Genomic DNA, 41,818 nt, shown 5'->3' with positions numbered 1-41,818 from the left:
ACGTGTCGATCACCGTCAAGCTGATCAACCCGATTGCCATGGAAGAAGGCCTGCGCTTCGCTATTCGCGAAGGCGGAAAAACCGTTGGTGCTGGCGTTGTCGCCAAAATCATCGCCTGATTATTGTTGAAGTGATTAGTGATTTGATGCAGGGGTATAGCTCAATTGGCAGAGCGTCGGTCTCCAAAACCGAAGGTTGATGGTTCGATTCCTTCTGCCCCTGCCACCCGGGTTTTGATAGTTATCGATGCCGCAGGTGGTTTAAAGAGATGAAAGCAGGCCTACCGGGAGTCAAAAGCTCCGGGTGGGTTTAGGCGTCTTAAGAGACGAATGAAGATTGAACAGGAAATCCGGTAATCATGGCCTCTTCTCAAGTTGAAACCGTTAGTACCAATGCCGATAAAGCTAAGCTCGGTTTAGCAGTCGTGCTGGTTCTGGCTTCCCTTGCAGGTTTTTACCTGATGAGCAGGCAGGGCCAGATTGCCCAGTGGAGCACCCTGGTTGGCGGATTGGTGGCGGCTGTGGTCGTTTTTCTGTCCTCGGAAGTGGGTAAGCAGTTTTTGTCTTTCGGGCGAGACTCCTGGCGCGAGGTCAAAAAAGTTGTCTGGCCTTCCCGTAAAGAGACGATGCAAATGACGGCCTACGTGTTTGCTTTTGTGGTGGTGATGGCGTTGTTTTTGTGGCTCACCGATAAGACCCTCGAGTGGGTGTTTTACGATCTGATCCTGGGATGGAAGAAATAATGACCGATCTAAATGACGCTGTAGTCAGTGAAGTTGCGGCAGGTACATCCCTCACGCCGACTCCCGGCATGCAGTGGTATGTCGTGCATGCTTATTCCGGCATGGAAAAAGCGGCCGAGCGCAATATTGTCGAGCGCATCAACCGTGCCGGCATGCAGTCCAAGTTCGGCCGTTTTCTGGTGCCCACTGAAGAGGTGGTCGAGATCAAGAACGGTCAGAAGAAGACAACGGAGCGCCGTTTCTTTCCGGGTTATGTGCTGGTTGAGATGGTCATGGATGACGAAACCTGGCATTTGGTCAAGCACACCAACAAGGTCACAGGATTTGTCGGTGGCGCCAAGAATCGCCCTGCTCCGATTTCCGACGAAGACGTCCAGAAAATCGTGAGCCAGATGCAGGTAGGCACCGAAAAGCCACGCCACAAGGTTGAATTTGAAACGGGTGAGTATGTCCGGGTCAAGGATGGCCCATTCACCGACTTCAACGGTACCGTGGAAGAAGTCAACTACGACAAAAACAGAGTGCGCGTGTCGGTCACGATTTTCGGACGTGCTACGCCGGTAGAACTCGAGTTCAGTCAGATCGAAAAAACTTAAGTCGTCCTGCTTTTGTAGGGTGATTGTCGGCAGGCTAGACACCTGACCTTTGGAAAAATTTCGCGCTTTTCAACTCGGCGCGGATGATTCGCTTGAATCATTATTGAGTTGTTTAACCCCGGGGAGCCTGAGACTGTTTTCAAACAGTGCCAGGCGTTACAACCCGCAAGGAGAAAAGTATGGCGAAAAAAATCGTCGGTTTCGTCAAGCTGCAAGTGCCAGCTGGCAAAGCTAATCCATCGCCCCCAATCGGTCCGGCACTGGGTCAGCGCGGCTTGAACATCATGGAGTTCTGCAAGGCATTCAATGCCCAGACCCAGGGTGTTGAGCCCGGTCTGCCGCTGCCTGTGGTGATCACCGCCTACGCCGACAAAAGCTTTACCTTCATCATCAAGACGCCTCCGGCTGTCACGCTGATCAAGAAAGCCATCAAGCTCGACAAGGGCTCCGCCACGCCGCAATCCGTCAAGGTTGGCAAGATTACCCGCGCTCAGCTGGAAGAAATAGCTAAAACAAAAATGAAAGATATGACTGCTGCCGATCTCGACGCTGCAGTTCGTACTATTGCCGGTTCTGCCCGTTCCATGGGTGTGACTGTAGAAGGGGTTGTATGAGCAAGCTGACCAAACGCCAAAAAGCTGTCGGCGATAAAATCGACAGCAACAAGTTGTACGCGTTGCCTGATGCGTTGGGGCTTGTAAAAGAGTTCGCCGTCGCCAAATTCGATGAGTCCATCGATGTGGCCGTGCAACTCGGTATTGACGCCAAGAAATCTGACCAGGTCGTACGTGGCGCTGTCGTGTTGCCCAACGGTACCGGCAAAGTGAAGCGCGTTGCGGTGTTTGCACAGGGTGCCAAAGCCGAGGAAGCTAAAGCCGCCGGCGCCGATATCGTCGGTATGGATGATCTGGCTGCCGACATCAAAGCAGGCAAGATGGATTTCGACGTCGTTATAGCGTCTCCTGATGCCATGCGGATTGTGGGTACCTTGGGTCAGATTCTGGGCCCACGTGGTCTGATGCCCAACCCCAAGGTCGGCACCGTGACACCCGATGTGGCGACCGCTGTTAAAAACGCCAAGGCTGGCCAGGTCCAGTTCCGCGTCGACAAGGCCGGTATCGTGCACAGCACCATTGGTCGTCGTTCGTTTGAAACTGCCAAGCTGCAAGGTAATCTGGCCGCATTGATTGATGCGCTGATCAAAGCCAAGCCCGCTACGACCAAAGGGGTGTATTTGAAGAAAGTAGCAGTTTCGTCAACGATGGGTGTGGGCGTGCGCGTCGACACGCAAACCATCGCGGCGTGATTGTAAAAATTTGGATGGCTTGCAAGAGCTATCCAATGTGGTGGGCTGTCGGGGTTTAACTCCGGCAGGTCATCCAAGACCGTTGGCGTGCCAGCTCGAATGAAACAGGTTTGAGCTAAGCACTTAATCGAAAGACAGCCAACGCAGATGGCGGTCCCGCTGCAGATGGTTTTTAAAAGAATCTGAAACAGTTGGTCGCTGAATATGAGCGTGTAGAACGGTAGCAGCGAAAGCTGAAACTTGACGACACATTTTTAAGGAGTAGACCTTGAGTCTCAATCGCAGTGAGAAACAAGCAGTCATTGATGAAGTGACCGGACTCGCCGCAAAAGCTCAAACGCTCGTGATGGCGGAATACCGTGGCATCACGGTCGCTGACATGACCAAGCTGCGCAGCCAAGCCCGCGACAAAGGCGTGACCCTGAGTGTTCTAAAGAACACCCTGGCTCGCCGTGCCGTGGTTGGTAGCGCATTCGAAGTCGTATCCGACCAGATGACCGGTCCGTTGATCTACGGTTTTTCCACAGATGCTGTAGCGGCTGCGAAAGTAGTTGCTGACTTCGCGAAAACCAATGACAAGTTGGTGATTCGCGGTGGTGCATTCGGTGGCAAACCCCTGGACGTGAACGGCGTGAAGCAACTGGCAAGCATTCCTTCCAAGGACGTGTTGTTGGCTATGTTGTGTGGCTTGCTGATGTCGCCGATGTCGCGTACTGCCGTGGTGTTAGCCGCGCTGGCAGCGAAAAAAGGTGGCGGCGACGGTTCGGCAGAGGCCTTAGAGCCGATTGTCGAAGCCGCAGCGGCGTAACTTGTACCCAACTTTTTAGGAAATCAAAATGGCATTCGATAAAGACGCATTTTTGACCGCGCTGGATAGCATGACGGTCCTCGAACTCAACGATCTGGTGAAAGCCATCGAAGAGAAATTTGGTGTGAGCGCAGCCGCCATGGCCGCTCCCGCTGCTGGTGGCGGCGCTGGTGCTGCGGCGGTTGAAGAGAAGACCGACTTCAATGTCGTGCTGCTCGAAGTTGGCCCGAACAAAGTGTCGGTCATCAAGGCAGTTCGCGAACTCACCGGTCTGGGCCTCAAAGAAGCCAAAGACTTGGTGGATGGCGCGCCGAAGAACGTTAAGGAAGGCGCTCCAAAAGCTGACGCAGAAGCGGCCAAGAAGAAGCTTGAGGAAGCTGGTGCGAAAGTCGAACTCAAGTAATCCTTGTGTTTGCGAAGGCTGGAAGACCTTATCGGGCTTCCAGCCTTTCGTGTTTCAAGGAGCGCACCGCAAAGTCTGCAGATAAGCTCTTGTTACGGGCACTTAGCAGCACTAAAGAGAAAGCAGCTTCCTTTTTTTGATATTTGATATTGTTTGGAAATACTGGAAAAAAGATTGTCACAGTCTTTTTTCCAGTATTTTCTGACCCCGACTGCAGAAAATGCCTTGGTTCGGGTGACGTGCAATGCGTCACCGTCCGCCATGGTTGGTAGTGGCCAACCACCAAGCCTGCCTGAATACGTGGTGTATTCGGGCACGAGAGTCACCAGAGCCCATAAACGCGGAGAACTCATGGCCTATTCTTATACTGAACGTAAACGCATCCGCAAAAGCTTCGGCAACCGCGAAAGCGTGTTGCCTGTTCCCTACTTGCTGCAAATGCAGAAAGATGCCTACACGGCGTTCCTGCAAGCTGATCGTGCGCCGAAGAAGCGCACCGTCGAGGGTTTACAGGCGGCGTTTGAAAACGCTTTTCCTATCGTCTCGCACAACGGTTTTGTGGAGATGAAATTCATCGAGTACAACTTGGCCAAGCCGGCATTCGACGTGCGTGAATGCCAGACCCGTGGTCTGACGTTCGCTTCGGCGGTACGTGCCAAAGTTCAGCTAATCATTTATGACCGCGAGTCCTCCACGTCGCAGTCCAAGGTTGTCAAGGAAGTTAAAGAGCAGGAGGTCTACATGGGCGAAGTGCCGCTCATGACCGACAAAGGTTCTTTCGTGATCAACGGGACCGAGCGCGTGATCGTGTCCCAGCTGCACCGCTCGCCCGGCGTGTTTTTTGAGCACGACAAGGGCAAAACCCATAGCTCTGGCAAACTGCTGTTTTCAGCTCGCATCATTCCTTACCGTGGTTCCTGGCTCGATTTCGAGTTCGACCCAAAGGACGTGCTGTACTTCCGTGTTGACCGTCGCCGCAAGATGCCGGTTACGATTCTGCTGAAGGCGATCGGACTGAACCCGGAATCCATCCTGGCCAATTTCTTTGTGTTCGACAACTTCCGCTTGATGGACAGTGGGGCTCAGTTGGAATTTGTTGCCGAGCGTATGCGGGGTGAGGTCGCCCGCTTCGATATTACCGACAAAGCCGGTAAAGTCGTGGTGGCGAAAGACAAGCGCATCACGGTTCGCCACACCCGCGAACTTGAGCAAAGCGGCACCACCAGCATCAGCGTGCCAGAGGATTTTCTGGTGGGCCGTGTTGTCGCCAAGAATATTGTGGACGCCGAGACTGGCGAGATCATTGCCAAGGCCAACGATGAGTTGACTGAAGCGCTGCTGAAAAAGTTGCGCGTGTCCGGCGTGCAGGATCTGCAGGTTCTGTACACCAACGAACTTGATCAGGGCGCTTACATCTCACAAACCCTGCGTGCCGATGAAACGGCGGACGACTTTGCAGCGCGTGTGGCCATCTACCGCATGATGCGCCCTGGCGAGCCGCCAACGGAAGACGCCGTTCAAGCGCTGTTTCAGCGCCTGTTTTACAACCCGGACACCTACGATCTGTCCCGGGTCGGTCGCATGAAATTTAATGCCCGCGTGGGTCGGGAGACCTCCACCGGGCCCATGGTCATGACCAACGAGGACATCCTCGCGGTGGTCAAGATCCTGGTCGACTTGCGTAACGGCAACGGTCAGGTCGATGACATCGACCACCTCGGCAATCGCCGCGTGCGTTGTGTCGGCGAACTCGCTGAAAACCAGTACCGCACCGGGCTGGCGCGTATCGAGAAGGCTGTGAAAGAGCGCCTGGGGCAGGCCGAGCAAGAGCCTCTGATGCCGCATGACCTGATCAACAGCAAACCAATTTCGGCGGCTCTTAAAGAGTTCTTTGGCGCTTCGCAACTGTCGCAGTTCATGGACCAGACCAACCCGCTGGCGGAAATCACCCACAAGCGTCGTGTTTCTGCCCTTGGCCCCGGTGGTTTGACCCGCGAACGTGCAGGCTTTGAAGTGCGTGACGTGCACGTGACCCATTACGGTCGTGTCTGTCCGATCGAAACGCCTGAAGGTCCGAATATCGGTTTGATCAACTCGCTGGCCTTGTACGCTCGCCTCAACGAATACGGGTTCATTGAAACGCCGTACCGTCGTGTGATGGACAGCAAGGTTACCCACCAGATCGACTACTTGTCAGCCATTGAAGAAGGCAAGTACGTGATTGCGCAGGCCAACGCGGCGTTAGACAAGGACGGCACGCTAACGGGCGATTTGGTGTCTGCCCGTGAAAACGGAGAGTCCGTGCTGGTCGGTGCCGAGCGTATCCAGTACATGGATGTATCACCGGCGCAAATTGTTTCGGTAGCGGCTTCTCTCGTGCCTTTTCTTGAGCACGACGATGCCAACCGGGCGCTGATGGGCGCGAATATGTCCCGCCAAGCAGTGCCTGTACTGCGACCAGAAAAGCCGCTGGTGGGTACCGGCATCGAGCGCGTCGCTGCTGTGGATTCCGGGACGGTGGTGACTGCCACCCGTGGCGGGGTCGTGGACTACGTTGATGCAACGCGTATCGTGGTGCGCGTGAATGACGCAGAGGCACTGGCGGGCGAGGTCGGGGTGGATATTTACAACCTGATCAAATACCAGCGGTCCAATCAGAACACCAATATCCATCAACGTCCCATCGTCAAGATGGGCGACAAGCTGGCAAAGGGTGACGTGATTGCTGACGGCGCATCGACCGACCTCGGCGAAATCGCGATTGGCCAAAATATGCTGATCGGGTTCATGCCTTGGAACGGCTACAACTTCGAAGATTCGATTCTGATTTCCGAGCGCGTAGTGTCCGAAGACCGCTACACCTCGATTCATATCGAAGAACTCGTTGTCATGGCGCGCGACACCAAGCTGGGCTCCGAAGAGATCACCAGGGATATTCCAAACCTGTCCGAACAACAACTCAACCGTCTGGACGAATCTGGCATCATTTATGTCGGTGCCGAAGTTCAGCCGGGCGACACGCTGGTAGGCAAGGTCACGCCAAAAGGCGAGACCACGTTGACGCCAGAAGAAAAGCTGTTGCGTGCCATCTTCGGCGAAAAAGCCAGCGATGTGAAAGACACCTCGCTGCGTGTGAGCCAGGGTTCCCAAGGTACCGTGATCGACGTGCAGGTTTTCACCCGTGAAGGCATCGTGCGTGACAAGCGCGCGCAGCAGATCATCGACGACGAACTGAAACGTTTCCGGCTCGACCTGAACGACCAGCTTCGGATTGTGGAAGCCGACGCGTTTGATCGTATCGAAAAGCTTCTCACTGGCAAGGTGGCCAACGGTGGACCGAAAAAGCTCTCCAAAGGCAGCAAGATCGACAAAGCCTATCTGGCCGACGTTGAGAAGTTCCACTGGTTTGACATTCGCCCTGCGGATGATGACGTGGCGGCACAGCTTGAGAGCATCAAGAACTCGATGGAGCAAACGCGTCACAGCTTTGACCTGGCTTTCGAAGAAAAGCGCAAGAAACTCACGCAAGGCGACGAGTTGCCATCCGGTGTTCTCAAGATGGTCAAGGTGTACCTGGCTGTCAAACGCCGTCTGCAACCCGGCGACAAAATGGCGGGCCGTCACGGTAACAAGGGCGTGGTCTCCAAGATCGTTCCGATTGAAGATATGCCTCATATGGCCGACGGCACGCCATGCGACATCGTGCTGAATCCGCTCGGCGTGCCTTCCCGCATGAACGTGGGGCAGGTGCTCGAGGTCCATTTGGGCTGGGCTGCAAAGGGCCTTGGACGGCGCATTGGGGACATGCTGCAAGCCGAGTCCAAAGTCGCCGAACTGCGCAAGTTCATGGACACGATCTATAACAAATCGGGTCGTTCCGAAGACTTGGCCAATCTGTCGGATACCGACATCCTTGAGATGGCTCGCAACCTGACAACCGGCGTGCCTTTCGCAACGCCTGTGTTCGATGGCGCGACGGAAGAGGACATCATGACGATGCTGCAACTGGCTTACCCTGCCGATATCGCCGAGGCCAAGGGATTGACCGCGACCCGGACCCAGGCACAGCTGTATGACGGGCGCACAGGAGACGCGTTCGAGCGGACGACCACCGTGGGGTACATGCACTTCCTGAAACTGCACCACTTGGTAGACGACAAAATGCACGCGCGCTCAACCGGGCCTTACTCGCTGGTTACCCAGCAGCCTCTTGGCGGTAAAGCGCAATTTGGTGGCCAGCGTTTCGGCGAGATGGAAGTCTGGGCACTGGAAGCTTACGGTGCCGCCTACACGCTGCAGGAAATGCTCACTGTCAAGTCAGACGACGTGCAGGGCCGGACCAAGGTTTACGAAAGCATTGTCAAGGGCGAGCATGCGATTACCGCAGGGATGCCCGAGTCGTTTAACGTGCTGGTGAAGGAAATTCGCTCGCTCGGTATCGACATGGAACTCGAACGCAGCTAAACAGCGGACAAGAAAAGGATTTAACACAATGAAATCATTACTCGACCTGTTCAAGCAATTCACGCCGGATGAGCATTTCGATGCCATCAAGATCGGCATGGCCTCACCAGAGAAGATCCGTTCGTGGTCTTTCGGTGAAGTCAAGAAGCCTGAAACCATTAACTACCGGACTTTCAAGCCCGAGCGCGATGGTCTCTTTTGCGCCAAGATTTTTGGCCCTATCAAGGACTACGAATGCCTGTGCGGTAAGTACAAACGCCTCAAGCACCGCGGTGTCATCTGCGAGAAGTGCGGCGTTGAAGTTACGCAAACCAAGGTCCGCCGTGAGCGCATGGGTCACATTGACCTGGCCGCCCCCTGCGCGCACATCTGGTTTCTGAAGTCGCTGCCGTCGCGTTTAGGCTTGGTACTCGACATGACGCTGCGCGACATCGAACGCGTGTTGTATTTCGAAGCTTACGTTGTGACCGATCCTGGCATGACCCCGCTGAAGAAGTTCAGCATCATGTCGGAAGACGATTACGACGCCAAGCGCAAGGAATACGGCGACGAGTACACCGCCAAGATGGGTGCCGAGGGCATCAAGGACTTGCTCGAAGGCTTGGATATCGATGTTGAAATCGACAAGCTGCGCAACGACCTGACCGGTTCTGAAATCAAGATCAAGAAAAACGCCAAGCGCTTGAAATTGATGGAAGGATTCAAGAAGTCCGGTATCAAGCCCGGCTGGATGGTGCTGGACGTGCTGCCCGTGCTGCCGCCGGATCTGCGTCCGCTGGTGCCGCTGGACGGCGGCCGCTTTGCGACCTCCGACCTGAACGATCTGTATCGCCGCGTCATCAACCGCAACAGCCGTCTGCGCCGTTTGCTGGAATTGAAAGCGCCCGAAATCATTGCCCGCAACGAAAAGCGCATGCTGCAAGAGGCGGTGGACTCGTTGCTCGACAACGGCCGCCGCGGCAAAGCCATGACCGGCGCCAACAAGCGCGCGCTCAAATCGCTGGCCGACATGATCAAAGGCAAGTCAGGCCGTTTCCGCCAGAACTTGCTGGGCAAACGCGTCGACTATTCCGGTCGTTCCGTGATTACCGTGGGTCCGACGCTCAAACTGCACCAATGCGGTTTGCCGAAGCTGATGGCGCTGGAGTTGTTCAAACCCTTCATCTTTGCCCAGTTGGAAGTGCGCGGGATTGCCACCACCATCAAGGCGGCGAAGAAGGAAGTCGAATCCGGTACGGCGGTCGTCTGGGACATTCTGGAAGAGGTCATCAAAGAGCATCCTGTGATGCTGAACCGTGCGCCCACGCTGCACCGGCTCGGTATCCAGGCTTTTGAGCCGATTCTGATCGAAGGCAAGGCAATTCAGCTGCACCCGCTGGTTTGTTCTGCCTTTAACGCCGACTTCGACGGTGACCAGATGGCTGTGCACGTGCCGCTGTCAGTGGAGGCGCAGATGGAATGCCGCACCCTGATGCTGGCATCGAACAACATTTTGTTCCCTGCTAACGGCGAGCCCTCCATCGTTCCGTCGCAAGACGTGGTGCTCGGCTTGTATTACACGACCCGGGACCGCACCAATGGCAAGGGCGAAGGGCTGATCTTTTCCGACACCGGCGAAGTGCGCCGCGCCTTCGACGCGGGCGAGCTTGACTTGAATGCCCGTATCAGCGTGCGCCTGACCGAGTGGATCAAGGACAAGGAAACCGCCGAGTTTGTGCCCTCGACCAAACTGTGGGAAACCACGGGCGGCCGTGCACTGCTGTCCGAAATCCTGCCCAAGGGACTGCCTTTTTCCAACATCAACAAGGCGTTGAAGAAGAAGGAAATTTCCAAGCTCATCAATGTGTCTTTCCGCAAGTGCGGCCTGAAAGAGACCGTTGTGTTTGCGGACAAGCTGCTGCAGTCGGGCTTCCGACTGGCGACTAAAGCCGGCATTTCGATCTGCATCGAAGACATGCTGGTGCCCAAAGAGAAGCACAACATCATTGCCCACGCTCAGAAAGAAGTCAAAGAGATCGAGCAGCAATATGTCTCCGGTCTGGTGACTGCGGGCGAGCGCTATAACAAGGTGGTGGACATCTGGGGCAAGTCGGGTGACGAAGTTTCCAAGGTGATGATGGCCCAGCTCTCGAAAGAGTTTGTGACCGATCGCCATGGCAAGCAGGTCGAGCAGGAGTCTTTCAACTCCATCTACATGATGGCCGACTCCGGCGCCCGGGGTTCTGCAGCGCAGATTCGGCAGGTCGCTGGCATGCGCGGTTTGATGGCCAAGCCGGATGGCTCCATCATCGAAACGCCTATTACCGCCAACTTCCGCGAAGGTCTGAATGTGCTGGAGTATTTCATCTCCACCCACGGCGCCCGTAAAGGTCTGGCCGACACGGCGTTGAAAACGGCGAACTCTGGCTACCTCACACGACGCCTGTGCGACGTGGTGCAGGATCTGGTGGTGACGGAAGACGACTGCGGCACGCAAGAAGGCTCCCTGATGCGCGCCATCGTCGAGGGTGGTGAAGTCATCGAATCGCTGCGTGACCGTATTCTCGGACGCACCGCGGTAGAAGACATCTTGCATCCTGAAAATCGGGCGGTCCTGGCCAAAGCCGGCGTCATGCTTGACGAGGACCTGATCGAGGAACTCGAAGCTGCCGGCGTGGACGAAGTCAAGGTGCGTACTGCGCTGACCTGCGAAACCCGCTTCGGCCTGTGCGCCAAGTGCTATGGTCGCGACCTGGGTCGTGGTGGCTTGATCAATATCGGTGAAGCGGTCGGTATCATCGCCGCGCAGTCGATTGGTGAGCCCGGAACGCAGCTGACGATGCGGACCTTCCACATCGGTGGTGCCGCATCGCGTGCCGCGATTGCCTCCAGTGTCGAAGCCAAGTCGAATGGTGTGATCGGGTTTAACGCACCGATGCGCTATGTGACCAACGGCAAAGGCGATCTGGTCGTGATTGCCCGTTCTGGCGAGATCGTTATTCAGGACGAGCATGGTCGTGAGCGTGAGCGTCACAAGGTGCCTTACGGCGCGACACTCACGGTGAAGGTTGACCAGACCATCAAGGCTGGCGCCATTCTGGCCAATTGGGATCCGCTGACACGCCCGATCATTACCGAATTTGCCGGTAAGGTTCTTTTCGAGAACGTGGAAGACGGCGTCACGGTAGCGAAGCAGGTCGACGATGTGACCGGTTTGTCCACCTTGGTGGTGATCGATCCCAAGCGTCGCGGCGCGACCAAGGTGATCCGGCCTCAGGTCAAACTTCTTGACGGCGCCGGCAATGAAGTCAAGATTCCAGGCACCGATCACTCGGTGACGATTGGCTTCCAGATCGGCGCGCTGGTCCAAGTGCGCGACGGTCAGGACGTGGGCCCAGGCGAAGTGCTGGCCCGTATCCCGATTGAGGGCCAGAAGACCCGGGACATTACCGGCGGTTTGCCGCGAGTGGCCGAACTGTTCGAAGCCCGCACACCGAAAGACAAGGGCACGCTGGCCGAGATGACGGGGACCGTGTCGTTTGGTAAAGAAACCAAGGGCAAGGTGCGCCTGCAAATTACCGATCCCGAAGGCAAGGTCTGGGAAGACCTCGTTCCGAAGGAAAAGAACATCCTGGTGCACGAAGGCCAAGTGGTGAACAAAGGCGAATCCATTGTGGACGGCCCCGCCGATCCGCAAGACATCCTGCGCTTGCTGGGTGTGGCAGAGCTGGCCCGCTATATCGTCGACGAAGTGCAGGACGTGTACCGTCTGCAAGGTGTGAAGATCAACGACAAGCACATCGAAGTGATTGTTCGCCAGATGCTGCGCCGTGTGGTGGTCGAAAACGTTGGCGATTCCAGCTACATCGCCGGGGAACAGGTCGAGCGTTCCGCCATGTTGGACGCCAACGACGCCCTGCGTGCCAACGACAAGATCCCGGCCACCTTTAGCAACTTGCTGCTTGGTATTACCAAGGCGTCGCTGTCGACCGACTCGTTTATTTCCGCGGCTTCCTTCCAGGAAACCACCCGCGTGCTCACCGAAGCTGCCATCATGGGCAAGCGCGACGAGCTCCGTGGTCTGAAAGAAAACGTGATCGTCGGCCGTCTGATTCCTGCCGGTACCGGCATGGCTTATCACAAAGCACGCAACGCCAAGGACTTGATGGATGACGCGGAGCGCCGCGCCATTGCCGAGACCGAAGCGGCGGAGCTTGAGGCGATGCATGCGGAAACCACCGGTGAGAGTGCTGCGACGGAGTAAGCCAGCAGCCCACTCTTCACCGCCTTAAAAGCGTCAAGCCCCCCACCTCGCAAAGGTGTGGGGCTTTTCTTCAGGCGCCGCCAAATGAACCTCGTCTCGCCCGAAAACTTTGAAAAAATGCAGCGTTGGGGCAATCGGTAGTGTCGTAACCAGCGGTCAAAACAATAATGAGCGGCAGGTTGGATGCAATTCGACTTGCCGAAACGCTTCAAAAAAGCGGTTAATCTCGCAGCAACCCTGGGCAAAGCTACCGTAAATCAGTACTGCCAGGTTGGCAGCCCCAGCTTCAAGGAATTTTTCTATGTCGATGAACACGCTTGTTTATATTACCTTGGCTTCATTGCTGGTTTTCTGGGCGGTCGGGGCCTATAACCGACTGGTGCGGCTTAAAAACATCATCGGTAATGCCTTCGGCCAGATCGATGTTCAACTCAAGCGCCGCTATGATCTGATCCCCAATCTGGTGGATGCCGCAAGGAAATATCTACAACATGAGCAGAGCACCCTTGAAGCAGTCATAGTAGCCCGCAATCAGGCCCGGACTGCCAGCGATGCGGTGCGAAGCCGCCCGGCCAATGCGAACGCCGTGACCGCCCTGGCTGTCGCCGAGCAGGCGCTCGATGGAAGCCTGGGGAGATTGTTTGCGGTAGCCGAGGCCTATCCCGAACTGAAGGCCGATCAGACCATTCGTGAGCTGAGCGAAGAATTGACCAGCACCGAAAACAAGGTCAGTTTTGCCCGACAAGCCTACAACGACGCCGTGCTGGATTTCAACAACGCGCAGGGGCAATTCCCGGCGTTGCTGATTGCCCGGCTGTTTGGCTTTGCGCCGTCGGCCATGCTGCGCGCCACTGAGAACGCGGCGGAGCGCCAAGCCGTCCGCATCCAGCTCTAATCACAACAATGCGTTTTTTTGACCGACAAGAAGAAGCTCGCACGCAAACCTTGCGCTTGCTATTGCTGTTTGGGTTAACGGTGTTGACGCTGCTGTTGGCCGTCAACGCCGCACTGGCGCTGGCTTGGCGCGTGGTGTCTCTTAACCATAGCGGCTATCCGGCCTATTTTTTTACCGTCAATACAGCGGTGATGCTGTTGTTTGTCGGGGGTGGCTGGTGGATGGAAACCTCCTCGCTGCAAGGCGACGGTGAAAAACTGGCGCGCCGGGTGGGTGCCCGCGAGGCTTGGCCTTCGCTGCGCGAGTCGGAGCAAAAGTTCTGCAACATCGTCAGTGAGTTGGCGATTGCAGCCAGCATGAAACCGCCCCGTCCCATGGTGCTCTCCGGGGAAGAGAGTATCAATGCCTTTGCCGCTGGCTGGGACGAAGACAATGCCGTAGTGGCCGTTACACAAGGGGCACTTGACGCCCTGACGCGAGAAGAGCTGCAAGGGCTGGTTGCCCACGAGTTCAGTCATTTGCGCGAAGGCGATACCCGGCTGAACATGCGCCTGGCGGGTATGGTGTCCGGATTGGAAATGATCTTCAATCTGGGCCGCACCATGTGCGAAGCCGATGACGACGGCCATCGCTCCTATCTCGCCTTGCCAGGGGTAGCGATCATCGGCGCCGGCTCTTTGGGCTGGCTGGCGGGGCGCGCCTTGAAGGCTGCCGTATCGCGCCAGCGCGAGTACTTGGCGGATGCGCGCGCCGTGCAGTTCACACGCAGCAAAGACGGACTGGGCGGGGTGCTGCGCAAGGTGGCGGGCCAGCAGTCGGGGTTCAACACGCGCAAGAGACTCCTGCAATGCGGGCTGCACCCCCTCGTTCAGCACATGCTGCTGGTGGATGGCAGCACGAAAACTCAGTGGTTTGCCAGTCATCCGCCCTTGGCCGAACGTATCCGCCGAATCTATGGCCGGCCGATGACCCCGCTGTTTGTGCGTCGCGATGACGAGGCGGTGACCCGGCCCGATGCCCTGTTTTGAATCGGATCAGCAGTAAGCCACGACTTGTCGGCCACATCAGTTTGAACCGGTTGGCGACTTCGCCGCACAGAATCCATAATGCACCCAGTGTCGTCCAAGCCTGGATGACTTCACGTCAATCTTCAATGGTTGGCTCTACGGAACCCATGCAAGACAACCCCTCCCAAGTTTCCCTTTGGCGCCAGCTTCAGGGCGCCGCTTCTATTTTGATGGCCGTTCGCGACGGTCAGTCCATGACGGCCGCATTGGAAGATGTTGACGCCACGCTGCGTCCCGGCGTGCAATCGCTGAGTTTTCATGTGCTGCGTTGGCTCGGCCGCGCGGAAGCCCTGCGGCAGCTACTGGTCAAACGGGCACCGCCGCCCGAGGCTGACGCGCTGCTGTGTGTGGCGCTGGCGCTGGCTTGGTCAGATTGTGAGGCGCCCTACACAACGCACACCCTGGTCGACCAGGCCGTCGAAGCCGCTAAACGCAGCGAAGCGACCCAGCACCAGGCCAGCTTTATCAACGGTTGCCTGCGGCGTTTTTTGCGTGAGCGGGACGAGTTGGTCGCGCTGACTGAAAAAAGTCCGCAAGCCGTGTGGAACCACCCGCAGTGGTGGATAGACAGAGTGCGCAAAGACCATCCGGCGCACTGGCAAGCTATTTTGCAGGCCAATAACAAACGGGCACCCCTGGTGCTGCGGATCAATCAACGAAAAACGACTCAGGCTGAGTATTTACGGGAACTGGAAGCTCTTAATATCGAAGCGTCTCCGGTCGGAAAGCAAGGCGTGATCCTGGATCTGGCACGTCCTGTGACCGCGCTGCCGGGCTTCGCCGAAGGACATTTTTCAGTCCAGGATGCGGCGGCCCAATTGGCGGCACCTTTGCTGCTGGAGGGTCTGGACAAGCCGACCCGCCCGCTCGTTACTTCACCTGCATCGCTGACATCCGAAGGGGCTGAACCTGCCGGGCGTGCCACTGCGCCTATCGAGCCTACGCGGCTTCGGATTCTCGACGCCTGCGCAGCCCCTGGCGGCAAGACAGCCCATTTACTGGAGCTGGCAGAGTGTGCGGTAACGGCGCTGGATATCGATGCCCGCCGCTGTGAGCGCATTGAGCAGAACCTCCAGCGTCTCGGCTTGCAGGCGACTATTGTGGTGGGCGACGCCCGTCGGCCTGACACCTGGTGGGATGGTCGGCTTTATGACGGCATCCTGTTGGATGCTCCCTGCACCGCGTCGGGAATCGTGCGGCGTCATCCGGATGTGCGCTGGCTGCGTCGGCCGACCGACATCGCCCAGCTGGCAGACATTCAGGCGCGCCTGCTCGACACCTTGTGGCCCCTGCTCAAACCCGGCGGGCGTATGCTTTATTGCACCTGTTCGGTTTTTAAGGCCGAAGGCGACAACCAGATACAAATGTTTGTTACGCACCACACCGACGCCCTATTAATGCCCTCTCCGGGGCATTTACTTCCCCAGAGTGGCCTTGAAACGTCGGTCTTCTCGGACAATCCGATGCGTGAACAGGATGGATTTTATTACGCGCTTCTTGAAAAAACCGGTCGTTAAGACTCTTGCACGGTTACTGCTGGGCTGTTGGTGGTCCGTCCTTCTGGCGCTAGGCCAAAGCGCCGCTTTTGCGACCGAGATTACCCAGTTGCGGGTGGAGCGTGCCGATGACGGAGTTTATCTGTCGGCCTTGGTCCGGTTTGACCTCACGCCCGTAGTGGAAGACGCCCTGCTCAAGGGAATTCCGATGTTTTTCGTGGTCGAGGTCGATATTTACCGGGACCGCTGGTACTGGACCGATCTCCGTGTGGCGAGTGCCGCCAGAACTTTGCGTCTAGCCTACCAACCCCTGACACGTCGCTGGCGCGTCAACATCGCCTCCGGGCTGATTAGCAGTTCTTCGGGCCTGCGCGCGACGCTGAATCAGAACTATGACACCTTGGCCGAAGCCTTGTCTGCCATTCAGCGCGTGGCGCGCTGGAAGATCGCCGAGGCGTCCGACTTGGACCCGGATGCGGTGCACAAACTCAACTTTAGTTTTCGACTCGATCTTTCTCAGTTGCCGCGGCCTTTCCAGATTGGCGTATCCGGACAGCGGGAATGGAATATTTCCGCGCAAGTTAAAGAGCGGCTGAAGCTGGAACACGCTGCGCCCCCCGGCGCCAGCACCGAGGGCACGCAGTGAGCCTTCCAGCCACCGGGACGTCGATAAAAAGCAGCCAAGCCTTTCGCTGGACCATAGGCGTGGGGGTCGGAGCCATGGTTGCCATGGGCCTGGTGCTGCTGTTTTTGCTAACGCAGGCGACAGATCAACGGCAACTCTACGAGCGCAATTACGAGCTATTGTTTGCGCTGAATATAGCGGTGGCGGGTCTTTTGTTCCTGGTGATTGGCTGGATCGTGTTGCGCTTGGGGCTGCGCCTTCACCGTGGCCGCTTTGGCAGCCGGCTGCTGGTCAAGCTGGCGGCGATCTTTGCGCTGGTCGGTCTGCTGCCAGGCCTGATGATTTATGTGGTGTCGTATCAGTTCGTTTCGCGCTCTATCGAGAGCTGGTTTGACGTGGAGGTGGAAGGCGCACTGGCGTCCGGCCTGAACCTGGGCCGTGCCACGCTGGACACCTTGGCTGCCGACCTGGCCAACAAAACGCGGCAGGCGGCCACACAACTTTCAGAAACCCCGGACGCCTTGACTGGCGTGACCGTCGAGCGGCTCCGCGACCAGTTGACAGCCAGCGACGTGATTCTTTGGAGCGCGTCGGGGCAAGTGATCGCCAGCGCGGGCGGCTCTCGGTTTTTACTGCAGCCCGAGCGCCCCTCGATTCAGCAACTCCGGAGTGCGCGCAATCAACGGGTTATCACGCAGATAGAAGGTCTCGACGAGGTAGTCCCCAGCGGTAACGGCGAGTTGACGGCCGGTCTCGGCGCTGCGGGCGCTGCAGCCAGCGCACCTAACATAGCGCCGCGCGTCAAAGCCATTGCCGTGGTGAATAATCCGAATGTGACTTTATTGGGAGATTCCCGCTTTTTGCAGGTGACTGCGGTGTTGCCTGCTGGGCTGGTGGCCAACGCCATCGCCGTTCAAGTGGCCAACCGCCAATACCAGGAGCGTGCGCTGGCGCGCGGCGGCCTGCGCAAAATGTATATCGGCACGCTCACGCTCAGTCTTTTTCTGGCTGTATTTGGCGCGGTGTTGCTGGCCGTGGTGCTGGGCAACCAACTTGCCAAGCCGTTGCTGCTGCTGGCCGAAGGTGTGAGGCAGGTGGCATTGGGCGACTTGACACCCAAAGCCGCCTTGCAAGGCAAGGACGAATTGGGGGGGCTGACGCGTTCGTTTGCCGACATGACGCAGCAATTGGCCGATGCCCGCTCGGCGGTGCAGCACAGCATGAGCCAGGTCGACGCTGCACGCTCCAACTTGCAGACCATCCTTGACAACCTCACCGCCGGGGTGATCGTGCTTGACGTCGCGGGCCGCATCCAGTCCAGCAATCCGGGCGCCACCCGCATTCTCCGCGCACCGCTGGCTACCTACCACGGCCAGCCGCTTGGCGAAGTCCCCGGTCTGGAGGTATTTGCCAAGGATGTGCTGGCCCAGTTTGCCGACTACCTCAACGACAACGCGCCACGCGAGCTAGCGCACTGGCAGCAATCGTTCGAACTCAATGCCGCCGGGCACAGTGCCCCCGACCAGGCCCTCACGTTGATTGCGCGCGGCGCAAAAATGCCCGGCACCGAGGAGTTCTTGCTGGTGTTCGACGATATTTCCGAAATGGTTTCGGCCCAGCGCGCGCAAGCCTGGGCTGAAGTGGCGCGCAGACTGGCCCACGAGATCAAAAACCCGCTCACTCCAATTCAGTTATCCGCGGAGCGCCTAGAGATGAAACTCACGGGTAAGGTGGGGGCGCCGGAGCAGGCGCTGCTCACCAAGTCCGTCAAGACCATCGTGGACCAGGTCGACGCCCTGAAGCGCCTCGTAAACGAATTTCGCGACTACGCCCGTCTGCCGGCGGCCGAACTCTTGCCCGTTGATCTCAACGCGCTCATCAACGAAGTGCTGCAGCTATACGCCAGCGAAAATGCGGTGGTTCCCGTCTACACCGAGCTCGACCCCACGGCCCCCTTAATTAGGGGCGACGCGCAACAGTTACGTCAAGTCATTCATAACCTGCTGCAAAACGCGCAGGATGCCCAGGAAGGCAGAGAAGGCGGCTACGTCACCGTCAAAACCGAGCACCTTGACAGCTCCAGGCGTGTGCGCCTGAGTGTGCGTGACAACGGGCCCGGTTTTCCCGAGTACATTCTCAAGCGCGCCTTTGAACCCTATGTCACCACCAAGCTTAAAGGCACCGGTCTGGGGCTGGCGGTGGTCAAGAAAATAGCCGACGAGCACAATGCACGCATCGACATTTCGAACCGCGTGGTGGACGGTAGCGTGCAAGGCGCGCAAGTATCGTTATCATTCGCAGCTGAGGCTTAGCAACGCCTCCCTATCCGCAACAACTCGCAGGGCAGCAATTCAATCATGGCAAATATTCTGGTGGTCGACGACGAGCTGGGCATACGCGACCTTCTTTCAGAAATTCTCAATGACGAAGGGCATCAAATTGAGTTGGCTGAAAATGCGGCGCAAGCCCGCGCCGCACGGCTGCGCGCAAGGCCAGACTTGGTGCTGCTGGATATTTGGATGCCCGACACCGACGGCGTGACGCTCCTGAAAGAGTGGTCATCCAGCGGCCAGCTCACGATGCCTGTCATCATGATGAGCGGCCATGCCACGATAGATACCGCGGTGGAGGCTACAAAAATTGGCGCTTTGGCGTTTCTAGAGAAACCCATCACGCTGCAAAAGCTCCTCAAGGCAGTCGAGCAAGGCCTTACCAAAACAGTCGTTCGCAAACCCGTCGTCTTTAACGCTGCGGTACTTTCCTCTGACCTCACTGTAGAAGCCATCATGACCGGTGGCGCGCTGCCCGCACCAGTTGATCTAGGCCCGCAAGCCACACAGAGCTTTTCGCTCGAAAAGCCGCTGCGCGATGCACGCGACGAATTTGAAAAAGCTTACTTTGAATTTCACCTCGCCAAGGAAGGCGGCTCGATGACCCGCGTGGCCGAAAAGACCGGTCTGGAACGTACCCATCTGTACCGCAAATTAAAACAACTGGGCGTGGACCTCTCGCGCGGCAAACGCGGCACTTGAATATTGCCGCCAACCGTCGGTCGAAAGCTTTACGGCTGATATATAATTCGCCGCTCAGGCCCGGTAGCTCAGTCGGTAGAGCAGAGGATTGAAAATCCTTGTGTCGGTGGTTCGATTCCGCCCCAGGCCACCAAGGTTTACCTTGCAAAGAAGCCAACCCATGCGGTTGGCTTCTTTGTTTCCGGGGACAAACAGTCCTCGCGTCCGGTCCCTTTCCGGGCTGCGGCTTGCTTTGGAAAGCTTCCCACACTTCTCCCCCTGTCAACGGCTTCATCCGAAGCGCCCGTGTACGCCAACCGATATTTCGCACTGACACTACCGGCACACCGAGACTAAACAAGCTTATTCGCCGCGCCAGTGTGCCAGCTGTGCCGGAAGAAACTCTCGAAACGTCGACGCACTATCACGCTGAATGCTTAGGAATTGCTCGCTCTTTGAACGACTACATTGCAGCGCAAAGAGACATTCGAGCTTCGGCAGGGGGCGGCGAGTCACGGCCATCACCGGTCGGTGGCCACGGGCGGCTTTCTGGCCTCTCCCTTGGGCGTATTTGTCGCGATGAGGCGCGTGTACCGGCTGCAAGCCCGAGAACACAGGCTCAAGGAATTTTTTTGGTGGACTGCATTCCGGTGTGCACGCGTAGTGGCGCACCTCGCCTTGGAAGTCCGCGCTTATCGCCAATACCGGTCGGTCTTGCAACCGCCTTGCATTGGGACTTCGCTATCCCGCCGCCAAGATCACATGCGCTTGAATTTTGCCGGATACAGGACCTTCGCCGTGGCGGTTGGCGATCGCCTCCGTTGCGCGGTCCGTAGCGAACTGAAGCAAGCTAGCGTCGCGCGCCTCGATTTCGTTGCGCAGCGGCGTTCCCTGGCAATAAGCGGTTGCGGCGGCGCGTGCCGAGGGCGCGCGACTCACTTTCTCGCGCGTTTCGATCTCAATGTCGGCGAACCCTGCGCGGCTTAGTTCCTCGCGGATCAGTGCGATATCGTGATAGCCGTGTGGCGTGCGGGCGAGGAATCGCGGCGGGTCGTGCGGAAACACCACGGCGACGGCGTTGGTGACATCGTCGGCAAATGCGTTCTCTTCGATGCGGTCCCAGACACTGAAGACAAAGCGCCCGTCTGGTCTCAGTACCCGACGCGCCTCGGCGTAGCCGGCGACCCGATTTGGAAAGAACATCGCTCCGAACTGGCAACACACGACGTCAAACGAGGCATCTTCGAACGGCACGTCGAGCGCGTCCGCCTGCCGCCATTCAATGCGGCTATCGGCCCCTTGGCGGGTGGCTGCATAGTCGAGCATGGGCTGGTTGAGGTCGGTCACCACGTAGCATGCGTCGGCGCTGAGTTTCGGCGCAAGCAACCGCGCAACCACGCCGCTGCCGGCTGCCGTTTCAAGAACCGAGCCGGGCGAGGAGACGGCGACAAGCTGCGCCATGTCGGCGGCATAGGCCTCGAAGATCAGGGGGACCAGCAGTGTGTCATAGAACTTCGGGATCGAGCCCGTGAACATCTTGTCGTTCTTAGTCATGAGACCCCCTAAAATCTTTGAACGGCGCCCTTAACCGCCCATTCCAGAGCGGGCCAAGCCGCTAACGAGTCCGCTGCCTGGTTGGGCAATGGCGTCGACGCGCTATTTTGGCCGCGCAATCCAGCTTCGTCAACGTCGTCCTGTGGTCTGATCCACCGTGCTTGCCGACTACTTTTTTGCCGAACATTCCTCCCTGCGTAAGGCGGTTCAGGCACGTTAAGTGCACGGGTTCAGAGCGACTGGCTGCTGACTGGCGTCGAACGAATGCTTACGCGGCGGCGCTGTCCCGGTAGTGCGTTGACCATGGGCGAGCCAACCCTTCCGTACTTGTGCCAGCGACCTGCGCCAAAAGCTTTCCGCCGCACCCCAGATTTGATCCAGAGTGAGGGGTCATTCACGACTTGGCTGGCCGTAATCTAAGCTGAAATTTTTCGATAAAATCGGGCACTATTTGCCAGGGAATTCCAGGCCCCGATTCACCAGTCGGCAGTCTGCCAAGGGAGGACCGAAGCCGCAGAAAAGGGCTGATGAATTGGCGTGACTGTCGCTTACCTGTCTGACGGACTGTTCGATGACCGAAAGCTGCCAGACTCCACTCGATGGCTGTTCCCACAAGCACGGACAAGCGAAAGTGTTTTGTCAATCATTTCCGGCATTCATTGCCTGATCTAGGCTCGGCCGCGCCGCTAGCGCTGCGCAGAAGACTTGTGATTACGTCAGCAAGTTGGCAGTTGAGGCGCAGCCGGTGCGGGAAGTGGTTGACGGTTCAAACGCTGATGATCTGATCCCGGTCGCTGATCGGTCCATGCACGGCGAGGTGGTGCACCAGCGGACTCCATTTCAAGGACCAAAACAGAAACCGAAGCGGCGTCTAATAAAAATATCCTGACGACATCTTGGTCCCGGCGCCGTGGGTACACCTGGCACCCCCTTTCCAGATTAAAAGTCAGAGTAGAAGTGGGAAAGTTGCTGGTACGACCCCCTCATGATGTTTTCCGAGTTGGCGTTAAGCCGGCGCGCCACCTGACACCCACATTTCATTTGACTTTGTATAAAAACAAATTAATATAGCTTATCTTTGTCAGAAAATCATTGACAACAAATGTCAACTCGTCGCTACACGCCCAAAGTCCGCCAGGCCCAAGTCTCAGAGCGCCGGCAGCAGGTTGTGGCTGCGACGGCCGAGTTGCACGCTGAAAAGGGCGTCAATGCGACGAGCTATGCCAACATCGCCGGAAGGTCAGGTGTTTCTCTGCCCACCGTCCACAGCTATTTTCCGACGCAGGCAGATCTGTTAAGTGCCTGCACGGGTCACGTCGTTGCGCGTGCACCGCAGATCCCTATGCAAGCAATCTTGGCAGCACCCGATCTGAGCGATGCCGCTAACAGGCTGATCGTTGCGGTCGACGGGCTACATGCTTACTTCGAGCCCTGGTTATGCTGGCGTCAGGAAACAGCCGCCCCCTTTCTCACGGAGTTCGCCGCCACTCACCGTGCCCAGTTGACTAGCATGCTGGATCGGCTCTTGTCGCAGCACCGGCCCGGCCAGCAAACTGCTTGCGCGGCGGTGTGGGAGTCGATCCTGTCTTTCGACTTCTGGAATCGGCTAGTCCGCCAGCACGGAATGTCGCGCGCGCGCGTGCGAAAAATTCTTAAAAACTTGCTGATGGCTGCGATTGGACCCGGGCTATCGACAAGCACCCAACCCGGTCCGCGGAGAAAATTATGAATACACCCGTCGGCTCCATCACGGAGATCGCACCTCGCTTGCACCGGATCAGTGTGGCAATGCCGCCAGAACTTATCCCCGGGGGCTTCTCATTCAACCAGTATCTGTTAATGGATGAAAAGCCGTTGCTGTTCCATACGGGACCGCGCAAGCTTTTCCCGCTCGTGAGTGAGCAGATCGAAAAAGTAATGCCACTCGAGCAACTGCGATACATCGCGTTTTCGCACGTCGAGGCCGATGAATGCGGTGCACTGCCGGCGTTTCTTGCCGCTGCGCCGCATGCCCGCCCCGTTTGCAGCGCCGTTGCGGCAATGGTTTCGATGAACGATCTGTCGGACGTCGAACCGATCGGGATGGCTGACGGACAAGTTTTGGAGACCGGACGGCACCGGCTCATCTGGCAAACCACACCCCATCTTCCGCATGGCTGGGAGTGCGGCTATCTGTTTGACGAAACGTCGCGCACGCTTTTTTGCGGCGATCTGTTTACGCAGCCGGGCACAGGCGAGAAGGCGCTGGTGCATGACGACATCGTGGAATCGAGTGAGGCCTTTCGCCGACACGTGGATTATTTTTCGCACAGTATCAATGCGCCTGCACTGATCGACAAACTTGCCAACCTGCGGCCTGAGTTGCTTGCGTGCATGCATGGAAGCGCCTGGTCTGGCGATGGCGCCTCGCTACTGCGCAAGCTCGAACGGTCTTTGTCCTCGTGATTCCCAGGGAAATAAAGCGGCGAGATTGCGCACTTCAAGAGCTCGGTTCGAGGGCTTAACCAGGAACCAGACCGACGCCTAAATGCGGCATTCAGAGAGCACTTTCGCGCCAACTGTGTTGGTGCACTTGACGCCTTTATATTTGGGCCTGCGCGTTAGCGGAGAAATGTCTAAACTTATCGTCCCGGATCAGGTAAACGCAGATCGCCCGCCGTGGACGCTCGTTGATCCTTACGATGACGGCCGCCAGCTCGCTGCGCTGTTGGGCTTGCTGATGCTCCATGCGCATCGCAGCGGTCTGCAGTGGCTGACCATTCTCTGCATCATGCTGGCCGCTGCAGGCAGTTAAGTGACGGCGCGCCGAGACCGGCCGAAGAGCGCGCCTGCAGAAGTCTTGATGTGAGACCTTGCGCAAGTGCCTCTTTGCTGCACGAGAATCGATACGTTACAACTGACGCTTTTGAACGCTCCGACTGGATTTCGGTTTATCGGTGCCTGCCATGTGCTCAGCCCTGCCGGAGATGAAGCGCCTTGTTCCCTAGGGAAGGACAAACCGGCCTCCCTGGCACGACCGCCCCGCGCTGTGGCCTGAAGGTCAGCCGGCCCGGCACCACCGGCCGGAATTCGGGCACACACTAAACTTTTCGCCGTTCAGCCAGACTTGCTCATCAGCCAGCAGCAAGGCGGTCGAAGGGTCGATGTCGAAGGCTATCCGAAGCTCGTGCTCGAGATGAGCGTCTTCGACGGGAAGCTCCCAGGTCAGGAATACCTGGGTGCAATCCCGGTCGGGTGGGAAGTCGGCGACCTCAAAGCCGGCGCTACTGCGCGCAATGACGCCGTGAGGCTGGGCAGGATCGAACACCACTGCAGTCCCCCTGGTCAGGGGGATTCGGTGGCCAGTCGAAGGGAAATGCAGGTCCAGACCCCTGTCCTCGCTCAGGAAAAGATTGCAAAAAGCCGCGCCGCCATAGTGCTCTCCGTCATGGTGGTACTTCGCGCCGCGGCAGGCCATCAGGGCGACGTCACAGGAGGTAAGCAGCTCAGCAGGCAGACCGAGCGTGCGCATCCAGTCGGACACCGTTTGCACGCAGTGCGGGTAGTCCGGCCAGCGCGCTCGCGCTCGCGCCAAAGGCAATGCCTCGACGTCTCCGGGCTCCAGGCCCAGTCGCAACGAAGTCTCTCTTTGCCAGTCTGCCACCAGTCTTGCTGAGGGCGCAGGCACGTCTAGCGTGTCTGAGAGCACGACATCACTCACGCTTCGACTGCGGATGGCGTCGCCGCTCCAGAAATAGGACGCGAGGAGATTTCGCGCACGCGGCAGTTGAGGGGAGAAGCTCATGCGGGCAAGTGTAGTGAGCCTGCCCGCAGTGTCACGGCCTCGGTCGGGTCTTTGATGTCAATGAAAAAACCATGGTGCCCGGCGATCCCCTGACCATTCGCGAGCGTGCGGTGGCAGCATGGTCGTCGGCCTGGCAGGGCCAGAATCTACGCAACATTCTGGTTTCACTCGGCTTTGACGTCGACACGCCCTGGCGAGATCTTTCAAGCAAGGATCGGGAATGGATACTGTTCACGGACGAGCAGCCCACCGTACCGGTCTATGCAGGGTTGACCCCCGTGCAGACGCGCTCCGCGCTGCGCCGCAAGGCCGAACCCGGCTACCAGGGAACATTTATCGGCGCTCGAAAACACGTTCTGCACACCTTCGCCACCACACACAGCGCCTTGATGAAAAAGCGGGTCTCAGGCTTCATGGTCGGCAGTGCCTGTCCCATGTGTCACGGTAAGCGCCTCAAGCGCGAATCTCTTTCGGTCACTTTCGCAGGCTTTGACATTGGCGAACTCGCCCAACTTTCGTTGGACCGCTTGGCACCAATTCTTGTCTCGGCGGCCAACGGCACATATTTGACATCCCCGAACCACAGTTGCAATCAACGTTGAGCCGGGAGAATGCGCGAAAAGAAATGGCCCGTCGGGTGGGCACCGGTGGCTCGTCGCATGCTGCGGCGAGTGACGTGCGGCGCACGGCGAACCTGTCACCGGAAAAACGTATGGCGGCCCAACGCATTGCGACCGACCTGGTGGCGCGCATTACATCGCTCCAACGCCTCGGTCTGGGATACCTGTCAATCGACCGGGCGACCCCGACGCTCTCGCCCGGAGAACTGCAGCGCCTTCGCCTCGCGACCCAAATCCGCTCCAATCTTTTCGGGGTGATTTACGCGCTGGATGAGCCATCCGCAGGTCTGCACCCTGCGGACAACGAAGCGATGATGGAGGCGCTCGACCAGTTGAAGCGTTCGGGCAATTCAATCTTTCTTGTAGAGCATGACCTGGACATGATGCGCTGTGCAGACTGGTTGATCGACGTCGGTCCGGCAGCGGGAGAAGCGGACGGTGAAGTGCTGTACAGCGGGCCCCCGGCCGGGCTTGAGCATGTGCAGACCTCCCAGACCGCAAGGTACCTGTTCGGCCCAGATAATGAGCGGCTACGCACGCCACGGACGCCAACGGCTTGGCTGGAGTTGAGCGCTGTTTCGATGAACAACCTCGCTGGCATCGACGCACGGTTTCCATTGAAATCGATGTCTGCTGTAACGGGGGTGTCTGGGTCGGGAAAGTCCAGCCTCGTGACCCAGGCGCTGGTTCAGCTGGTACTGGAGAGCCTGGGAAGCGAAACCCCGCATGCCGAGGAAGAACTCGACCCGCTGCAAGACTATGCACTGCCTCGGGCCAGCGGACGCATCGTGGCGGGAATGGAGAGCATCGCACGACTCGTGCATGTTGACCAAAAGCCTATTGGCCGCACGCCTCGCTCCAACCTTGCCACCTACACGGGACTGTTCAATCATGTCAGAAAGCTCTTCGCGGATACCCCTGCCGCACGGTCGTATGGCTTCGACGCGGGGCGCTTTTCGTTCAACGTGGCCAAAGGGCGCTGCGAAACCTGCGAAGGCGAAGGGTTTGTATTTGTCGAACTTCTCTTCATGCCCAGCGTGTACGCGCCATGCCCTGTGTTCCATGGCGCGCGGTTCAATGAAGCAACACTGAAGGTAACCCTGCGGGACAAGAATATCGCCGATGTCCTGCACATGACGGTAGAAGGCGCAGAAGCGTTTTTCCGTAATGAAGCAGTCATTGCGAAGCCTCTTAAGCTGCTGAGCGACATAGGCTTGGGCTACCTGCGTCTGGGCCAGCCGGCGACCGAGCTCTCTGGTGGAGAAGCACAGCGTGTGAAGCTCGCCATTGAACTGCAGCGAGCACAACGGGGCGACGCGCTGTATGTACTTGACGAACCCACCACGGGCCTGCATGCCGCCGACGTCGATAAGTTGCTTTCTCAGCTGCAGGGGCTGGTTGACGCCGGCAACACAGTCATTGTCGTGGAGCACGATATGAGAGTGATAACTGCGTGTGACTGGCTTATCGACTTGGGGCCAGGAGGGGGCGCGGCAGGAGGAAAAATCGTTGCAAGCGGTACACCCTTGGACGTTGCGCGCAATGGCGACAGCCTCACGGCAACTTACCTCAGAAAAAGCATGGTACGGTTAACGTCAACCGACAGCCGGTATTTGCCAGGTCGAGCTTTATAAGGTCAGATCCCTTCATCCAGGATGACTGCTTCCAGTTTTTCAATGACTCGCAGCCGAAAGGCCGCTCATTTCCGCTCCTACAACCGAACTTGTTGTATTTCAACCAGGATTGATCCGATAAGGCCAGACATTCTCAATGAAATTTGAACGCTTTTGGTAAGTCCTTGCATGCCCGGTTATGCGCAGGAGGCAGGAGTGATCAAGGTCGGAACCTTTGCCAAGATAAGGCGTTTGTACATTCGGGACAAATAGTCGATAAAAGAGATGTGCAGTCAAACGGGTAGTGCCCGCACCTTATGGTAAAGCGACCCTTACCGAACGCCGTCGACGGTCAAGTCGTAAATGCCTCGCCTGGCAACGCCACCCGGGCCAGCGAAGGCGCGCGGGTAGGAATCGGACAGTATTTCGTTCCGTAACTGGGCAGGCCCCCGCTATCAAGCCTTCTTCGCTCCAGTCAAACTGGAACGCTTCACCCAGGTCGAACTTCAATGGCTTGAATGCTGACATCGTATTTTGGCGGACATTTCCATGGTGATTACCTTGTTTGTTCCCGCCTAAACAGTAGGCAGAGCCAGCGAAAATACTTGCCTCAGTTTTCGGACGATGCCAAAAGGTTAAAGCAAGAAAATGAATATTTCGGGCTTGGGGTCGGGTTAATTCTGGAAGTACTTCAGCCGCCTGTAAGTATCGGGACCTAGTGATTGGCCCAACAACCCGGCATCGCTTGTAAATCATCCGAAATCCTCAACGAATCGACAAAAGTTATTAAAACAACGAAAATTTCTCTAAAGATCCAAATACTATAATAAAGAACTGCAGTTTAAAATCGAAATAAAACTGTTCGTTATTTCATGAATTTAAGGGGAAATCTCTGTGAAAGAATTATGGGTTAGTCGGTTTATCGTTGTAGCTTGCTTGGCTGCGCTTACGGGCTGTGCGGGTGGACCAAGGGGGCTCGGCGTAGAGAATCCTCCCAGTGTCGAAATCGGTGTTCTGATGGATAACGCCGCAATTTCCGAAAAAGCGGGCCAAAAAGACGTGGCGCTTCGTCAATATGATGAGGCCTCAAAACTATATCCAACCTCAATTTTGCCTTGGCTGAGAGTTGCCCAAATCAAGTTTGAATCCGCCAATTATGGTGAGGCTATTACCTCCGCGCAACAGGTTATTTCTCGTGACGAACGCAACACCATTGCTCACAGCATTCTTGCCGTTAGCGGACTCCGGGTGTCAACAAAGGCATTAGCAGATCTAAGGCGTCAAAACGAATTGACTGGCTCGGTTCGCAATGAGGCTCAAGATCTGGCAAAAGTTTTGCGTGAAAGCTTGGGAGAACGAATTCTGGTACCCGCAGTGCCTGCCACAGCTACCCGTCCAGTACCGAAATCGCAGCGTTCACGACGCGCACCGAAGGCTTCCGGCGCCGAAGCGAAAACCCAGCCGAGTGATGCCAAAGGAAGTGGCAGTCCTTTTGGCGCTCTAAAGTAAATACTAACTTTGATATGCGGATGGAAGCGCTGATGCATCCTACCTATTGCCTACATAAACAGTGAATGGGAGTCTGAGAATGTCCAAAAAGGAAAGTGTTCAAAAGCGATTGCAGAAAGTGCGTCCACCGCGTGTTCAGATGACATACGATGTTGAGGTCGGTGATGCAATAGAGCGAAAAGAACTGCCATTTGTCGTTGGTGTGGTGGGAGATTTCAGTGGTCATTCTGAAGTTGAACAAAAGAAACTTCGCGACCGCAGTTTTGTCAATGTGGACAACGATAATTTTGATGAAGTCATGAAGGCGGTAGAACCGCGCGCTGTCTACAGGGTCAGTAATAAACTTAGCGTTCAAGGTGGCGAGTTAGCCATCGATCTCAAGTTTAGGTCGATTGACGACTTCCGGCCTGAATCAGTGGTGCAGCAAGTTGAACCACTTAAAAAGTTGCTCGAGGCAAGAACCAAACTTGCAGATTTACGCAATAAACTCGCAGGCAACGAAAAGCTCGAAGATATCTTGAGTGACGTTCTGTCCAGCACAGAGAAATTCGGCGCTTTGAGTTTGCAAGTCAAATAATAGGGATGGGTGATATGTCTGCACAAAATGCCACTTCAGCGAGTCAGGGTGGCGCAACTACCTCGATGAGCAGCTTGCTTGATGAAATCGTGGAGAAGAGCAAGGTAGCTAAGTCGAACACCGAGCACGAGCGTGCCAAGGACATTATTTCCGAGCTGGTTAAGGAGGTGATGAACGGTACTGTAGTTGTCTCCAGTAATCTAGCTGCAACGCTTGACGCTCGCGTTGCAGAACTTGACAAACTCATTTCTGATCAACTTAGCGCAGTGATGCATACCCCCGAGTTTCAAAAAATGGAGAGTAGCTGGACAGGTTTGCGCTATCTGGTTTTCAACACATCCACCAGTAGCACTCTAAAGATCAAATTCCTGAATGCAAGTAAAAAAGAATTGGTTAAAGATTTCCAATCTGCGATCGATTTTGATCAAAGTACGATGTTCAAAAAAGTATATGAAGAAGAATTCGGTACTTTTGGTGGTGCGCCGTTTGGTACGCTAATTGGCGATTTTGAGACTACCCGCCAGCCAGAGGATATGTACTTTATCGAGCAAATGTCGCATGTTGCCGGTGCGGCGCATGCCCCCTATATCAGTGCCGCAGCACCAGAGTTATTTGGTCTTGAAAGCTACAGTGAGATGAGCAAGCCGCGCGATCTTGCCAAAGTCTTCGACACTGTGGAGTATGCCAAATGGAAATCCTTTCGGGAATCAGAAGATGCGCGCTATGTGGGATTGACGCTACCTCGCTTTCTGGGCCGTCTGCCCTACAACCCCAAAGACGGTACGACAGTGGAAGGGTTCAATTTTGTTGAGGATGTTGATGGCACCGATCATTCCAAATACCTTTGGTGCAATGCGGCATACGCTTTTGGCGTACGTCTGACCAAAGCGTTTGAAGATTTTGGCTGGTGTGCAGCCATCCGTGGTGTTGAAGGTGGCGGTTTGGTTGAAGATTTGCCTGCACACACCTTCAAAACAGATGAAGGCGAAGTCGCGCTGAAGTGCCCCACTGAGATTGCCATCACTGACCGCCGCGAAAAAGAGCTAAGTGATCTAGGTTTCATCTCATTAGTACACTGTAAAAATACTGACTATGCCGCATTTTTCGGCGCCCAGTCAGCACAAAAAGCGAAGAAATACAACACGGATGCCGCCAATGCAAACGCTGTGCTCTCGTCACAGTTACAGTATATTTATTCGGTGTCACGTATTGCCCACTACATGAAGGCAATGATGCGCGACAAGATCGGCAGCTTCGCTGCGGCATCGAACGTACAAGACTTTTTGAATCGCTGGATCACGCAATATGTATTGCTTGATGACAACGCTTCTCAAGAGTCAAAAGCGCAGTTTCCACTGCGTGAAGCAAACGTACAGGTGAGCGAAGTACCTGGGCGTCCTGGCGTTTATCGGGCTGTTGCGTTTCTGAGACCGCATTTCCAGCTTGACGAACTTTCGGTGTCTCTTCGTCTGGTAGCCGAGCTTCCCTCGTCTGCCAAGTCGTAAGTAAGTATGTTGAGTTTTATTAATAATGAAAAGGAAGAAAAATGGCCATTGACGTATACCTGACAATTGACGGCATCAAGGGTGAGTCCACTGATATAGATCACAAAGATTACATCGAATGTTTGTCTGTTGGCTTTGGCGTATTGCAACCTCGCTCTGCGACTGCGTCGTCTGCCGGTGGTCACACGGCCGAGCGTTGTGAACACCAGGACATTGTTGTAACCAAGTTGACCGATATTGCAACACCTTTGCTACTTGAGCAATGCTCTATGGGTAAAACTATTCCAAAAGCAAAATTCGACTTCATGCGCGCAGACTCTGATGGAAAGCGCGTGAAGTATTTCAGTATCGAACTGGAGAACGTCCTGATTAGTAGTGTTACTCCGCACGTGGCACAAGGCAATATCATGACTGAAAGTCTCTCAATCAAGTATTCGAAAGTCAAGTGGCTGTACGTTCGTCAGAATATTAAGGGTGGTACAAGCGGCAACACAGCGGGCGGTTGGGATCTCTCTACCAATCAAAAAGCCTAAGCTCGAAAACTGTCGATTTGTAGACCGCAGCTGCAAGCAGCTGCAGTTTCTTTATTAGTGGGATTGGATGCACAAATATGAAAGGATTTTCCCAAACACTCTTCGATAAGCTTTTGGGCGATTCTGAGCACGCATTCAACGCTGGTTCAATAACCCGTTTATCTATAGAGCAAGTAAAAGATGCTGTGGCAGCTGATTTGGAGGCACTGTTGAACACTCGGTCAGTAATTTTTGAAGAAGACTTGCAGGCTTATCCAGAATGCCATCGGTCCATCATTTCCTACGGATTGTGTGACTTTGCAGGCTTGAGTTTGGCGAGCATAGACGACCGAACTGTCATCTGTCGGGGCTTGGAACGAGCAATATCCAGGCACGAACCCAGACTGCGTAACGTCCAGGCAACTTTGGAACTTGATAAAAATTCAATTAATAAATTAAATTTTGCTATCACCGCATTTTTGGTGGTGCACCAGTCCAAAGAACCAGTCAGTTTCGACGCTTTGTTACAGCCCTCGACTTTGCAATACTCGATCAGCAGTGCCCGGCGTACAGCTGTGCGGATGGAAACCTGAAGTGGCAATATGAATAATTTGTTGCCATTTTATGAACGTGAACTCGGATTTTTACGCCGTTATTCACGTGAGTTTTCCGAGAAATACCCCAAAATAGCGGGGGATCTCCTGATGGCTGGTGAGGTCTGTGAAGATCCACACATTGAGCGCATGATTCAGTCGTTTGCACTGATGAGTGCACGCATTTCAAAACGGCTTGAAGATGATTTCCCGGAATTTACCGAGGCTTTGCTGGAGGTTTTATACCCTCATTACCTGAAACCTTTCCCCGCCTGCTCTATTGCACGCTTTGATTATTCTGCCAGCGCCGGGCAGCTCACTGGCGAGCAAATGATTCCCCGGGGGACAGAGTTGGTAAGCCGGTCTGTGAAAGGGATTGCCTGTAAATTCCGGACAACTTATGACGTGACGATCACACCGATAAAGATTGATGAAGTGAAGTTCGAAGCGATTTTTGAGGCTCCAGAATCTGTCATCCTGCCGACAGGCAGCTCATCGAAGGTAAGTATCCGTCTTAGTGCGACTTCCGAACAGGCATTAATCGGAGAAAAAACGGGTAATTTGCGGATTTTTGTAGATGGAGAGCCGTCGTTTTGTGCTGCACTGCTCGACTCGGTGTTTTTGCGCACAGTCGCAGTTTACGTGCAAGCCGAGAACGCTCATCAATGGTTGCGGTTGCCCAAGGTCCCCGTAAAACCTGTCGGATTTTCTGAGCAAGACAGCTTGATCGATTTTCCACAGCGGTCCCATCCAGCCTACCGATTGTTAACAGAATATTTTTCCTTTCCAGAAAAATTTAGTTTTTTTGATCTTGATCTTGGCGCCGTCTTCCAGCAACTTAAGCTGGAATCTAAAGCGGTGGTGCTTCACTTCGTCTTTGCGGGAGTACGCGCCGACTCCAATGCAGCGCGCATGCTGGGAAGCTTGAGTAAAAACAACTTACTGCTTGGCTGTACGCCGGTTGTCAATTTATTCAAACAACGTGGTGAACCTATTCGCGTAACGCACGCTGCAGCCCAGTACCCAGTGGTCGCCAACGCCCGCAATGCTTATGCCTATGAAGTGTATTCAGTCGACGCTGTCAAATTGGTAAAACAGACGGCGCAAGGTGAGTTCATCACTGAGGTAAGACCTCTGTATTCGCTCAAACATGGCTCGTCATCGGAAAAGGATGGCCGCTATTGGTCTTTGCGCAGAGATGAATTAATTGGCCTGAAAAGCCCCGGGTATGAGACCGAGATCACTATTGTTGACGTCGACTTTAACCCTGCGAAGCCTGAGACAGACACTTTAAGCATCGACTTGACCTGTACCAATCGCGACATGCCGTCTTTGCTGAGCTACGGCCTCAGTGGCGGTGATCTATTCTTGGAAGGTGGCTCGCTGGTCAAACAGATTAATTTCCTGCGAAAACCCACTGTGTCGCACCGGTTCGAGCGAGGTCGAGGCGCACATTGGCGGCTGATTTCTCATCTTTCGTTGAATCATTTGTCACTTTCCCAAAAAGGAATCGAAGCATTTCAGGAGACTTTGCGCCTATACGATTTGCCGCGTTCTGTCATCAACGAAAAGATCCTGGCCGGCGTTGTAGCCATTGACCATCAACCGACTTCAAGATGGTTGTCAGGCAAGCCTTTTTCTTGCCTGGCACGGGGTATCGAGATCACGCTGACCATTGATGAAGATAATTTTGTCGGCAGTGGACTGCATGTTTTTGCGAATATTTTGGATCGCTTCTTTGCGCTCTACGTCCACGTTAATAGCTTCACGCAAATTAGCCTGAAATCGAAAAAATCAGGGGAGATCTTGCTGAAATGTCAGCCACGCAGCGGCGATTCCAATCTAGTGTAGTTGAGCGACTGCTCGCTGAACCGTACCGCTTTGAGTTCTTTCAGGCGGTGAGGGTGCTTGACATATGGCTCAAGACGCAAGGTATCGAAGGTGATCAGGCCGTCGCTGACTATGTTCGATTTGAAAATTCAATTTCATTAAGTTTTCCGCCGAGCGAAATTGAAAGTCTGCGAGTAGAAACCGGTGGTGAAGACCTGCCTGCACTTGCAACCGCAGACCTCGGCACTGCTCCAGCCAGTGCGGGCCCAAAGCGCATCTATATGACGCCGGCATTCATGGGGTTTTTGGGGCCAAATGGCACGCTGCCGAGACACTACTCAGAGCGCGTTTCCTCACATCAGTTGTACCGCCGCGATGCGGGTCCGCGCGCCTTCCTGGACACCTATTCCAATCGTGCGGTTGCGCTTTTTTACGGTGCTTGGAAGAAATATCGCCTTGAGCTGGAGTACGAATCCAAGGGTAAGAATGGCTTTCTGCCATTGCTGATGTCACTCAGCGGATTGGGACACCCCACGCTGAGGGATCGACTCAGCTCCGATGATGTTGGCATATTGGACGAGTCGTTGGCTTACTTTGCTGGCGCCCTCTGGCACCGGCCCGCTTCTTCGGTTCATTTGCAGGCCATCTTGCGTGAGTATTTCCAGGTCAATATAGAAATCGAGCAGTTTGTCGGAAAGTTCTATCCCCTGCCACTAGAGCACCAAACAATACTGGGGTGTGCCAACGCTGAGCTAGGAAGTTCTGCCTTGGTAGGACAACGAGTGTGGCAAAGAGATCTTCGCATTGCGCTGAAAATTGGTCCCCTGCGCCGAAAAGACTTTGAACGATTTCTGCCGCGCGAAACCGCTGCTCGCGCCTTGGAACAGATGCTCAAAGTTTTTGTTGGTCTGACACTTGAATTTGAAGTGCAACTAATTTTGCATGCCGACGATGTCAGGGGTTTTGAGCTCAGCGAGCACCGCACCACTGGGAGACTAGGTTGGGATACGTTTTTATCAACCAAAAAACAAGTTCAGAACCGCTCTGACATTCGCTACACCATTAACCCCCTTTGAAGTGACGCGCGACACATTTTAAAAACGGAAACGACGATGACGATTAGCCTGAAAACCTTAATTAGCAAACTGAACAACACGTCGCGTAGCGCTACAGAGCGAGCCGCAAGTATTTGTATTAGTCTGGGTCACTATGAAGTGGATCTTGAGCATTTATTTCTCGCATTGCTTGAGCAGCCTAAGTCAGATTTCTCAGTCATCAGCCGAAAGTTCGGCATCAGTACAAGTTCCCTGAAATCCGATCTTGAGTCGGAGCTGGCCCGATTCAAGAATGGCAATAGCCGGACACCAGTTTTCTCCCCGCACTTGCCCAAGCTCTTCGAAAATGCGTGGCTGATTGCTTCGCTTGAAAAACAGACCACGCATATTCGCAGTGGGCATTTATTGCTGGCCCTATTAACGGAGCCTGACCTGTCACAACTGGCGTATCGGGGGTCAAAACTTTTTGTAAAATTCAAGCTGGATGAGCTCAAACATGAGCTATCTCGCTTGACTGAAGGCTCGCAAGAAGCCTCCGAAAGCGTGAATTTCGCGGATGCGCAGGCTACCGACGCAGAGCCGTCCGATTCGGAAATCATTACCCAAGGCGGTCTGTCAAATAACCCGGCCTTGAATCAATTCACCACTAATCTCACTCAACGTGCCGCTGAAGGCAAAGTTGATCCAGTCATTGGCCGTGACACGGAAATACGCCAGGCGATTGACATTTTGATGCGCCGTCGCCAAAACAATCCAATTTTGACGGGTGAGGCAGGCGTGGGGAAAACGGCTGTGGTCGAAGGCCTGGCCTTGCGCATTGCCAACAAAGACGTACCAGAAGTATTGCAGGGCGTGCAGATTCACACCCTCGATATGGGTCTGTTGCAAGCCGGTGCAAGCGTTAAAGGTGAGTTTGAAAGTCGTCTTAAAAACGTAATTGACGAAGTGAAAAGAAGTCCCCATCCTATTATTTTGTTCATTGACGAAGCCCACACCATGATCGGTGCTGGCGGACAAGCCGGACAAAGCGACGCCGCCAACCTTTTGAAGCCGGCCCTGGCCCGCGGTGAACTGCGCACGATTGCCGCCACCACGTGGGGCGAATACAAAAAATACTTTGAAAAAGACGCGGCCCTAGCACGGCGTTTTCAGGTTATCAAAGTGGAGGAACCCAGTGAAGAAGTAGCCTGCGCCATGCTGCGCGGCATCGCTCCATTAATGGAAAAGCATTTCAATATTCGTATCTTTGATGAAGCCATTACCGAGGCCGTGCGCCTGTCGCATCGCTACATCAGCGGACGCCAGCTTCCCGACAAAGCTATCAGCGTGTTGGATACGGCTTGCGCCAAGGTGGCATTGGGTCAGAACGCAACCCCGGCGTTGATCGAGAGCATGCGCAAAAAGCAGGACAGCGTAAGCGCTGAACTGCAAGCGCTGGAACGCGAAGAGGCGACGGGCTTCACCCACACGGCGCGCCTCAAAGACCTCAGGGCCAGGCATGAACAACTGGGCCAGGCTATCGGCACCGCCTCTAAGCGGTGGGACGCGGAAAAAGCGCTGGCCGACAAAATACGTCAAGCCCGCATCACGCTTGAAGTGCCCGCACAGACCACAGTAGCCAGCGCCGAAGAAACGCCGACCGGCACGGCCAAAAAGGCGAAATATTCCGCCAAAGCAAAACTTGGCAAAGAGGCGCAAGAACTGCAGCAGCTCTTAAAAGAACTGGAAGTCTTGCAAGGTGAGGCACCGTTGGTGCCGGTTCAAGTCGACGCGTCGGTGGTGGCCGAAATAGTCGCGTCCTGGACCGGCATTCCGCTGGGCAAAATGATCAAAGACGAAATCAAAACCGTGATGAACTTGCAAGCCTCATTGGAGGAACGAGTGCTCGGCCAAAGCCATGCAATGGAAGCGGTGGCGCAGCGGGTGCGCACTTCGCGCGCCAATCTGGACGATCCGAACAAACCCAAAGGCGTGTTCCTGTTTGTCGGGCCTTCCGGTATTGGCAAGACCGAGACCGCGCTGGCCTTGGCCGATGTCTTGTATGGCGGCGAGAAAAAGCTCATCACCATCAACATGAGCGAGTACCAGGAAGCGCATTCCGTCTCCGGTCTCAAAGGCTCACCCCCCGGCTATGTCGGTTACGGCGAAGGGGGAATATTGACCGAGGCGGTACGTCGAAATGCCTACAGCGTGGTGCTGCTGGATGAAGTCGAGAAGGCGCACCCCGATGTGCTGGAACTTTTCTTTCAGGTCTTTGACAAAGGCGTGCTTGACGATGCTGAGGGCCGGGAAATCGACTTCAAGAACACCATCATCATTTTGACCAGCAACGTGGGCTCGGCCACCCTGATGCAGGCCTGCCTGAATCTGGAAGAAGGCGTGACGCTGCCAACGCCTGACGATCTGGATCAAAAAATCCGTCCTCAACTGGTCAAGTCCTTCAAGCCCGCGTTTTTAGGACGGCTGAAAGTGATTCCGTTTTACCCTATTTCAGACGACGTCCTGGTTGAAATCATCCAGCTCAAACTCGGCAAAATTCAAAAACGCATTGCCGTCAATCACAAAGCCGAACTGGTCTATGACGACAAGCTGGTGGAAGCCGTTCTGGCCCGCTGTACCGAGGTCGATTCCGGTGCACGCAATGTGGACAACATTCTGAACGGAACGCTGTTGCCGGAAATTGCTGAAACGGTTTTAGGACGGATGGCCGAAGGTCGGACGTTTGAGCGAATCAAAGTGTCCGCCCATAAAAATGGGCAATTCAAGTACGAAGTCAAATAAATACATCCAGTTATTCACGCTGTCACACCATCTCATCGAGGCTTGTCCCCATGTACCCAACCGCAACCTCTGATCTGTCCCCTGCTGCCCTCACCGCGCTCATGGCCGGCTGGAAGCAGACCGACCGGCTACTGCGCCTGCACACCCCCTTGGGCCCCGATGTCTTGTTGGCCGAAACCCTCAAAGGCATCGAATGCCTGAGCGGTCAGGAAGCCAGCATTACCGGCTTCAAACTCCAGCTCGACTGCCTCAGCCTGGACGCCCATCTGGCGCTTAAAACCCTCATCGGCCAGAGCGTGCTGCTGGAGCTGATGACCGATCAGAGCCGCAGCGTGCTACGTGCCTTTCACGGCCACGTCACCGCAGTGAGCTGCGTCGGTGCCAATGGGGCCAATGGCGGCAATGGCGGCATTGGCGGCATGGCCCGCTACCGCCTGACCATCGAACCCTGGCTGCGCTTTCTGGGCGTCGGGCGCGACAGCGCCGTGTTCCAGGACATGAGCGTGCTCGACATCGTGCAAGCCATCTTCAGCGACTACCAAAGCAGCTACCAGGGCAACGGCAAACTCGTCCCCGCCTGGCGCCTGGATATTCTGGACGCCAGCGTCTACCCCCAACGCAGCCTTACCACCCAATACCAGGAAAGCGATTTGGCCTTTATCGAGCGCCTGCTGGCCGAAGAAGGCCTGTTTTACTGGTTTGAACACAGCGGCGACCCCCATAGCGCCAGCCGGGGCGCCCACACCCTGGTGATCGCCGACCACAACGCCGCCTTCCAGCCCAACGCCCGCTCAAGCGTGCGCTTCAGCCAAAGCCGCAGCACCATCGAAGACGACACCATTGACCGCTGGTGCCCGCAAGCGCAGTGGCACACCCACGCCGTAGAGATCGCCAGCTGGGACTACCGCACCCTGAGCACCCGCCCGGTAAGCGAACATGCCCCCGCGGTCGCCAATACCCCGGCCCTCATCAGCCAGGACACCCCCGGCGCCTACGCCTACGAGAACGCCGCCCAGGGCCAGCGCCTGGCGCTCAACCACCTGCAAGCCCTGAGCGTGTCCGGCCACACCGTCAGCGCCGCCGGCAGCGTACGCGCCTTCTGCCCAGGCAGCACCTTCACGCTCAGTGAGCATGCCAGCCACGACGGCAGCAACAGTCAACGCGACAGTTTCATCGTGCTGCGCGTCATTCACCACGCCCACAATAACCTCAGCGCCGAGCTCAAGACCCAGGCCTCCTTCCTGCCCAAGTCAGCCGCCAGCCCCCTGGACACGTGCCTGAACAGGTATGAATTAAATAGCCAGCGCAGCCCGAACGGACAGCAAGACCTCTTCTACCGCAACGCCCTGGCCGTGCTGCCCCTGGCCGAGCCCTACCGCGCCGCCCTGGCGGACGGCTGCGGCCAGCTGATTCACCCCAAGCCCACGGCACCCGGCAGCCAGACCGCCCTGGTGATTGGCGTGCCGGGCCAGGCGCTCAGCACCGAGCGCGACCACCGCATCAAAGTGCAGTTTGCCTGGCAGCGCGGGACCAACAGCCAAAGCCGCCTGGCCCATCCCGCCCCCGAAGGTCACAGCGGCGCCCCCGCAGCCGATGCACCCGGCGCCACCAGCGGCGCCAGCGGCACTAGCGGGACCAGCGGCACCACCGGAACCTGGGTGCGGGTGGCCACCGCCCTGGCACCGATTGCCGGCGCCAACTGGGGCGCGGTCGCCCTGCCGCGCATAGGACAAGAGGTGCTGGTCACCTTTCTGGACGGCGACATCGACCGCCCGGTGGTGATGGGGGCGCTCTACAACGGACGCGGCCAGGACAACGCCCAGAGCAACCAGGTCGCTGCCGGAGCCGCCAACGCCACCGGCAATGCCCCGATGTGGTTTCCCGGCGACCAGGCCGCTCAAGGGGCGGGCGGCGCTTTGCCCGGCCACGCCCACAACGCCGTACTGTCGGGCATCAAGACCCAGGCTTTGAGCGCCAGCCAGAGCGGCGCTGGCGGCTACAACCAGCTCGTCTTTGACGACACCCCCGGGCAAAGCCGGCTCGGTCTGCACACCCACAGCGCACCCGAGAGCCACAGCGGCGCCAGTGAATTGAACCTGGGCGCCCTGCGCCAGCAAAGCGACAACCAGCGCCTTGCGCCCACCGGCTTTGGTCTGGAGCTCAAGACCCAGCACAGCGGAGCCGTGCGCGCCGGCGCCGGGCTGCTGCTCAGTGCCGATGCTAGACGCGGCAACGACAGCGGCGCGGCCAGCGCCCAGCTCGACAGCAAAGAGGCGCAAGAGCAATTGCAAAGCGCGCACGAGCTCTTGAGCAGTCTGAGTCAGACCGCGCAAGCCCATAAAGCGATGCTGCCGGTGCTGCAAGGCAGCGAGGCCAAACCCAAAGACCTGCCCGCGATTGCGCAGCTGCAGCACAACCTTGAAGTCATTCAGGCCCAGGCCAGTGATCAGGGCGGCAACACCAGCACCAGCACCAGCACCGCCTACAGCGAGCCGGTGCTGGTGCTGAGCGCGCCGGCCGGCATCGCCTTGCTGACCCCGCAAAGCGCCAGCCTGAACGCCGGACAAACCAGTAGCCTGAGTGCCGCTCAGGACATCAATCTCTTGGCGCAGGGCCATGCCGGGCAGAGTGTGAAGGGCGGCATCAGCCTTTTTACCTACGGCAAGGCCAGCGCCCCGCACAAGCCCAATACAGAGACCGGCATCCGGCTGCATGCGGCCAGCGGCAAGGTGAGCAGTCAGAGCCAGAGCAGCAAGACGCAAATCACCGCCGACAAGGCCGTCACCATCGCCAGCACGACCGAGGCCGTCAGCATTCAGGCGAAAGAGCACGTGCTGCTGACCGCGCAGGGGGCGTATATCAAGATGGCGGGCGGCAACATTGAGGTGCACGCGCCGGGGATGGTGAAGCTCCTGGGGTCGATGAAGAGTTTTGTTTCGGGAATGAGCAGCAGCATTGTTCCGCCCAATTTTCCCAGTGCAAAACTGGCCCCCAACCAGCTCGTGATCGAACGCCTCTATCACGACAGGGAAGCTCTTGCGGGCGCCCCCTTTGTAGCGACGTTCCTGGATGGCAGTACCCGAAAAGGTGTGCTCGATGGCGCGGGACGTGCCGCCTTGGATGCTGTGCCAGCCGGTGCTGCGCAAGTGCGTTTCGGCGCCATGCCCGGCAGCTATGAGCGCAAAGACGCCAGTCCCATGCCCGGCTACAAACCCGCGCCCGGCAAAAGTGACATGGACACGCTCATGGATAAGTATGCGGCGCCAGCCACCGGAGCAGGCGCATGAGCGGCGCCGCGACAGCCAGCGCGCCTGGAGGCTTGTCAGCCAAAGAATTCAGTCTCATGGCGACAGAGGTCGGTCAATGGATTTGGGGCACCGCACAAGGCGCCTTCAATGAAAAACTGACCATGGGGCAAATCATGACCGATGCCGTCATCGGCATGATTCCTCTGGTCGGTGATGCCACCGCCGCACGCGACTTGATTGCCGTCAGCACCGGTTTGGCGACCCATCCCGAAAAGCGCACCCACACCATGGAATGGGTGCTGTTGGTGATCTTCATCTTTGCGCTTATTCCGGTGCTCGGCGGCGTCATCAAGGGTGTCGGCCGTATCGCGCTGCGCGTGACTGAAGAGGCCGCGAAGGACAGTGTGGCCGTGGCCAAAATAGCCGATGAAACCATTGCGTTCCTCAACCGCATCGGTCACAAAAATGCCGAGGCCTGGTTCAAGTCGCTGGACGTTCTGAAATATCAGAGCGAAATTCTCGCCAAATTCAGAGGCTTTTGCGACACGGTTATTTTCGTCCTTAACAGTTATGTGCTGCGTTTTAGAAGCGTCTTGCCGCAAAGTCTGATCGCACGCGCCGAGCAGTTGGTGCAGGGGTTCAAGCAGATCAAGACGCTGGCCGGCGAGATGATTCCCCAGGCGCTCAAAGACCTGCACGACCGGCTGGAGTATCTGAAAAAGGCGGTGCATGCAGGCGGCGTGCCCCCCGTCGACAAGACCCGGACCCTGCTGGCGCAAACCGGGCAAAAGACGGTGAGCTATGCCGAAGAAGCCCGACTGGTTGAAAGCGGCGCGACCAAGAAGCTTAAGCATGCGGGGGAGTATGCACAGAATGTGTCAAGCACGCTTGACAAAAGCGCCATCAAAAAAGTTTATCAGCGTGAAGCAGGGTTTCCGGACCTTTTGAACCGTGCCGATCCCCAGAAGCTCTACTACCCAC

At 56.4% G+C, this 41,818-nt stretch carries 30 protein-coding genes, 2 tRNA genes and 3 pseudogenes (1 of these 35 running past the window's edge); 31 read left to right on the top strand and 4 right to left on the bottom strand.

Annotated elements, in window-relative coordinates; genetic code table 11:
* The 8 genes and pseudogenes from HHJ16_RS09760 to rplL all read left to right on the top strand — a co-directional run.
* Nucleotides 1-119, top strand: a pseudogene (locus tag HHJ16_RS09760) (elongation factor Tu); the annotation flags it as partial.
* A gap of 30 nt (nucleotides 120-149) precedes the next feature.
* A tRNA-Trp gene (locus HHJ16_RS09755) sits at nucleotides 150-225 on the top strand.
* Nucleotides 226-358: 133 nt separating this feature from the next.
* Nucleotides 359-742 carry a preprotein translocase subunit SecE gene (secE, locus tag HHJ16_RS09750; RefSeq protein WP_293642468.1) on the top strand — a complete coding sequence of 128 codons (384 nt, stop codon included), beginning with the start codon at nucleotides 359-361 and terminating at the stop codon, nucleotides 740-742.
* A 68-nt stretch (nucleotides 743-810) separates the two neighbouring features.
* A complete protein-coding gene (nusG, locus tag HHJ16_RS09745; protein ID WP_293642472.1) occupies nucleotides 811-1,338 on the top strand; it encodes a transcription termination/antitermination protein NusG in 528 nt (175 codons plus the stop codon).
* 179 nt (nucleotides 1,339-1,517) lie between these two features.
* Nucleotides 1,518-1,952, top strand: a complete 435-nt coding sequence (gene rplK, locus HHJ16_RS09740) for a 50S ribosomal protein L11 (RefSeq protein WP_293642467.1) — start codon at nucleotides 1,518-1,520, stop codon at nucleotides 1,950-1,952.
* Nucleotides 1,949-2,644: a 50S ribosomal protein L1 gene (gene rplA, locus HHJ16_RS09735; protein WP_293642466.1), complete on the top strand. Its 696-nt coding sequence runs from the start codon at nucleotides 1,949-1,951 to the stop codon at nucleotides 2,642-2,644. Before rplK ends, rplA begins: the two co-directional genes overlap by 4 nt.
* A gap of 268 nt (nucleotides 2,645-2,912) precedes the next feature.
* On the top strand, nucleotides 2,913-3,452 hold the full coding sequence (rplJ, locus tag HHJ16_RS09730; RefSeq protein ID WP_293642465.1) for a 50S ribosomal protein L10: 540 nt from the start codon (nucleotides 2,913-2,915) through the stop codon (nucleotides 3,450-3,452).
* Between the two features lie 28 nt (nucleotides 3,453-3,480).
* The gene (rplL, locus tag HHJ16_RS09725; RefSeq protein ID WP_293642464.1) at nucleotides 3,481-3,855 is read left to right on the top strand and encodes a 50S ribosomal protein L7/L12; all 375 of its coding nucleotides are present in this window, start codon (nucleotides 3,481-3,483) and stop codon (nucleotides 3,853-3,855) included.
* A 92-nt stretch (nucleotides 3,856-3,947) separates the two neighbouring features.
* Here rplL and HHJ16_RS09720 read toward each other — a convergent pair whose 3' ends face one another.
* Nucleotides 3,948-4,208, bottom strand: coding sequence for a hypothetical protein (locus HHJ16_RS09720; protein ID WP_293642462.1), 261 nt, complete (start codon nucleotides 4,206-4,208; stop codon nucleotides 3,948-3,950).
* Here HHJ16_RS09720 and rpoB point away from each other — a divergent pair.
* The 9 genes from rpoB to HHJ16_RS09675 all read left to right on the top strand — a co-directional run bounded on the left by rpoB (nucleotide 4,207) and on the right by HHJ16_RS09675 (nucleotide 19,810).
* Nucleotides 4,207-8,319 carry a DNA-directed RNA polymerase subunit beta gene (gene rpoB, locus HHJ16_RS09715; RefSeq protein WP_293642460.1) on the top strand — a complete coding sequence of 1,371 codons (4,113 nt, stop codon included), beginning with the start codon at nucleotides 4,207-4,209 and terminating at the stop codon, nucleotides 8,317-8,319. The two genes, HHJ16_RS09720 and rpoB, sit on opposite strands and share 2 nt — an antisense overlap.
* 28 nt (nucleotides 8,320-8,347) lie before the next feature.
* Nucleotides 8,348-12,562 carry a DNA-directed RNA polymerase subunit beta' gene (gene rpoC / locus HHJ16_RS09710; protein ID WP_293642458.1) on the top strand — a complete coding sequence of 1,405 codons (4,215 nt, stop codon included), beginning with the start codon at nucleotides 8,348-8,350 and terminating at the stop codon, nucleotides 12,560-12,562.
* A 301-nt stretch (nucleotides 12,563-12,863) separates the two neighbouring features.
* Nucleotides 12,864-13,457, top strand: a complete 594-nt coding sequence (locus tag HHJ16_RS09705) for a LemA family protein (protein WP_293642456.1) — start codon at nucleotides 12,864-12,866, stop codon at nucleotides 13,455-13,457.
* 8 nt (nucleotides 13,458-13,465) lie between these two features.
* On the top strand, nucleotides 13,466-14,485 hold the full coding sequence (locus tag HHJ16_RS09700) for a M48 family metalloprotease (RefSeq protein WP_293642454.1): 1,020 nt from the start codon (nucleotides 13,466-13,468) through the stop codon (nucleotides 14,483-14,485).
* Between the two features lie 146 nt (nucleotides 14,486-14,631).
* Entirely contained in the window at nucleotides 14,632-16,041 is a 1,410-nt protein-coding gene (gene rsmB / locus HHJ16_RS09695; RefSeq protein ID WP_293642452.1) for a 16S rRNA (cytosine(967)-C(5))-methyltransferase RsmB, read from the top strand.
* The gene (locus HHJ16_RS09690) at nucleotides 16,001-16,666 is read left to right on the top strand and encodes a DUF4390 domain-containing protein (protein ID WP_293642451.1); all 666 of its coding nucleotides are present in this window, start codon (nucleotides 16,001-16,003) and stop codon (nucleotides 16,664-16,666) included. The genes rsmB and HHJ16_RS09690 overlap by 41 nt, the downstream gene beginning before the upstream one ends.
* Nucleotides 16,663-18,957, top strand: a complete 2,295-nt coding sequence (locus tag HHJ16_RS09685; protein ID WP_293642450.1) for an ATP-binding protein — start codon at nucleotides 16,663-16,665, stop codon at nucleotides 18,955-18,957. The genes HHJ16_RS09690 and HHJ16_RS09685 overlap by 4 nt, the downstream gene beginning before the upstream one ends.
* 45 nt (nucleotides 18,958-19,002) lie before the next feature.
* A complete protein-coding gene (locus HHJ16_RS09680) occupies nucleotides 19,003-19,677 on the top strand; it encodes a response regulator (RefSeq protein ID WP_293642448.1) in 675 nt (224 codons plus the stop codon).
* A gap of 57 nt (nucleotides 19,678-19,734) precedes the next feature.
* Nucleotides 19,735-19,810, top strand: a tRNA-Phe gene (locus HHJ16_RS09675).
* Nucleotides 19,811-20,397: 587 nt separating this feature from the next.
* On the opposite strand, the gene HHJ16_RS09670 is transcribed toward HHJ16_RS09675, so the two are convergent.
* Nucleotides 20,398-21,210 (bottom strand): methyltransferase domain-containing protein, encoded by an 813-nt coding sequence (locus HHJ16_RS09670; protein ID WP_293642447.1) that lies wholly within the window; start codon nucleotides 21,208-21,210, stop codon nucleotides 20,398-20,400.
* A 1,102-nt stretch (nucleotides 21,211-22,312) separates the two neighbouring features.
* On the opposite strand from HHJ16_RS09670, the gene HHJ16_RS09665 reads away from it, so the two are divergent.
* The 3 genes from HHJ16_RS09665 to HHJ16_RS09655 all read left to right on the top strand — a co-directional run bounded on the left by HHJ16_RS09665 (nucleotide 22,313) and on the right by HHJ16_RS09655 (nucleotide 24,004).
* The gene (locus tag HHJ16_RS09665; RefSeq protein WP_293642446.1) at nucleotides 22,313-22,939 is read left to right on the top strand and encodes a TetR/AcrR family transcriptional regulator; all 627 of its coding nucleotides are present in this window, start codon (nucleotides 22,313-22,315) and stop codon (nucleotides 22,937-22,939) included.
* Nucleotides 22,936-23,655 (top strand): MBL fold metallo-hydrolase, encoded by a 720-nt coding sequence (locus tag HHJ16_RS09660; RefSeq protein ID WP_293642445.1) that lies wholly within the window; start codon nucleotides 22,936-22,938, stop codon nucleotides 23,653-23,655. Before HHJ16_RS09665 ends, HHJ16_RS09660 begins: the two co-directional genes overlap by 4 nt.
* Before the next feature lie 166 nt (nucleotides 23,656-23,821).
* Nucleotides 23,822-24,004, top strand: coding sequence for a hypothetical protein (locus HHJ16_RS09655; RefSeq protein ID WP_293642443.1), 183 nt, complete (start codon nucleotides 23,822-23,824; stop codon nucleotides 24,002-24,004).
* Between the two features lie 246 nt (nucleotides 24,005-24,250).
* On the opposite strand, the gene HHJ16_RS09650 is transcribed toward HHJ16_RS09655, so the two are convergent.
* Nucleotides 24,251-24,994: a hypothetical protein gene (locus tag HHJ16_RS09650; protein WP_293642441.1), complete on the bottom strand. Its 744-nt coding sequence runs from the start codon at nucleotides 24,992-24,994 to the stop codon at nucleotides 24,251-24,253.
* A gap of 17 nt (nucleotides 24,995-25,011) precedes the next feature.
* Here HHJ16_RS09650 and HHJ16_RS09645 point away from each other — a divergent pair.
* Nucleotides 25,012-27,248 (top strand): annotated as a pseudogene (locus tag HHJ16_RS09645) (excinuclease ABC subunit UvrA); the annotation flags it as partial.
* 335 nt (nucleotides 27,249-27,583) lie between these two features.
* Here the strand turns inward: HHJ16_RS09645 and HHJ16_RS09640 are convergent.
* Nucleotides 27,584-27,752, bottom strand: a pseudogene (locus HHJ16_RS09640) (IS21 family transposase); the annotation flags it as partial.
* Nucleotides 27,753-28,244: 492 nt separating this feature from the next.
* Between HHJ16_RS09640 and HHJ16_RS09635 the strand changes: the two are divergent.
* The 10 genes from HHJ16_RS09635 to HHJ16_RS09590 form a co-directional block, all read left to right on the top strand.
* The gene (locus HHJ16_RS09635) at nucleotides 28,245-28,736 is read left to right on the top strand and encodes a hypothetical protein (protein ID WP_293642439.1); all 492 of its coding nucleotides are present in this window, start codon (nucleotides 28,245-28,247) and stop codon (nucleotides 28,734-28,736) included.
* A gap of 79 nt (nucleotides 28,737-28,815) precedes the next feature.
* The gene (gene tssB / locus HHJ16_RS09630) at nucleotides 28,816-29,313 is read left to right on the top strand and encodes a type VI secretion system contractile sheath small subunit (protein WP_293642437.1); all 498 of its coding nucleotides are present in this window, start codon (nucleotides 28,816-28,818) and stop codon (nucleotides 29,311-29,313) included.
* Nucleotides 29,314-29,327: 14 nt separating this feature from the next.
* Nucleotides 29,328-30,818 (top strand): type VI secretion system contractile sheath large subunit, encoded by a 1,491-nt coding sequence (gene tssC, locus HHJ16_RS09625; RefSeq protein ID WP_293642435.1) that lies wholly within the window; start codon nucleotides 29,328-29,330, stop codon nucleotides 30,816-30,818.
* Between the two features lie 41 nt (nucleotides 30,819-30,859).
* Nucleotides 30,860-31,351 (top strand): type VI secretion system tube protein Hcp, encoded by a 492-nt coding sequence (locus HHJ16_RS09620; protein WP_293642433.1) that lies wholly within the window; start codon nucleotides 30,860-30,862, stop codon nucleotides 31,349-31,351.
* Nucleotides 31,352-31,428: 77 nt separating this feature from the next.
* Nucleotides 31,429-31,923: a type VI secretion system baseplate subunit TssE gene (gene tssE, locus HHJ16_RS09615; RefSeq protein ID WP_293642432.1), complete on the top strand. Its 495-nt coding sequence runs from the start codon at nucleotides 31,429-31,431 to the stop codon at nucleotides 31,921-31,923.
* 9 nt (nucleotides 31,924-31,932) lie between these two features.
* Nucleotides 31,933-33,774 carry a type VI secretion system baseplate subunit TssF gene (tssF, locus tag HHJ16_RS09610; protein ID WP_293642430.1) on the top strand — a complete coding sequence of 614 codons (1,842 nt, stop codon included), beginning with the start codon at nucleotides 31,933-31,935 and terminating at the stop codon, nucleotides 33,772-33,774.
* Nucleotides 33,738-34,829: a type VI secretion system baseplate subunit TssG gene (tssG, locus tag HHJ16_RS09605; RefSeq protein ID WP_293642428.1), complete on the top strand. Its 1,092-nt coding sequence runs from the start codon at nucleotides 33,738-33,740 to the stop codon at nucleotides 34,827-34,829. Before tssF ends, tssG begins: the two co-directional genes overlap by 37 nt.
* A gap of 36 nt (nucleotides 34,830-34,865) precedes the next feature.
* Nucleotides 34,866-37,589 carry a type VI secretion system ATPase TssH gene (gene tssH, locus HHJ16_RS09600; protein WP_293642426.1) on the top strand — a complete coding sequence of 908 codons (2,724 nt, stop codon included), beginning with the start codon at nucleotides 34,866-34,868 and terminating at the stop codon, nucleotides 37,587-37,589.
* Nucleotides 37,590-37,639: 50 nt separating this feature from the next.
* Nucleotides 37,640-40,876 carry a type VI secretion system Vgr family protein gene (tssI, locus tag HHJ16_RS09595; protein ID WP_293642425.1) on the top strand — a complete coding sequence of 1,079 codons (3,237 nt, stop codon included), beginning with the start codon at nucleotides 37,640-37,642 and terminating at the stop codon, nucleotides 40,874-40,876.
* Nucleotides 40,873-41,818, top strand: the 5' portion of a protein-coding gene (locus tag HHJ16_RS09590) for a hypothetical protein (RefSeq protein WP_293642424.1). 593 nt of this gene lie beyond the right edge of the window; 946 of the gene's 1,539 nt are visible here — the first part of the coding sequence; its start codon is at nucleotides 40,873-40,875; the stop codon falls past the right edge of the window. The genes tssI and HHJ16_RS09590 overlap by 4 nt, the downstream gene beginning before the upstream one ends.

Source organism: Polaromonas sp. (assembly GCF_012927485.1).
Classification (GTDB): Bacteria; Pseudomonadota; Gammaproteobacteria; order Burkholderiales; family Burkholderiaceae_C; genus Polaromonas.
The sequence above is the reverse complement of the archived record's forward strand: the minus strand, read 5'-3'. Positions and strand labels throughout refer to the sequence as shown.

Bases quoted from the DNA above. Each gene is read 5' to 3' on its own strand.
- rplK (WP_293642467.1), top strand. From the start codon at position 1,518: ATGGCGAAAAAAATCGTCGGTTTCGTCAAGCTGCAAGTGCCAGCTGGC.
- rplA (WP_293642466.1), top strand. From the start codon at position 1,949: ATGAGCAAGCTGACCAAACGCCAAAAAGCTGTCGGCGATAAAATCGAC.
- HHJ16_RS09665 (WP_293642446.1), top strand. From the start codon at position 22,313: ATGTCAACTCGTCGCTACACGCCCAAAGTCCGCCAGGCCCAAGTCTCA.
- HHJ16_RS09660 (WP_293642445.1), top strand. From the start codon at position 22,936: ATGAATACACCCGTCGGCTCCATCACGGAGATCGCACCTCGCTTGCAC.
- tssH (WP_293642426.1), top strand. From the start codon at position 34,866: ATGACGATTAGCCTGAAAACCTTAATTAGCAAACTGAACAACACGTCG.
- HHJ16_RS09690 (WP_293642451.1), top strand. From the start codon at position 16,001: ATGGATTTTATTACGCGCTTCTTGAAAAAACCGGTCGTTAAGACTCTT.
- HHJ16_RS09720 (WP_293642462.1), bottom strand. From the start codon at position 4,208: ATGAGTTCTCCGCGTTTATGGGCTCTGGTGACTCTCGTGCCCGAATAC.
- HHJ16_RS09700 (WP_293642454.1), top strand. From the start codon at position 13,466: ATGCGTTTTTTTGACCGACAAGAAGAAGCTCGCACGCAAACCTTGCGC.
- HHJ16_RS09655 (WP_293642443.1), top strand. From the start codon at position 23,822: ATGTCTAAACTTATCGTCCCGGATCAGGTAAACGCAGATCGCCCGCCG.
- HHJ16_RS09705 (WP_293642456.1), top strand. From the start codon at position 12,864: ATGTCGATGAACACGCTTGTTTATATTACCTTGGCTTCATTGCTGGTT.
- tssE (WP_293642432.1), top strand. From the start codon at position 31,429: ATGAAAGGATTTTCCCAAACACTCTTCGATAAGCTTTTGGGCGATTCT.
- tssF (WP_293642430.1), top strand. From the start codon at position 31,933: ATGAATAATTTGTTGCCATTTTATGAACGTGAACTCGGATTTTTACGC.
- rpoC (WP_293642458.1), top strand. From the start codon at position 8,348: ATGAAATCATTACTCGACCTGTTCAAGCAATTCACGCCGGATGAGCAT.
- tssI (WP_293642425.1), top strand. From the start codon at position 37,640: ATGTACCCAACCGCAACCTCTGATCTGTCCCCTGCTGCCCTCACCGCG.
- rplL (WP_293642464.1), top strand. From the start codon at position 3,481: ATGGCATTCGATAAAGACGCATTTTTGACCGCGCTGGATAGCATGACG.
- nusG (WP_293642472.1), top strand. From the start codon at position 811: ATGCAGTGGTATGTCGTGCATGCTTATTCCGGCATGGAAAAAGCGGCC.
- rpoB (WP_293642460.1), top strand. From the start codon at position 4,207: ATGGCCTATTCTTATACTGAACGTAAACGCATCCGCAAAAGCTTCGGC.
- HHJ16_RS09670 (WP_293642447.1), bottom strand. From the start codon at position 21,210: ATGACTAAGAACGACAAGATGTTCACGGGCTCGATCCCGAAGTTCTAT.
- HHJ16_RS09650 (WP_293642441.1), bottom strand. From the start codon at position 24,994: ATGAGCTTCTCCCCTCAACTGCCGCGTGCGCGAAATCTCCTCGCGTCC.
- secE (WP_293642468.1), top strand. From the start codon at position 359: ATGGCCTCTTCTCAAGTTGAAACCGTTAGTACCAATGCCGATAAAGCT.
- HHJ16_RS09680 (WP_293642448.1), top strand. From the start codon at position 19,003: ATGGCAAATATTCTGGTGGTCGACGACGAGCTGGGCATACGCGACCTT.
- tssC (WP_293642435.1), top strand. From the start codon at position 29,328: ATGTCTGCACAAAATGCCACTTCAGCGAGTCAGGGTGGCGCAACTACC.
- HHJ16_RS09620 (WP_293642433.1), top strand. From the start codon at position 30,860: ATGGCCATTGACGTATACCTGACAATTGACGGCATCAAGGGTGAGTCC.
- rsmB (WP_293642452.1), top strand. From the start codon at position 14,632: ATGCAAGACAACCCCTCCCAAGTTTCCCTTTGGCGCCAGCTTCAGGGC.
- tssG (WP_293642428.1), top strand. From the start codon at position 33,738: ATGTCAGCCACGCAGCGGCGATTCCAATCTAGTGTAGTTGAGCGACTG.
- tssB (WP_293642437.1), top strand. From the start codon at position 28,816: ATGTCCAAAAAGGAAAGTGTTCAAAAGCGATTGCAGAAAGTGCGTCCA.
- HHJ16_RS09635 (WP_293642439.1), top strand. From the start codon at position 28,245: ATGGATAACGCCGCAATTTCCGAAAAAGCGGGCCAAAAAGACGTGGCG.